The organism is Pseudomonas sp. CFBP 5748 (assembly GCF_053850495.1).
Window position 1 is genome coordinate 222,759 of sequence record NZ_JBSPTN010000008.1, and the last position, 56,453, is coordinate 279,211.

The window sequence follows — 56,453 nt, forward strand, 5'->3', positions numbered from 1 at the left end:
CGTCCATCGCCTTCGGTATCCCGCTGCAGTTCGACAAAGCCTACACCGAAGGCATCACCAAGCTGACCACCGCTGACGTGAACTACGCCGAAGCTTTGGGCTACCGCATCAAGCACCTGGGCGTGGCTCGCAGCACCGCCAGCGGCATCGAGCTGCGCGTGCACCCGACGCTGATCCCGGCCGACCGCCTGATCGCTAACGTCAACGGCGTGATGAACGCGGTGATGGTCAACGGTGATGCGGCCGGCTCGACCCTGTTCTACGGCGCCGGTGCTGGCATGGAACCGACGGCCTCCTCGGTGGTGGCCGATCTGGTGGATGTGGTTCGCGCCATGACCTCCGATCCGGAGAACCGTGTGCCGCACCTGGCGTTCCAGCCAGACTCGTTGTCGGATCACCCGATTCTTCCGATCGAAGCATGCGAAAGTGCCTACTACCTGCGTATCCAGGCCAAGGACCATCCAGGCGTCCTGGCCCAGGTGGCGAGCATTCTTTCGGAGCGTGGCATCAACATCGAGTCGATCATGCAGAAGGAAGTCGAGGAGCACGACGGCCTGGTGCCGATGATCCTGCTGACCCACCGTGTGGTCGAGCAACGCATCAACGATGCGATCACTGCGCTGGAGGCCCTGCAGGGCGTCGTGGGTCCGGTGGTCCGTATCCGCGTTGAACATTTGAATTAATTTAGCGGCAAGCGCCAAGCCGCGAGCTGCAAGTAGAAGCCGAGCCGCTTCTCACTTGCCGCTTGTGGCCTGAGGCTTGAAGCCCAAACCGAAGGTTTGCCCCATGCGCTATATCAGCACCCGCGGCCAGGCACCGGCCCTGAATTTCGAAGATGTCCTGTTGGCCGGCCTAGCTACCGACGGCGGCCTCTATGTGCCGGAAAACCTGCCGCGTTTCACCCAGGAAGAAATTGCCTCCTGGGCCGGCCTGCCGTATCACGAGCTGGCCTTCCGGGTGATGCGCCCGTTCGTCACCGGCAGCATCCCGGACGCCGATTTCAAAAAGATTCTGGAAGAGACCTATGGCGTCTTTTCCCACAACGCCATCGCACCTTTGCGTCAGCTCAACGGTAACGAGTGGGTGATGGAGCTGTTCCACGGTCCGACCCTGGCATTCAAGGACTTCGCCCTGCAATTGCTCGGTCGTCTGCTCGACTACGTGCTGCAAAAGCGCGGCGAGCGTGTGGTGATTGTCGGTGCAACGTCTGGCGATACCGGTTCGGCCGCCATCGAAGGCTGCAAGCATTGCGATAACGTCGACATTTTCATCCTGCACCCGCACAACCGCGTCTCGGAAGTCCAGCGTCGGCAGATGACGACGATTTTCGGCGATAACATCCACAACATCGCCATCGAAGGCAACTTCGATGACTGCCAGGAAATGGTCAAGGCCAGTTTCGCCGACCAGAGTTTCCTCAAGGGCACGCGCCTGGTGGCGGTGAACTCGATCAACTGGGCGCGGATCATGGCCCAGATCGTTTATTACTTCCATGCGGCCCTGCAGCTGGGCGGCCCGGCCCGTTCGGTGTCGTTCTCGGTGCCTACCGGTAACTTCGGCGATATCTTCGCCGGTTACCTGGCGCGCAACATGGGGCTGCCGATCAATCAATTGATCGTCGCCACCAATCGCAATGACATCCTGCATCGCTTCATGAGCGGTAACCAGTACGTCAAGGAAACCCTGCACGCCACGCTCTCGCCTTCCATGGATATCATGGTGTCGTCGAACTTCGAGCGCCTGCTGTTCGATCTGCACGGTCGCAATGGCGCAGCGATTGCCGGCCTGATGGACAGCTTCCGCCAGGGCGGTGGCTTCAGCGTCGAGCCTGAGCGCTGGACCGAAGCCCGCAAGTTGTTCGACTCCCTGGCGGTGGACGATGCGCAAACCTGCGAAACCATTGCCGAGGTGTTCGAGCAAAGCGGTGAATTGCTCGATCCGCACACCGCTATCGGCGTGAGAGCCGCTCGTGAGTGCCGTCGCAGCCTGGACATCCCGATGGTGATCCTCGGCACCGCTCATCCGGTCAAGTTCCCGGAAGCGGTGGAGAAAGCGGGTGTAGGAAAAGCGCTTGAACTCCCTGCACACCTTTCTGATTTGTTTGAGCGAGATGAGCGTTGCACCGTGTTGCCCAATGACTTGAAAGCCGTGCAGGCCTTTGTCAGTCAGCATGGCAACCGCGGCAAGCCGCTCTGACCCGCTGAAACCTGTCACATTTTGAAGCCCGTCTCCTGACGGGCTTTCTTGTTTCTGCATGCCAAACTGGCCGGGTTTTCGCCCTTGGAGGGAGGGGCGGGTTATCTCGAAGGAAGTGCAGATGTTGTTTTTTATCCGATGCAAACCAGCCCTGAGCTGGGTGATAGGCCTGGCCCTGATGTACTTGGCGCAATGGAGCGGCGCGGCACAACTGGCGGCCATCGAAACGCCACCGTTCGAGCCCGATGAGCGGTTGGTGCTGGACGCGCAGGAGCTGAAGTGGATCAAGGAAAACCCACGGGTCATCGTGGCCTCGATGCAGTTTCCGTTGTACCTGTTCAAAAATGAGCTGGGGCAGTGGAACGGCCTGAACCACGACATTCTCCAGCGCATTGCGCAAATGACGGGGCTTGAGTTCGTGCATCGGGAGTCGTTTTCCCCCGATCAGTTGCTGGCGATGCTGGAGAATGGCGAGGCCGACATGACGACCACGCTGGCGATGAACGATGAACGCAGGAATTTCCTGAGTTTCAGCCATGCATTTGGCGGTTCCGGCTGGGTATTCGTCGGACGTGACGGGGAGTCTGCGCTTCATTCCATGGAGCAGCTCGAGGGCAAGATCCTGGCTTTGCCGGCACGGCATGCCCTGGAGGCGGAAATCAGGCGTGACTACCCGGCCATTGAGCTGCGCACGGTCAAGACGTATGGAGAGGCACGGGCGCTGGTGGAGAGCCGGGAAGCCTACGCCACCATTGAAAATGAAACGGGGGTGCATCTCTATCCCGCTGGGCAATTGCAAGTAGGAAGAAACCTTGAGGGCAAGTGGGAACCGGACTACCTGGCCGTGCGCCAGGATCTGACACCGTTGCTGGCCATTTTGAATAAAGCGCTGGAAGCCTTCCCGGCCAATGAGATGCGCGCGCTGCGCTCCAAATGGATGGCGGGCATTACCCCCAGCCAGGCGCCGTCGTTCTGGTCGCGTGTGTCTCAGTGGGGTTACTGGTGTGTGACCGTGGTCGTGATGTTCGGCCTGCTGTCCCTGTTGTGGAATCGCCGCCTGCAGATTCAGATCGATCAGCGCCTCAAGGCCGAGGCGGTCCTCAAAGACCAGTTGATGCTCCAGAGAGCCTTGATGGATGCCATTCCCGATCCGATTTTCATCCGTGATCTCGAAGGACGCCTGGTCATGTGCAACAAAAGCTACGAAGAGCAGCTAGCGACCCGCTTCGAAAAGCTGCGGGGGACGCGGTTGACTGACTCTGCACCGTTTCCTGCGGACACTGCTGAGCTGCTACATGGGGAGGTGATGGAGCAACTGCGTACCGGGCAGCCTCGATTCGTCGACCGTCAGTTGATGTTCAGCAACGGATTGCGGGAAATCTATCATTGGTCGGTGCCCTTCTACGGGGCCGATGGGCAGTTGCGCGGAATTTTAGGCGGGTGGATCGATGTCGGCCGCCGCTGGAGCCGCTCCGAGAAACTCCTGGCGTGACCGAGGCCGCTCGCCACGCAAATGGCTTGCAGCGACGGTTGTTGTTTCCCTGTCATATTGGACGCGCATGCTCGGTTGAACAGGTTTGAGGTACGCCGGTTCGGTGCGCTGACGAACTTTCTGCTGTGGCCCACGGTCACTTACTGTGTACATGCAGCTGTTTTCGGACTATTGAAGGGTGAGCGAATGGAAAGTATCAGCCTATTGCTAGGTGAGGCTTTAAGCCCGTATCAGGTTACGCTGACTCCCTCCGGCGCCAAGGGCGAATGCTTGATAACGCTGAAAAATGCCGTCGGAAGCATCATCGTCGAACGGGTGTTCAACCGGGCCCAATTGACCGACAAGCGCCAACTGACGGATGTGGTCGATGGCTTGCATCGCGATGTGCTGATTGCCGAGGGACGCCTGGAGCCCTGTGTGATCGCGGCGCTGCGTAATCTGGCGCGCGACAAGGTGATGGCTGTCCCGAATTGAACGAAGTTTGTGGGAACCTTCTTACGTCTTGGTGAGTCAGACCTTTTACCAACAAGAGCGAGCATTGTGCTCCGGTGCTTGTCGCTTGTTGTACTGACCTCGAATGGTCACGTTTAACCCCGAGTCGTCTCCCCACTTCTCGGGGTTTCTTTTTGCCTGGGATTTAAGGTTTTAGTGCGCTCGGCCACGGAGCAACGCCGAATCTTTGTGGGAACGGGCTCGCGAAAGGGGCCGATATTCAACATTGATATCGACTGATGCGCCGCCTTCGCGAGCAAGCCCGCTCCCACCGTTGATCTTCAGTGAACACAGGTTTTCGTTCACCGCCGAACCCCGGTGGCGCGTCAAATGGCTCCGTCGGTGCGCAGTTTGGCGATCTGCTGGGCATCGTAGCCAAGCTCACCGAGCACTTGGGCGTTGTGCTCTCCCAGCGCCGGCCCGACCCATTCGGAGGTACCCGGGGTGTCGGAGAGTTTCGGTACGATGCCCGGCATCTTGAACGCCTTGCCGTCCGGCAGCTTGGCCTGCAGAAACATTTCCCGGGCGAGGAACTGCGGGTCGCTGAACATATCCTCGGCACTGAAGATCCGGCTGGCTGGCACCCCGGCCTGGTTCAACTGCTCGATGACCGTATCGAGCGGTAGCGAGTTGACCCAACGATCGATCACGCCATACAGCTCGTCGCGGCGGCTGTCACGGCCGTCGTTGCTGGCCAGTTGCGGGTCATTGGCCAGGTCGTCACGGCCGATGATCTGCATGAAACGCTTGAAGATCGCATCGCCGTTGGCGCCAATCTGCACGTGCTTGCCGTCGGCACTGGTGTGGATCGACGAGGGGGTGATGCCGGGCATGATATTGCCGGTGCGCTCGCGGATGAAACCGAACACGTCGAACTCCGGCACCATGCTTTCCATCATGGCGAAGATCGCCTCGTACAACGCCACATCGACCACTTGTCCGGTACCGCCGTTGATTTCGCGGTGACGCAGGGCCATCAGTGCGCCGATCACGCCCCAGAGCGCCGCGATCGAGTCGCCGATGGAGATCCCGGTGCGCACCGGCGGGCGGTCCTCGAACCCGGTGATGTAGCGCAGGCCGCCCATGGATTCACCCACCGCGCCGAACCCGGGCTGATCTTTCATGGGGCCGGTCTGGCCAAAGCCTGAAAGCCGCACCATCACCAGTTTCGGGTTCAGCGCGTGCAGTACATCCCAGCCCAGGCCGAGCTTTTCCAGCACGCCGGGGCGAAAATTCTCGATCAGGATGTCGGCTTCGCCGATCAGCTTCTTCAGGATCGCCAGGCCTTCGGGGTGCTTGAGGTTCAGGGTCAGGGATTTTTTGTTGCGGGCCTGGACGAACCACCATAACGATGTCCCTTCATACAGCTTGCGCCACTTGCGTAAGGGGTCGCCGCCGTCAGGCGATTCGACCTTGATGACCTCGGCCCCGAATTCACCGCAGATGCGCGAGGCAAAAGGCCCCGCGATCAAGGTACCGAGTTCGATGACTTTGACGCCGGCAAGGGGTTTGGCAGTAAGCGACATAAGAAATCCTGTAGGACAAAAGCAGAACGAATAGAGCGTTTTATCATAGGCCAGTGTCAGTCGCCGCAGGTTGATGGTCGGCAATTCGTGGATTGCCCGTGTCATCGGTTAGACTTGCCGCCTTTCCTCGTATCAAGAAGCCCGTTCATGGCCCAGCCGTCCACGACTTATAAGTTTGAACTGAACCTCACCGACCTCGACCGCAATGTGTACGAGAACGTGAAGCAGACCATTGCCCGCCATCCTTCGGAAACCGAGGAGCGCATGACCGTGCGTCTGTTGGCCTACGCATTCTGGTACAACGAGCTGCTGGCATTCGGTCGTGGTCTGTCAGACGTCGATGAACCTGCGCTGTGGGAAAAAAGTCTGGATGACCGTGTGCTGCATTGGATCGAAGTCGGCCAGCCCGACGCCGACCGCCTGACCTGGTGCTCGCGTCGCACCGAGCGCACCAGCCTGCTGGCTTACGGCAGCCTGCGGGTGTGGGAAGGCAAGGTGATTCCGGCCGTCAAGAACCTGAAAAACGTCAACATCGCCGCCGTGCCCCAGGAAGTGCTGGAAACCCTGGCCCAAGACATGCCCCGGGTCATCAAGTGGGATGTGATGATCAGCGAAGGGACGATTTTCGTGACCGACGACCGTGGCCAGCATGAAGTGCAGTTGCAATGGTTGACGGGCGAGCGCGGCTGATCCATTGACGCGGTATTGAGCGGACCATTGTGGGAGCGGGCTTGCTCGCGAAGACGGTAGATCAGCTTGCATCTATGTTGATATGCCGCCGCCTTCGCGAGCAAGCCCGCTCCTACACAAGCTCCCTCATAACAATTCCCATGATCTATAGAGAAATATCCGTCACCCCATGCGCATAGAACCCCGCCAGCTACCCGACACCCTGCCATTCCTTGGTGACCTGCCGCCGCTGTTGACCCGCCTGTACGCGGCTCGTGGCGTGCAGTCCGAGGCTGAACTGGACAAGAGCCTGGCGCGCTTGATTCCTTATCAGCAACTCAAGGGCATCGACGCGGCGGTGGACCTGCTGGTGGTGGCGCTGGAGCAACGCCAGCGGATCCTGATCGTCGGTGATTTTGATGCCGACGGTGCGACCGCCAGTACCGTGGGCATGCTCGGGCTGCGCCTGCTCGGCGCGGCCCATGTCGACTATCTGGTGCCCAATCGCTTCGAATACGGCTACGGGCTGACCCCGGAAATCGTCGAAGTCGCCTTGAGCCGCGAGCCGCAGTTGCTGATCACCGTGGACAACGGTATTTCCAGCGTGGAAGGCGTGGCGGCGGCAAAAGCGGCGGGGCTCAAGGTGCTGGTCACCGACCACCACTTGCCGGGCCTCGAACTGCCGGCGGCCGATGCCATCGTCAATCCGAACCAGCCGGGCTGTGAGTTTCCGAGCAAGGCGCTGGCGGGTGTCGGCGTGATCTTCTATGTGCTGATGGCGCTGCGGGCACGTTTGCGTAGCCTGGGCTGGTACGCCAGCAAACCCCAACCGAACATCGGTGAATTGTTGGACCTGGTGGCTCTGGGCAGTGTGGCCGACGTAGTGCCCCTGGACGCCAATAACCGGATCCTGGTGCATCAGGGCCTGGAACGGATTCGCGCCGGGCGTGCCCGTCCGGGTATCAAGGCGATCCTCGAAGTTGCCAAGCGCGACCATTCGCGCATTACCTCGACGGACCTCGGATTTATCCTCGGCCCGCGCCTGAATGCGGCCGGACGCCTGGACGACATGAGCCTGGGCATCGAGTGCCTGCTCACTGACGACGCGGCCCTGGCGCGGGAGATGGCGGCGCAGTTGGACGGCATGAACCAGGATCGCAAATCCATCGAGCAGGGTATGCAGCGCGAAGCCCTGGCCCAGCTCAAGGACCTGCCGGTGGAGTCGATGCCGTTCGGTTTGTGCCTGTTCGATCCGCAGTGGCACCAAGGCGTCATCGGTATCCTCGCCTCGCGTATGAAAGAGCGCTATTTCCGTCCAACCATTGCCTTTGCCGATGCCGGCGACGGCCTACTCAAGGGCTCGGGCCGCTCGGTGCCGGGGTTTCATATTCGCGATGCGCTGAGCGTCGTGGCGGCGCAGCATCCGACCCTGATCAGCAAGTACGGCGGTCACGCCATGGCGGCGGGGCTGACGTTGCCGGAAGCGAATTTCCCGTTGTTCGCCGAGGCGTTCGACGCCGAAGTGCGTAGGCAATTGCGCGAAGAAGACCTGACCGGGCGCCTGTTGTCGGACGGCACCCTGGCGGTGGAGGAATTTCACTTGGAACTGGCCCGGGCGCTGCGCCACGCTGGCCCCTGGGGCCAACACTTTCCGGAGCCGATGTTCCACGGCGTGTTCCAGTTGGTCGAACAGCGGGTGGTGGGCGAGCGGCACCTGAAGGTGGTGCTCAAGAGCGAATGCGGCTCGGTGAAGCTCGATGGCATCGCCTTCGGCATCGACCGCGAGATCTGGCCAAACCCCACCGTGCGCTGGGTCGAACTGGCCTACAAGCTCGACCTCAACGAATTCCGCGGCCAGGAAACGGTGCAGTTGATGATTGCTCATATCGAGCCGCGGTAGGCTCGAATACTCATCTGCCGGGTGGCGACTCCTTGTATGGGAGCAAGGCTTGCCCGCGATGAAGGCGATGCGGTTTTTCAAAGAACGAGGTGCCGGTCTCGCGAGCAGGCTTTGCTCCCACACGAAAATCGGGGCCGGTTTTTAATTCTGAACCCACCCTGATCCCAGGTTGTCGACTAGGCTCTAAGCACTGCTTGATAGCCGTTGTGACGTCTTGTCGATTTTCGTTGCCCGCGGGGGCGGGTGTTGCATCTTTTGTCACTCGTCGACTTTTCAAACAGAACCCTGGAGCCTGCCCACTGATTCGAGAGGTGCCCCATGAGTCTGCTGCTGGAACCCTATACCCTTCGCCAATTGACCCTACCCAATCGCATCGCGGTGTCGCCGATGTGCCAGTATTCGAGCGCCGATGGCCTGGCCAACGACTGGCACCTGGTGCATCTCGGAAGCCGTGCCGTGGGCGGCGCCGGCCTGGTGTTCACCGAAGCCACCGCCGTCACCGCGGACGGCCGCATCACCGCCCAGGACCTGGGTTTGTGGAACGATGAACAGATCGAACCCCTGCAACGCATCACCCGCTTTATCACCGCCCAAGGGGCCGTGCCGGGCATACAATTGGCCCACGCCGGGCGCAAGGCCAGCACCTGGCGACCCTGGCTGGGCAAGCATGGCAGCGTAAAACCGGAGGATGGCGGCTGGGTGCCGGTCGGTCCGTCGCCGATAGCCTTCGACCCGCAGCACACCCAGCCCGTCCAACTGGATGAAGGACAGATCGCCGGTGTGGTCCAGGCGTTCGTGGACGCGGCAAAACGCAGCCTGACGGCCGGATTTAAAGTGGTCGAAGTCCACGCGGCCCATGGCTATCTGCTGCATCAATTCCTGTCACCCTTGAGCAATCAGCGGCGCGATCAATACGGCGGCTCGTTCGATAATCGCATTCGCCTGGTGCTGCAAGTCACCGAGGCGGTGAGGGCTGTATGGCCTGAAGAGTTGCCCGTGTTCGTTCGCGTCTCCGCCACCGACTGGGTCGAGGACGGTTGGAACCCGGATGAAACCGTGGAGCTGGCGCGGCGATTCCGGGCACTGGGAGTGGACTTGATCGATGTGTCCTCGGGCGGCACGGCCGCGAACGCGGAAATCCCCACCGGCCCGGGCTATCAGACACGCTTCGCCGAACGGGTGCGCAAGGAGTCGGAAATCGCCACCGGCACCGTCGGCATGATTACCGAGCCGGCCCAGGCCGAGCACATCCTGCGCACTTGCCAGGCCGATATCATTTTCCTCGCCCGGGAATTGTTGCGTGATCCGTACTGGGCCCTGCATGCCGATGATGACCTGGGTGGACGCAAGGCCACGTGGCCGGCGCAGTACCAGCGGGCCACACATCGGGACCAGCCGATTCATGAGTCGGATTTGCGGGACTGAGAGCCCGATAAAACAAAAAGCCCCGGTCGAGTTGGCCGGGGCTTTTGTTTATCGGGCTGGATTATTCGGTGGCTGTAGCGGCCTCATCGCGAGCAAGCTCGCGATGGGGCCAGCCCAGGCGCCGAATCACTATCAGTGATACTTACGCTTATCCGGCGCCGGCGGGAAGTACTGATACAACCAGGTCTCGCTCAAGGTCCGGTCCTTGCTGCGCAGGAACAGGCGCATTTCCACCGGGTCCACGCGGTCGTCGGTCGGGTACCAGTCGAAGGTGATGCGGTAACCCTTGATTGCATCCAGCACCAGTACGTTGAAGTCCTTCACCTCGCCGTGGGAACAGGTGACCACCGGTTCGATGCCGGTGCCTGGCGGCAACTGGTCGAGGCCGCCGCCGCTGAAGTCCACGGCAAAGCGCCGCGCCCAGACGGTCGGGTAATGCTCGCCCGGTGCCCAACCTTCAATGAAGCCGCCCATGCCTGAACGGGTCGCGTCGACGTGCGCCAGGTCGGTGCTCACCGGGGGCAGGGCGCTCCAGTAAAGCTTGTAGCCATAGTTCAGCGAGTCGCCGGCAGCCACCGGTTTTTTCGGTGTCCAGAACGCGACGATGTTATCCAGGGTTTCGCCGGTCGTAGGAATTTCCAGCAGATCGACAGAGCCTTCACCCCAGGCCGTTGTAGGCTCGACCCACAGGCTTGGACGCTTGCTGTACCAGTCCACGGTGTCCTGGTAGCTGGCAAAGTCATGGTCGGTCTGCACCAGGCCGAAACCTTTCGGGTTCTTGTCGACGAAGGCATTGAATTGCAGGGTGGCGGGGTTGTTCAGTGGGCGGCAGACCCATTCGCCGTTGCCGCGCCACATGGCCAGGCGGTCGGAATCGTGGATCTGCGGATGAATGGTGTCGCACATGCGCCGCTCGACAGTGCCGCAGCTGAACATACTGGTCATGGGGGCGATGCCCAGTTGTTCGATGGCGGTACGGGCATTGATGTGTGCGTCGACCTCCATCACGACCCGGGTCGGCTGGCAATCGATGTCAAACCGATAGGCACCCGTGGCGCTGGGGGAGTCGAGCAGGGCGTAGACCACGAAGCGGGTGCTGTTCTTTTCCGGGGTTTCGAACCAGAACTTGGTGAAGTCCGGGAATTCCTCACGCTTCTTGGCGTAGGTGTCGATGGCCAAGCCGCGGGCCGACAGCCCGTACTGGCCGCTGGCATCCACGGCGCGGAAATAGCTGGCCCCCAGAAACGAAAGGATGTCGTGACGGTCCAGCTCCGGCGCCTTGAAGACGCGAAAGCCGGCGAAGCCCAGGTCACCCTTCAGTTGTGAGGTGTTGACCGTGGTTTTCTCGTAGTTGAACAGTTCCGGACGGAAGTGCACTTCACGGGCCATGCGCGTCTTCGGGTCGACGCTGTACATGCGCACCGGCTGCTTGAAGCCCATGCCGACATGGAAGAACTGTGCATCCAGTTGGCGCCCTTCCAGGTTATTCCACAGGGAGTGGTTGGCGTCGTACTGGATGGCATTGAACTGCAGCGGCGACATCAGGGCCAGGGTTTCTGGCAGGACTTGCTTGGTGTCGACGTAGCGGCTCTCGGCCAGCCGCTTGGCCTGATCCTTCAAACCGTTGAAATCGAAGGGACGGGCTTCGCCGTCGGCAGTCTGATCAGCAGCCCAGGCGCGTGCGGCCATGAGTCCGGAGGCCGATAGCCCGGTGTACGCGGCGAAGGCCATGGAAGCCTTGAGCAAATTCCTGCGGTGCATAAATACAACCTTTCTCGAAAAAATCCCGAGCCGTTCCTGGCCGCAAGGATTGATGAAGGAGTTCGGACATGCCTTTGGCCAAACGCAACAGACGTTAGAACAGATGCCTGAGAGCTGGATCGGTTCACCAAGGGGCAAAATCATAGGGGATATGCGGGCATATAGAGAAAGGAAAGCGCGGCTTAGTTAAATTTTCTTACAGATATTTCTTTTTTTATCAGGATTTCGGCTTTTTTTGACTAATTACTCTAAAACTCCCTTTTCACGCTATGAATCCTCCCTATTCTTTAGCTGGATAGACGGTTCGATCCGCGATGCAGACGGCGCTATCAGGCCATTCGACGTACAGAAGGACAACGTTCATGACAAAAATACAGGGCATTACCGAAATGCTGGGGATCTTTCCAGGCCTGATCAACCCGCGCAGGACGCGCCGGCTCAGCCTGGAAGAGTTAAGGCTGGTGGAGCGCTATCGGGAACTGTCGGAAAACGACCGGATCGCTATGCGCTACCTGGTGGATGCGATGCGCAGTGTTTCCAGATTCTGATCAAGCACGGTGATGATGGCCAGGCCTTCTTCCACACGAAAGGACAAAACGGGCGAGGCCATGGCTAATCTCCAAGGTGTATACGTTGTAGGCGCGTTAGGTCCTGCCAGGATTTCCGTCAACCGGCGAGCGTGCACCCGTCGACGAAAACCTTGGCAGCGCGCAGGCAGGGCGAGCGCGAGCGCGAGCGTGTGTTGCTAACGTTGTCTTGGCTTCAATGCTTGAACATCACATGCCGCACCACGGTGTAGTCCTCCAGCCCATACATGGACATGTCCTTGCCATAGCCGGAACGTTTCTGACCGCCATGGGGCATTTCGCTGACGAGCATGAAGTGGGTGTTGACCCAGGTGCAGCCGTATTGCAGGCGTGCCGCCAGGCGATGGGCGCGGCCGATGTCGGCAGTCCACACCGATGAGGCCAGGCCATAGTCCGAATCGTTGGCCCAGGCCAGTACCTGCGCTTCGTCGACGAAGGGGGTGACGGATACCACCGGGCCGAAAACTTCCCGACGGACGATTTCATCGTCCTGCTGGGCGTCGGCCAATACCGTTGGTTCGAAGAAGAACCCGTTGCCCTCCACCGCCTTGCCACCGGTGATCAGGCGGATATGCGGCTGGGCGATGGCCCGTTCGACGAACCCAGCCACGCGGTCACGGTGCTGGGCGGTGATCAGCGGCCCCATCTCGGTGTCTGGCGCCGTTTGCAGGCCATACATGATGCTGCTCACTGCGGCGCCGAGCTTTTCGACAAACTGCTCGTAGATGCCTTGCTGGGCATAGATGCGGCACGCGGCGGTGCAGTCCTGGCCGGCGTTGTAGAAACCGAAGGTGCGGATGCCTTCCACCGCCGCGTCGATGTCAGCGTCGTCGAAAATGAGCACCGGGGCCTTGCCGCCCAGTTCCATGTGCGTGCGCTTGACGCTGTCGGCGGTGCTGGAAATGATGTTCGAACCGGTGGCAATGGACCCGGTCAGCGACACCATGCGCACTTTCGGATGGGTCACCAGCGGCTGGCCGACAGTTTGCCCACGGCCGAACACCACGTTGAGCACACCCGCAGGGAAAATGTCCGACGCCAGTTCGGCCAGGCGCAACGCTGTCAGAGGGGTCTGTTCCGACGGCTTGAGCACCACGGTATTACCGGCGGCCAGGGCCGGGGCGATTTTCCAGGCGACCATCATCAATGGGTAGTTCCACGGTGCGATGGAGGCGATCACACCCACCGGGTCGCGGCGGATCATCGAGGTGTGCCCCGGCAGGTATTCGCCACCCGCCGAGCCGTTCATGCAGCGGCTGGCGCCGGCAAAGAAGCGGAACACGTCGGCAATCGCCGGGATCTCGTCGTTCAGCGCGGCGCTCAAGGGTTTGCCGCAATTGTCCGACTCCAGCTTTGCCAGTTCTTCGCCGTGGGCTTCGATGGCATCGGCCAGTTTGAGCAACAGCAGGGAGCGGTCTTTGGGCGAGACCTGGGACCAGCTTTCGAAGGCACTGTCGGCCGCACGCACGGCGGCATCGACCTGGGCCTCGCTGGCTTCATTGATTTCCACCAGCACCCGGCCCAGTGCGGGGTTGAACACGGCTTGGCCGGGGCCTTCGCCGTTCACCAGATGGCCGTTGATCAGCAGTTTGGTTTGCATGTCCATGTCCTCTTGATTCTTGCTCTTGATCTGGGTGGGAGCGAGCAAGCCCGCTCCCACAAGGGATCCGGTTCACAGTGACATTTATTTCCCACCACTCCCCGCCACGCTCTCACCACCCCGTGTCAGGTAATAAGCGCCCAGTATCGGCAGCATCGTCACGATCATCACCAGCATCGCCACCACGTTGGTCACCGGCACGTCGCGGGGGCGGCTGAGTTGGTTGAGCAGCCACAGTGGCAGGGTACGTTCGTGGCCGGCGGTGAAGGTGGTGACGATGATTTCGTCGAACGACAGCGCAAACGCCAGCATCCCGCCAGCCAGCAGTGCCGAGCCGAGATTGGGCAGGATGATGTAGCGAAAGGTCTGCCAACCGTCGGCACCCAGGTCCATCGACGCCTCGATCAGGCTGTGGGAGGTGCGGCGCAGGCGGGCGATGACGTTGTTGTAGACGATCACCACGCAGAAAGTCGCGTGACCGACGATGATGGTGAACATCCCCGGCTCGATCCCGAGGGTCTTGAAGGTGGCCAGCAGGGCAATGCCGGTGATGATCCCCGGCAGGGCAATCGGCAGGATCAGCATCAGCGAAATGCCCTGCTTGCCGAAGAAGTCGCGCCGGTACAGCGCCGCTGAGGCCAACGTGCCGAGCACCATGGCGATCAGTGTGGCGATGGCCGCGATCTGCAGCGACAGCTTGATCGCCTCCAGCACATCCGGGCGCGCGAAGGCGACGCTGAACCACTTCAGGGTCAGGCCCTTGGGAGGAAAGCTGAATGCCGCATCCTCGGTGTTGAAGGCGTAGAGGAAGATGATCAGGATCGGGAAGTGCAGAAACACCAGCCCGCCCCAAGCGGCGATCTTCAGGCCCCAGGATGATTTTTCAGAGTGCATCGAAAGCCCCCAGGCGCTTGACGATAGACAGGTAGATGGCGATCAGCACGATGGGCACCAGCGTGAATGCCGCCGCCATGGGCATGTTGCCGATGGCCCCTTGCTGGGCGTAGACCATGCTGCCGACGAAGTACCCCGGCGGGCCTACCAGTTGGGGCACGATGAAATCCCCCAGGGTCAGTGAAAACGTGAAGATCGAGCCAGCGGCGATGCCTGGGATCGACAGCGGCAGAATCACCTGCATGAACGTCTGGCGTGGCCTGGCCCCCAGGTCTGCCGAGGCTTGCAGCAGGGACGGCGGCAGCCGCTCCAGGGACGCCTGGATCGGCAGGATCATGAACGGCAGCCAGATGTAGACGAACACCAGGAAGCGGCCCAGGTGGGAGGTGGACAACGTGCTGCCGCCCACTCCGGGAATACCCAGCACGAATTGCAATACCGGGCCCAGCCCCAGGTGCTGGACGAACCATTGCGCCACGCCGCCCTTGGCCAGCAGCAGTGTCCAGGCATAGGCCTTGACGATATAGCTGGCCCACATCGGCAGCATCACCGCGATGTAGAAAAATGCCTTGGTCTTGCCGCTGGTGTAGCGCGCCATGTAATAGGCAATCGGGAACGCGACGATGGCGCTGGCGATGGAGACCACAATGGCCATGCTCAAGGTGCGCAAAATGATGTCGAAGTTCGAGGGCTGGAACAGCGCCGTGAAATTCGCCAGGGTCAGGTCCGGCGTGACCGCCATGGTGAAGTCGTCGAAGGTGTAGAAACCTTGCCACAGCAGAGTCAGCAGCGAGCCCAGGTAGATCGCGCCGAACCAGATCAGCGGCGGCACCAGCAGCATCGACAGGTACAGGTTTGGCCTTCGGTACAGCAGGTTGGAAAAGCGCCGCAACGGCGAGCCGGACGCAGGCGTTTGAGTGGCGGCGAGGGTGTTCATCTCACACCTCGGCGCTGATGGTGTCATGCAGCGCGATCATCGCCTCGCGGGCCCAGCGCACGCTGATGCGCTGGCCGGTCTGGTGCTGGGCACCGGTGTCGATCCACTGGGTATTGGCCTGGCTGAGGTTCAGGGTCTGGCCGTTTTCCAGTTTCAACTCGTAGCGCGTGGCGCTGCCTTGATACTGGATGTCGTGAAGCAGGCCGTGGACTTCGATCTCATGGCCGGCCAACGGACCTTCGGCGAAACGCACGTGTTCCGGGCGGATCGAGAACGGCTGTGGATAACCGCTCAGTTGTTGGGCCAGCTCGCCACGAATCACGTTGGAGGTGCCGACGAACTCCGCGACGAAGGTGGTCGAAGGTTTCATGTACAGGTTGCGCGGCGTATCGACCTGTTCGATGCGGCCTTTGTTGAACACCGCCACGCGGTCGGACATCGACAGCGCTTCGGTCTGGTCATGGGTGACGAAAATGAAGGTGATGCCCAACTGGCGTTGCAGTTTCTTCAACTCGCCTTGCATCTGTTCACGCAGCTTCAGGTCGAGGGCACCCAAGGGCTCATCCAGCAGCAACACTCGCGGGCGATTGACCAAGGCGCGGGCCAGGGCCACGCGTTGGCGCTGGCCACCGGAGAGCTGCACTGGCTTGCGCTCGCCGTAGCCGCCGAGGGCAACCATCTCCAGTGCTTCGTCGGCGCGCTGGATGCGCTCGGCCTTGGCGACGCCTTTGACTTTCAAACCGTAGGCGACGTTGTCGCGCACGTTCATGTGCGGGAACAGCGCGTAATCCTGGAACACCGTGTTCACGTCCCGCTGATAGGGAGGCAGCCCGGCGGCTTCCTCGCCGTGGATGCGAATCGAGCCGGCACTGGGTTGTTCGAACCCGGCGATCAGTCGCAGGCAGGTGGTCTTGCCCGAGCCGGAAGGGCCCAGCATCGAAAAGAACTCGCCGTCCTGGATGTCGATGGAAACCCGGTCAACGGCCTTCACTTCGCCAAACTGACGGGATACCTGGGTGAATTGGACTGCAAGTGTCATGGTGCGGGGCTCCAAAAAGCGCGACTTCTATTGGATTGTTGGTGGGGGCCGGACATCGGATCTGTGGGAGCAAAGCTTGCTCGCGATACAGGCGCCTCGGTTCCCCGAGAGACCGCGTCATCTTCATCGCGGGCAAGCCTTGCTCCCACACAAGAGCGGTGTTCAGCTACGTTTCCTGAGCCGACTGAAGGGCTTAGCGCCCACCCATGATCGCAATGTAGTCCTGGGTCCAGCGGCTGTACGGCACGAACTTGCCGCCCTCGGCCTGTGGGGTTTTCCAGAAGGCGATCTTGTCGAACTGGTCGAAGCCGTTGGTCTTGCAGCCTTCGGCACCGAGCAGCTCGCTGCCCTGGCACGCCGCCGGAACCGCCGGCAACGAACCGAACCACGCGGCCACGTCACCCTGGACTTTTGGCTGCAGCGACCAGTCCATCCATTTGTACGCGCAGTTGGGGTGCTTGGCCTCGGCGTGCAGCATCGTGGTGTCGGCCCAACCGGTGGCGCCTTCTTTCGGAATGGTCGAGGCGATCGGTTGCTTCTCGTTCATCAGGCCGTTGACCTGATACGGCCAGGCGCCGGACGCCACCACGCCTTCGTTCTTGAAATCGCTCATCTGCACGGTGGTGTCGTGCCAGTAGCGGTGGATCAACGGTTGCTGGACCCGCAGCAATTCCAGCACGGCCTTGTACTGCGCCTCGTCGAGTTGATACGGGTCCTTGATGCCCAGCTCAGGCTTGGCGGTCTTGAGGTACAACGCCGCGTCGGCGATGTAGATCGGGCCATCGTAGGCTTGCACGCGGCCTTTGTTCGACTTGCCATCGGGCAGGTTCTGGGCGTTGAACAGCACACCCCAACTGGTCGGCGCCTGCTTGAACACCTCGGTGTTGTACATCAGCACGTTCGGGCCCCACTGATACGGGGTGCCGTAGGTCTGCTGGTTGACCACGTACCACGGTGCATCCTTGAGGCGCGGGTCGAGGTTTTTCCAATTGCTGATCAGCGCGGTGTTGATCGGCTGCACCCGCTTGCCGGCAATCAGCCGCAGCGAGGCGTCGCCCGAGGCGGTGACCAGGTCGTAGCCGCCCTTGGTCATCAGGCTGACCATTTCGTCAGACGTCGCGGCGGTTTTCACATTGACCTTGCAGCCGGTTTCCTTCTCGAAACCGGTCACCCAGTCGTAGGCCTTGTCGCTTTCACCGCGTTCGATGTAACCCGGCCAGGCAACGATATCCAATTGGCCTTCGCCAGCACCAATGGCCTTGAGCGGTTCGGCGGCCTGGAGGCTGACACTGGTCAGCAGCGCCGTGGTGATTGCGCTGAGCAATACGGTCTTGTGCGCGTACATGGAAATCCCTCTTGCTTTAATTATGGTCGGGGCAGTGTTTCAACGGGGTGAAGCGCCATTGAAGGCCTGTTATTAGAGTAGTGCTGTTATCTACAGATGCTGGCCGTGGCGGGCCATGATGTGGCGCACCACGCTGTAGTCCTGAAGCGAATCACTGGACAGATCTTTCCCATAGCCCGAGCGTTTCAGGCCGCCGTGGGGCATTTCGCTGACCAGCATGAAGTGGCTGTTGATCCAGGTGCAGCCGTATTGCAGCCGCGCCGCCACCTGCATCGCCTTGTCCAGGTTCTGGGTCCACACCGAGGAAGCCAGGCCGTACTCGGAATCGTTGGCCCAGTCCACCGCCTGGATGAGTTCATCAAAGCGGGTCACGGTGACCACCGGGCCGAATACCTCGCGCTGGACGATTTCATCGCTCTGCTTGCAGCCGGCCAGCAGCGTGGGCTGGTAATAGAAGCCCGCGCCGGAATGCACCGCCGCGCCGGTAATGCGTTCGATGTGCGGTTGGCCGAGGGCGCGTTCGACGAAACTGGCGACGCGGTCGCGCTGGCGGGTGCTGATCAGCGGGCCGATTTCATTATCGGCATCGCGCTTGCCGGCAAAGCGCAGGCTGCTGACCGCGGCGCCGAGTTCGGCCACCAGCCGGTCGTGAATCCCGCCCTGGGCGTAGATTCGGCACGCTGCGGTGCAATCCTGCCCGGCGTTGTAGTAACCGTAAGTGCGCACGCCTTCGACCACCGCCTGGAGGTCGGCGTCGTCGCACACGATCACCGGCGCCTTGCCCCCCAGTTCCAGGTGCGTGCGCTTGAGGGTTTTCGCCGCCGCCTGGAGGATTTTCTGCCCGGTGACGATATCGCCGGTCAGCGAAACCATACGCACTTTGGGATGGCTGACCAGATGGCTGCCGACCCCTTCACCGCCCCCGCAGATGATGTTGATCACGCCTCGCGGCAGGATCTCGGCCAGTGTTGGCGCCAGGGCCAGAATCGACAGCGGCGTGTGTTCTGACGGCTTGAACACCAAGGTATTGCCGGCGGCCAGGGCCGGGGCGATCTTCCAGGCGGCCATCATGATCGGGTAATTCCACGGCGCAATGGACGCCACCACGCCAATCGGGTCGCGGCGCACCATGCTGGTGTAGCCAGGCAAGTATTCGCCACTGAGCTGGCCGGTCTGGCAGCGCACAGCCCCGGCGAAGAAACGGAACACGTCCACCGTGGCGCTCAAGTCATCCTGCCGCGCCAGATGCAGCGGCTTGCCGCAGTTCAGGGATTCGAGGCGGGCCAGGTAGTCGGCGTTTTTTTCGATGGTGCTGGCAATCTCCAGCAGCAGGTTCGAGCGTTGTTGCGGCGTGGTGCGCGACCAGCCGGCGAAGGCGCGATGGGCCGCCAGGATCGCCGCTTCGACTTGCTCGGTGCCGGCTTCGGCAATGTGCGCCAGGACTTCGCCGGTGGCCGGGTTGAGGATCGGCTCGACAATGCCGTCACCGGGAACCAGTTCCCCGTCGATCAGCAAGGCGGTGCATAACGGGGTTTGCGTGCCAGCCATGTCCGATTTCTCTTTTAAGGGTGACTACTGCTGTCAGTTAAAAACAGTACCTGTGGGAGACGAACAAACTGGGTTCCCACAGAAAGGGGTGGCGCAGTCAGATTAGTGCTCAGATCCGAGGACAACAAATTCTAAATATTCAAGGCTGCATTCGATTAAATAGATGGCTTGCGTCCGCCATGGGGAATTTCCCGGGCGACGGTCAGGAATGGATCGACCATGGCTGGCCGAGCGGTGCCTCGGCGCCAGGCCAGGCCGACGTCAAGGGTCTGGTTGAGGTCGGCAATCGGGCGCGCCTCGATGATGTCGCCTTCCAGCGACCAGGGGCGGTAGGTCATGTCGGGCTGAATCGACACCCCCAAGCCGGCCGCCACCAGGCTGCGCACCGCTTCGGTCGAGGCGGTGCGCAGGCTGATCTTCGGTTGCAGGCCGGCGCCACGCCACAGGCGCTGGGCGTTGCGATCCATCTCATCGACGTTGAGCTGGATCAACGGCTCGCGAGCCACGTCGGCCAGGTTGATGCTGTCGTGTTCGAGCAGCGGATGCTGCGCCGGTAGCCACAAACGGTACGGCGAATGCGTCAGTACTTCGGTCTGCAAGGCGTGGCGGTCTTCGAGGTTGGACAGGATCAGCACCCCGACATCGATTTCACCGCTGACCAGCAGGTGCTCGATGTACGGCCGTTCATCCTCCATCACGCGAATGTCCACATTGGGGTAGGCGCGCTGGAAGCGGGTCAGCAGATCTGCCAGGTAATAACCGGCGACCAGGCTGGTCACCCCGATGGTGACGTGGCCAGCCACCTGGTCGGTGCTGTGTTGCAGGCTACGCTTGGCGTTATCGACCGTGGCCAGGATCACATGGGCCTGGCGCAGGAATTGATGCCCCTGGTGAGTCAGGGTCATGCCTTTGGCGTGACGGTTGAACAGGCTGACGCCGATTTCCTGTTCCAACTGCTGGATAGCCAGGGTCAGGGTGGACTGGGAAATGAAGGCGGTTTGCGCGGCAGCGGAGATCGAGCCGGTTTCGGCCACGGCGATGAAATGGCGGATCTGACGCAGGGTCATCATGGACGAATACCCGGTGGACGGTTTTATCGATGTCCTGGAGTGTATATCGTTTTTTTTCATGGTGGCTTAAAGCCTAGGCAACATCTCGAAGCAATCTCGCCGGGGGCACCGGGCACTTTCGTTCTAGGCTGGTGGCCTTAATGATCCGGTTAACCCGAATGTGTGGAGGTCGCAAATGAACACCCGTGGATTGCTCGATCAGCTACTCAAGTCCGGTCAGGAGATGTTGCAGAACAAGGCTGGCGGTGCCCAAGGCAAGTCGTCCGGTGGTTTGGGCGGTTTGCTCGGCGGCTCCGGTGGCCTGGGCGGCATGCTTTCCGGCGCGGGTGGCGGGGCCTTGGCCGCCGGGGCCATGGGCCTGCTACTGGGCAACAAGAAAGCCCGTAACTTCGGCGGCAAGGCCCTGGCCTATGGGGGTTTGGCCGCCCTGGGCGTGATCGCCTACAAAGCCTATGGCAACTGGCAGGCCCAGCAGGGCACTGCGCCGAAAACCGAACCGCAGACCCTGGACCGCGTTCCTGCGGCGCAGGTCGAGCAACACAGCCAGGCGATCCTCACGGCCTTGGTGGCAGCGGCCAAGGCCGATGGCCATGTGGACGAGCGTGAGCGTCAGTTGATCGAGGGCGAATTCACCAAGCTGGACAATGACCAGGAACTGCAGCACTGGCTGCACGCTGAACTCAACAAACCCCTGGACCCCACCGACGTCGCCCGCGCCGCCAGCACCCCGGAAATGGCCGCGGAGATGTACATCGCCAGCGTGATGCTGGTGGACGAAGAAAATTTCATGGAAAAATCCTACCTCGATGAACTGGCGCGACAACTCAAGCTGGAACCGGGGTTGAAGGTGGAGCTGGAGAAGCAGGTTCGGCAGGCTGCTGTATAGAACAGTCCCAACATTATTCCCTGTGGGAGCGAGCTTGCTCGCGATGGCGCCCGGTCAGTCACAGCATCGTTGGCTGATGCACCGCTATCGCGAGCAAGCTCGCTCCCACAGGGGGTATTGCTCATCTTGAGAAAACAGCGAGCCTCGGCCGCGCCAAAATCACTCCATCCCGCCTTACAGATGCCACACCACCCTCGGCTATACTCCCCAGCATTTTAAAGGCCCCGAGGTTTTACTGTGAAGAACTGGACGTTGCGCCAACGCATCCTGGCGAGTTTTGCGGTGATCATCGCCATCATGTTGCTGATGGTGGTTGTCTCGTATTCGCGCTTGTTGAAGATCCAGGACAGTGAAGAAAAGGTTCGGGCCGATGCGGTGCCGGGGGTGTACTTCAGCTCCATGATTCGTGGCGGCTGGGTCGACAGCTACGTCTTGACCCAACAGATCGTCGGTCTCTCGGGGAACCGGGAAATCACCGCCGAGGACAAGGCCCGCTACCAGGGCTTCGAGAAGCATCTACGCGAGGAGATCCAGAACTATCAAAAGCTGATCCAGGACCCGGCCGACCAGGCTTCTTTCGATGAGTTCGAGGCCAATCACCAAGCGTTCAACCTGGCTATGGCGAAGGTCCTGGACCTGTATCAGCGCAAGGATTATGAGGGCGCGCGGCTGGCGCTGGACAAAGAGCTGACGCCTGCATGGGTGGGAGGTCGTGGGCACTTGAACCAAATCATCGAGCGCAATCGCGAGCTGGCGGAACAAGCCACCGGGACTATTGGCGACGCGGTAACGGCGGCCAAAGTGGCCATGGGCCTGGCGTTTCTCGTCGCGTTGATCGTCGCCTTACTCTGTGGGTTGTTGCTGATGCGCGCGATCATGGCGCCGATGAACCGCATCGTGGAAATCCTCGAGATCATGCGCAGCGGCGACCTGAGCGGGCGCCTGAATCTTGCACGCAAAGATGAATTCGGTGCGGTGGAAACCGGCTTCAACGACATGATGGCCGAGCTGACATCGTTGGTGTCCCAGGCCCAGCGCTCGTCGGTGCAGGTCACCACCTCGGTGACGGAGATCGCTGCGACCTCGCGCCAGCAACAGGCCACGGCCACCGAAACTGCCGCCACCACCACCGAAATCGGCGCGACGTCTCGAGAGATTGCCGCCACGTCCCGGGACCTGGTGCGCACCATGACCGAAGTCTCCACCGCCGCCGACCAGGCCTCGGTGGCTGCCGGCTCCGGGCAGCAAGGCCTGGCGCGCATGGAAGAAACCATGCATTCGGTGATGGGCGCAGCCGACCTGGTGAACGCCAAGTTGGCGATCCTCAACGAGAAGGCCGGCAACATCAACCAAGTGGTGGTGACCATCGTCAAAGTGGCCGACCAGACCAACCTGCTGTCCCTCAACGCCGCTATCGAGGCCGAGAAAGCCGGTGAGTACGGCCGTGGTTTCGCCGTGGTCGCCACCGAAGTGCGGCGCCTGGCCGACCAGACCGCGGTGGCCACCTACGACATCGAGCAGATGGTGCGCGAGATCCAGTCTGCCGTGTCGGCCGGGGTGATGGGCATGGACAAGTTCTCCGAGGAAGTGCGTCGTGGCATGGCCGAGGTGCAACAGATCGGCGAGCAGCTGTCGCAGATCATCCACCAGGTCCAGGCACTGGCGCCGCGGGTATTGATGGTCAACGAGGGCATGCAGGCCCAGGCCACCGGTGCCGAGCAGATCAACCACGCCTTGGTGCAACTGGGCGATGCCAGCAGCCAGACGGTCGAATCCCTGCGCCAGGCCAGTTCGGCCATTGACGAACTGAGCCAGGTGGCCGTTGGGCTGCGCAGTGGCGTTTCGCGTTTCAAAGTCTGATGGGCGAATTCGAGACCAGGCGTGGCGCCGCGCCAGCGGCCCGCCAAACCCTGTTCCTGGTGTTTTGCATCGGTAACGAGCGCTACGCCCTGCAGGCCATCGATGTGGTGGAAGTGCTGCCGCGCCTGCCCCTCAAGCCCATTGCCCGGGCACCTGCGTGGGTGGCGGGGGTGTTTGCCTGGCGCGCGACGGTGGTGCCGGTGATCGACCTGTGTACCCTGACCTTCGGCCACAGCGCCGAGGCCCGTACCAGCACGCGGTTGGTGCTGGTGAACTACCGACCCGACTCACAGCAAGCGGCGCAGGTGCTGGGGCTGATTCTTGAGCAGGCCACCGATACCCTGCGCTGCGATCCCGCGGATTTCCAGCCCTATGGCCTGGAAAACCGCCAGGCGCCGTACCTGGGCCCGGTGCGCGAAGACGCCCAGGGGTTGCTGCAATGGGTGCGGGTCAATGACCTGCTCGACGAGTCGGTCCGCGCCGTGTTGTTTCCCACGCCGCCGATGAACCTTGATGACCTCGAGGCCCGGCCATGAACAACGACCAGCGTTTTTTCGACTTCCTCAAGGAGCGTATTGGCCTGGATGTCACCTCCGTCGGCACCGCGATCATCGAGCGCGCGCTGCGCCAACGCATCAGTGCCACGCCAGGGCGAACTGCTGATGAGTACTGGCAATGCCTGCAACACTCGGCCCAGGAACAGCAAGCGCTGATCGAGGCGGTGATCGTCCCGGAGACCTGGTTCTTCCGTTATCCCGAATCCTTCGCGACCCTGGCCAAACTGGCCGTCAAGCGCCTGGCCGAGATTAAGCACCTGCGTGCGTTGCGCATCCTCAGCTTGCCGTGCTCCACCGGCGAAGAACCCTACTCCATCGCCATGGCCTTGCTTGACGCGGGGCTTGGGCCTCATCAATTCAAGGTCGATGGGCTGGACGTCAGCCCGCTGTCGGTTTCGCGGGCCAAGGCAGCGCGCTACGGCAAGAATTCGTTTCGTGGCGCAGACCTTGTTTTTCGCGAGCGCCATTTCGACGCCGAAGAGGAGGGGTATCGCCTCAGCGAGCGGGTACGCGAACAGGTACGCCTGCAAGTGGGCAACCTGCTGGATCCGGCCTTGCTGGTGAACGAGGCACCCTATGATTTTGTGTTCTGCCGCAACTTGCTGATCTATTTCGACCAGCCAACCCAGCAGCAGGTGTTCGAGGTGCTCAAGCGCCTGACCCATCAGGACGGCGTGCTGTTTATCGGCCCCGCCGAGGGCAGTTTGTTGGGGCGGCTGGGCATGCGCTCGATCGGGATTGCCCAGTCGTTTGCCTTCAGCCGTCAAGGCGCGCCCGAGCCACAACCGTTGCCAACCTTGATACCGACTCCGCTGCCGGTGCGTCAGCCGCACCGGGTCGTGCCCCCCGCACCCCGGCCTCGGCCGTTTGCCGGCGGCGTGTCGCCGATTGTCGAGCCCAAAGGCAGCGACGCCACCACGTTGCTGGCCAATATCGCCGCCCTGGCCAACAGTGGCAAAAGCGCCGAGGCCCGCGCTGCCTGCGAGCAGTACTTGCGCAGCCACGAGCCCAAGGCCCAGGTGTTCTACTGGTTGGGCCTGCTCAGCGACATGGCCGGCAGTGCGCTTGAAGCCCAGGGTTTTTATCGCAAGGCGCTTTATCTTGAACCGCAACACGCCGAGGCCCTGGTGCATCTGGCGGCGCTGCTGGCTTCCCAGGGAGACGCGGCCGGAGCCCGTCGATTGCAGGAACGCGCCGCCCGTAGCGGGCGCGCAGCAGACAGTGAGCGTAAACGATGAGCGGTTCGGTTTTTTACAACGTCACCCATGACGATGCCCAGGCCATCGACGACTGCTGGAATCGCATTGGCGTGCATGGCGACAAATCCTGTCCGTTGCTTGCCGAGCATATCCACTGTCGCAACTGCTCGGTGTACTCGCGCGCCGCCACCCGGCTGCTCGACCGCTATGCCTTGCCGCACGACGACCGAGACCTGGCCATTGCGCCGTTGGACAGCGATGTCGTCACTCGCTCGTTGTTGATGTTCCGCCTGGGCGAAGAGTGGCTGGCCTTGGCCACCCGTAGCCTGGTGGAGGTGGCGCCGTTGCAACCGATCCATTCGCTGCCCCACCAGCGTTCGCGGGCCTTGCTGGGCGTGGCGAATGTACGGGGGGCATTGGTGGCCTGCCTGTCGCTGGTAGAGCTGCTGGACCTGGAACCCGGCGGGGCAGCGGTTCCTGGCGCACGGGTCATGCCGCGCATGTTGATTGTCGCGGCCAAGGGCGGGCCTGTCGTGGTACCGGTGGATGAAGTGGACGGCATCCACGCCATCGACGAACGCATCCTCGAGAGCGCTTCGCAATCGGCGGGCAAATACACCCGTGGCGTATTGCAGTACAAGGGGCGCAGCCTGCGCTGGCTGGACGAAGAACAGTTGCTGTCCGCCGTGACCCGGAGCCTGTCATGACCCCCGATCAGATGCGCGATGCCTCGTTGCTGGAGTTGTTCAGCCTGGAAGCCGAAGCCCAGACTCAAGTGCTCAGCGCCGGCCTGTTGGCCCTGGAGCGCGATCCGACCCAGGCCGATCACCTTGAGTCGTGCATGCGCGCGGCCCATTCCCTCAAGGGCGCGGCGCGGATCGTCGGAGTGGACGCCGGCGTCAGCGTGGCCCACGTGATGGAAGATTGCCTGGTCAGCGCCCAGGAGCGCCGGTTGGTCTTGAGCGCCGAACACATCGACGCCTTGCTGCAAGGCACCGACCTGTTGACACGCATCGCTACACCGGGCAACACCATCGGCACCTCGGACGTCGACGCCTATGTGGCGTTGATGGGGCGTTTGCTCGATCCCAATGCGGCGCAGACCCCGGCGGCGCCAATAGTCGATAGACCTGTCGAACCATCCCGCGTCGAACTGCCGGAACCCGAGCCGGCCGTGCCAATGGAACCGGCCCCTAAAACCAAGCGGGTCACCGAAGGTGGCGAGCGGGTCCTGCGAGTCACGGCTGAACGCCTCAACAGCCTGCTGGACCTGTCGAGCAAATCCCTGGTGGAAACCCAGCGCCTCAAGCCCTGGCTGGCGACGATGCAGCGGCTCAAGCGCCAGCAGAGCAACGGCTTGCGTGCCCTGGAGGCGTTGAATCTGCACCTCAAGGATCATGCCCTCAGCCTGCAGGCCCAGGAAGCCCTGGGTGATGCCCGGCGCCTGCTGGCTGAAACCCAGCAATTGCTGGCGCAAAAGCACGCCGAACTGGACGAGTTCGCCTGGCAGGCCAGCCAGCGGGCGCAGGTGCTGTACGACACGGCATTGGCCTGTCGAATGCGCCCATTCGCCGATGTACTCTCGGGACAGGCGCGGATGGTCCGGGACTTGGGCCGCAGCCTGGGCAAGCAGGTACGCCTGGAGATTGAAGGCGAGAAAACCCAGGTCGACCGCGACGTGCTGGAAAAGCTCGAGGCGCCGCTGACTCACCTGCTGCGCAACGCCGTGGACCACGGCATCGAAACGCCGGAGCTGCGGGTGCTGGCGGGCAAACCTGCCGAAGGCCTGATCCGTCTGCGCGCCTCCCATCAGGCCGGTCTGTTGGTGCTGGAACTGGCGGATGACGGCGCCGGCGTGGACCTGGAACGGGTGCGCCGCAGTATCGTCGCGCGCGGCCTTTCCCCTGAGCAAACCGCTGCCAGTTTGAGCGAAGAGGAACTGCTGACCTTCCTGTTCCTGCCCGGTTTCAGCCTGCGCGACAAAGTCACCGAAGTGTCCGGGCGCGGCGTCGGCCTGGACGCTGTCCAGCACATGGTCCGGCAGTTGCGCGGCGCGGTGGTGCTGGAGCAGACGGCGGGCCAGGGCAGCCGTTTTCACCTCGAGGTGCCGTTGACGCTCTCGGTGGTGCGTAGCCTGGTGGTGGAAGTCGGCGACGAAGCCTATGCCTTTCCCCTGGCCCACATCGAGCGCATGTGCGACTTGGCGCCGGAGGACATCGTGCAGGTCGAAGGCCGCCAGCATTTCTGGCATGAAGGCCGGCATGTGGGGCTGGTTGCCGCCAGCCAGTTGCTCAATCGCCCGGCCACGCAGAACAGCGGCCAGACCCTCAAGGTGGTGGTGATCCGCGAACGCGAAGCGGTTTACGGCGTGGCGGTGGAACGGTTCATCGGCGAGCGGACCCTGGTGGTGTTGCCCCTCGACGAACGCCTGGGCAAGGTCCAGGACATTTCGGCCGGGGCCTTGCTCGACGATGGCTCAGTGGTGTTGATTGTCGATGTCGAAGACCTGCTGCGCTCGGTGGACAAGCTGCTCGACACCGGGCGCCTGGAGCGCATTGCCCGCCAGAACCAGACCCAGGCCGCGCGCAAGCGGATCCTGGTGGTGGACGACTCCCTCACCGTGCGCGAGTTGCAACGCAAGCTGCTGCTCAATCGCGGCTACGACGTAGCGGTAGCGGTGGACGGCATGGACGGCTGGAATGCCTTGCGTTCGGAAGACTTTGACCTGCTGATCACCGACATCGACATGCCGCGCATGGACGGTATCGAGCTGGTGTCGCTGCTGCGGCGCGACAACCGCTTGCAATCGCTGCCGGTAATGGTGGTGTCCTACAAGGATCGCGAAGAAGATCGCCGCCGTGGCCTGGACGCCGGAGCCGACTATTATCTAGCCAAGGCGAGTTTCCACGATGACGCGTTACTCGACGCCGTGGTCGAACTGATCGGAGGAGCCCGCGTTTGAAGATCGCCATCGTCAATGACATGCCCCTGGCGGTCGAAGCCTTGCGCCGTGCACTGGCGTTCGAGCCGGCGCATCAATTGGTCTGGGTGGCCGCCAACGGGGCCGAGGCGGTACAACGCTGTGCCGAATACACCCCGGACCTGATCCTGATGGACCTGTTCATGCCGATCATGGATGGTGTGGAGGCTACCCGGCGGATCATGGCCCAGACCCCATGCGCCATTGTGATTGTCACCGGTGACAGCCAGCAGAACGTCCACCGGGTGTTCGAAGCGATGGGGCACGGCGCGCTGGATGTGGTCGATACGCCGGCCTTGGGCGTGGGCAATCCCGCGGACGCGGCGGCGCCGTTGCTGCGCAAGATCACCAACATTGGTTGGCTGATCGGCGAGCGTGGCAACCGTGAGCGATCCGCTCCGTCGGCCCAGCGTGCTTCGGTGTCGCGCAAAAGCCTGGTGGCCATCGGCTCGTCGGCGGGTGGGCCGGCCGCGTTGGAGGTGCTGCTAAAGGCGTTACCCCGTGACTTTGCCCCGGCCATTGTGTTGGTCCAGCATGTGGACGAAGTATTTGCCGCCGGCATGGCCGAGTGGCTGAGCGGTGCGTCGGGCCACAAGGTCCGCCTGGCGCTGCACGGCGAGACGCCGCAAAGCGGCACGGTGTTGCTGGCCGGGACCAATCACCATCTGCGTTTGTTGAAAGACGGCACCCTGGCTTATACCGCCGAGCCGGTGAACGAGATCTATCGGCCTTCCATCGACGTGTTTTTCGAAAGTGTCGCCCACTTCTGGAGCGGTGATGCGGTGGGCGTTTTGCTCACCGGCATGGGCCGCGACGGTGCGCAAGGGCTTAAACTCTTGCGTCAGCAGGGCTGTGTGACCATCGCCCAGGACCAGCAGAGCAGCGCCGTCTACGGCATGCCCAAAGCAGCGGCCGCCATTGATGCGGCCGCGCAGATTCTTGCGCTGGACAAAATAGCACCCCGGTTGGTGGAGATTTTTAGCCAATGACGAACCTCAGCCTCTTGGCCCCAAGCCTTACTCAGGTAAGCCCCCATGAATGATTTACAGCTCGACGATTTCAAGAATGATGAGAACGCCGCCATGGTCCTGCTGGTCGACGACCAGGCGATGATCGGCGAGGCGGTGCGACGCGGGCTGTCGAATGAAGACAACATTGACTTCCACTTCTGCTCCGACCCTCACCAGGCCATCGCTCACGCTGTTCGCATCAAGCCAACGGTGATTCTTCAGGATCTGGTGATGCCCGGCCTCGACGGCCTGAACCTGGTGCGTGAATACCGCAACAATCCGGCCACTCGTGATATTCCGATCATTGTCCTGTCCACCAAGGAGGACCCGCTGGTCAAGAGCGCGGCGTTCGCTGCCGGGGCCAACGACTACCTGGTCAAATTGCCGGACAACATCGAGCTGGTGGCGCGCATCCGTTATCACTCGCGCTCCTACATGATGCTGTTGCAGCGCGATGCGGCCTATCGCGCCCTGCGGGTCAGCCAGCAGCAACTGCTCGACACCAACCTGGTGCTGCAACGGCTGATGAACTCCGACGGCCTGACCGGGCTGTCAAACCGCCGGCATTTCGATGAGTACCTGGAGCTGGAGTGGCGCAGGGCGATGCGCGATCAGAGCCAACTGTCGCTGTTGATGATCGACGTGGATTACTTCAAGTCCTATAACGACAACTTTGGTCATCTGGAGGGCGACGAAGCCCTGCGCAAGGTTGCCACGGCGATCCGTGATGCATGCAGTCGCCCGTCCGACCTGCCGGCTCGTTACGGCGGTGAGGAGTTCGCCCTGGTCTTGCCCAGCACCTCGGCTGGCGGCGCGCGGCTGATGGCGGAAAAGCTGCGCCAGAGCGTCGTTGCCCTGAAAATCCCCCACACCACTCCCGACGACGGAGCAAGCCTGACCATCAGCGTCGGCGTCGCGACTCTCACCCCTCAGCCGGGCAGTGATTGCCGGCAGCTGATTTCGGCGGCGGATAAGGGGTTGTACATGGCCAAGCACAATGGGCGTAATCGGGTGGGTTTCGAATAATTTGTCACGCTGGGAGGGATGCTTTTGTGGCGAGGGGTATTGTGCAGAATCCCTCCTGAACCTCATTCCCCCCTAAAGCCGCCAGGCGGGCTGCCGCTGGCGTTTGATTACGTTATACTCGCCGGCTTTCAAAAGTTCGCCAACGAGTGCTGCCCGCCATGGAAATCAACCCGATCCTGAACACCATCAAGGACCTGTCCGAGCGCTCCGAAACTATTCGGGGGTATCTTTGACTACGATCAAAAGCATGAGCGTCTGACCGAAGTCAATCGCGAGCTTGAAGATCCGAATGTCTGGAACAACCCGTCCTATGCCCAGGAACTGGGCCGCGAGCGCGCTGCGCTGGCGCAGATCGTCGAGACCCTGGACGAAATGTCCAGCGGCCTGGCCGACTGCCGCGACCTGTTGGACATGGCCGTCGAAGAAAACGATGAAGGCGCGGTCGGCGATGTCGTCGCCGAGCTGACACGTCTCGAGGAGGCCTTGGCCAAACTCGAGTTCCGTCGCATGTTCAGCGGCGAGATGGACATGAACAACGCCTACCTGGACATCCAGGCCGGTTCCGGCGGCACCGAGGCCCAGGACTGGGCCAACATCCTGCTGCGCATGTACCTGCGCTGGGCCGACAAACGCGGTTTCGACGCGACCATCATGGAACTGTCGGCCGGTGAAGTCGCCGGGATCAAGGGCGCCACCGTGCACATCAAGGGCGAATACGCCTTTGGCTGGCTGCGTACCGAGATCGGCGTGCACCGCCTGGTGCGCAAGAGCCCGTTCGATTCCGGCAACCGTCGCCACACCTCGTTCTCGGCGGTGTTCGTTTCGCCGGAAATCGATGACAACATCGAAATCGACATCAACCCGTCGGACCTGCGCATCGATACCTACCGTTCCTCCGGGGCCGGTGGCCAGCACGTTAACACCACCGATTCGGCCGTACGGATTACCCACGTACCGACCAACACCGTGGTCAGTTGCCAGAACGAGCGCTCCCAGCACGCCAACAAAGACACCGCGATGAAAATGCTGCGGGCCCGTTTGTACGAGCAGGAAGTGCAGAAGCGCAACGCGGCGTCCCAGGCCCTGGAAGACACCAAGTCGGACATCGGCTGGGGTCATCAGATCCGTTCGTACGTACTCGACGCCTCGCGGATCAAGGACCTGCGCACCAGCATCGAACGCAGCGACTGCGACAAGGTGCTCGATGGCGACATCGACGAATACCTGGTGGCGAGCCTCAAGCAAGGCCTGTAACGCGATACCCATGCGGCGGGCAGGCACGCTTCCACTCAGGAGCGAGGCTTGTCCGCAAACTCCGGCCCCGGGGCCGGGGGCAACGAACCTGTGATGGAATCATTAAAGACATGAGCGACCTAGAACTCGACCCGCAAGCCCTGCAACAGGAAGAAAACTCCCTGATCGCCCTGCGCAAGGAAAAGCTTGCTGCCGAGCGCGCCAAGGGCCAGGCCTTCCCCAACGACTTCCGCCGCGACGCCTACTGCGACGCCCTGCAGAAGACGTACGCGGACAAGACCAAGGAAGAGCTGGCCGAGGCGGCGATTCCCGTCAAGGTGGCCGGTCGTATCATGCTCAACCGTGGTTCGTTCATGGTGATCCAGGACATGACCGGGCGCATCCAGGTCTACGTCAACCGCAAGACCCTGCCGGAAGAAACCCTGGCCGCCGTCAAGACCTGGGACCTGGGCGACATCATCGCCACCGAAGGCACCCTGGCCCGTTCCGGCAAGGGCGACCTGTATGTCGAAATGACCAGCGTGCGCCTGCTGACCAAGTCCCTGCGCCCGCTGCCGGACAAGCACCACGGCCTGACCGACACCGAGCAGCGCTATCGCCAGCGCTACGTTGACCTGATCGTCAACGAAGAAGTGCGCCAGACGTTCCGCGTGCGCTCGCAAGTCATCGCCCACATCCGCAGCTTCCTGATGAAGCGTGACTTCCTGGAAGTCGAGACGCCGATGCTGCAGACCATCCCTGGCGGTGCGGCGGCCAAGCCGTTCGAGACTCACCACAACGCCCTGGACATGGAAATGTTCCTGCGTATCGCCCCGGAGCTGTACCTCAAGCGCCTGGTGGTTGGCGGGTTCGAGAAGGTGTTCGAGATCAACCGCAACTTCCGTAACGAAGGCGTTTCGACCCGGCACAACCCTGAGTTCACCATGCTCGAGTTCTACCAGGCTTACGCCGACTACGAAGACAACATGGACCTGACCGAGGAACTGTTCCGCGAGCTGGCGCAGTTGATCCTGGGCAGCACCGACGTGCCTTATGGCGACAAGGTGTTCCACTTCGGCGAGCCGTTCGTGCGCCTGTCGGTGTTCGACTCGATCCTCAAGTACAACCCTGAACTGACCGCCGATGATCTGAACGACATCGACAAGGCCCGTGCCATCGCCAAGAAGGCCGGTGCCAAGGTGCTCGGCTTCGAAGGCCTGGGCAAGCTGCAAGTGATGATTTTCGAGGAGCTGGTCGAGCACAAGCTGGAACAGCCGCACTTCATCACCCAGTACCCGTTTGAAGTGTCGCCACTGGCTCGTCGTAATGACGAGAACCCAAGCGTCACCGACCGTTTCGAGCTGTTCATCGGTGGCCGTGAAATCGCCAACGCCTACTCCGAGCTCAACGATGCCGAAGACCAGGCCGAGCGTTTCATGGCCCAGGTGGCCGACAAGGACGCCGGCGACGATGAAGCCATGCACTACGATGCCGACTTTGTGCGGGCTCTTGAATATGGCATGCCGCCGACGGCGGGCGAGGGTATTGGCATCGATCGCCTGGTGATGTTGTTGACCAACTCACCGTCGATCCGGGATGTGATCCTCTTCCCGCACATGCGGCCTCAAGCGTAAATGTTTCAAATAAAAAGCCGCCTGGAAGGGCGGCTTTTTATTGCCTGTCTGGTACAAACGTATCAATTGGTTACTATTGAAATAGCGAGGATAGACCTGTCGTGAATCGTGCAATGGCTCCAGAAGGTGCAGCGGGCGTCGCCACTGCTGTCGCTGAAAGTGTTCAGTACCAGGGCCGCAAGGCCAGCCGACAGGGCAGTGAACAGCGCCGCCAGGAGATTCTCGACGCAGCCATGCGCATTGTGGTGCGTGATGGCGTGCGTGCGGTGCGCCACCGTGCCGTGGCCGCCGAAGCAGGCGTGCCGCTGTCGGCCACCACTTATTATTTCAAGGACATCGATGACCTGCTCACCGATACCTTCGCCCAATACGTGGAACGCAGCGCGGCGTTCATGGCCAAACTGTGGACCAACAATGAAGGCCTGCTGCGGGAAATGGTCGCCTACGGCGACGGCAGCGCCGAATCCCGTTCGCAGCTGGCCGACGACATTGCCCGGCTGACCGCCGATTACGTGCAGCATCAATTGGACAGTCGCCGCGAGTACCTGATGGCCGAACAGGCGTTCCGCCAGGAGGCGCTGCTCAACCCGCGCCTGGCAGAGCTGGTGCGCTCCCACCAGCAGATCCTGCTGCACGGTACGTGTCAGTTTTTCCAGGTATTGGGTTCCCGCGAACCGCAACAGGATGCCAAAGTGTTGACGGCGATTATCGGTCGGATGGAATATCAGGGCTTGCTCAATGGCGCCGAGCCGGTAGCAGCGCAAGAAATGCTCGGTATCCTGACCCGCTACATGCACCTGGTATTGGCGTCGGTGTAACCCCGATGGGTTCACCACAGCCCTTGTAGCGAGGGAGCTTGCTCCCGCTTGAGCGCGCAGCGCTCACCAAAAAAGGGGGCCGCTGCGCAGCCCAGCGGGAGCAAGCTCCCTCGCCACAAAAGCAAGGCGACCTGTGCCATAGGGAGTTCCAATGAAAGCCTGGCGTGCCGTTGTATTGGCCGTGTCGTTGCTGTTGCTCAGTGGTTGTCTGGTGTCCTTCAAGGCGCCGTTGCCTGATAGCGAAGCCGCGCCCAAGGGCCTGCTCGGCCATTGGACCAGCACCAACGCCTGGGGTGAACCGTTGAACCTGGAGCTGGCCGAGATCGGCAAGCACCGCTATCAGGCGATCAGCTATTTCAGGGCCCGGCCCCAGGAGCGCGAAGCCATCCCCCTGACCGTTTCCCGTCATGGCAGCCGTTGGTACCTGTCAGCCAAGGTGCCGGCCCGGTATGGCGGACATTATGTGATCGCCGGGTTCGAGTTGACCGACAAGCAGGAACTGGTGGTCTACAACCTGGACCTGGAACAGGTCAACCAGGCCATCGGTCAGAAAATCCTCAGCGGCGAGCCAAACCAGAGCGAGGAAGGTGACGGCGTGTTGGTGGACAGCGACATGAGCAAGGTTTTCAGCTATCTCGACGACCCGGCCAATTCCGATGTGTTCTCGGAGGCCGTGCGCTACCAGCGGCTGGACAAATCCCAATAACTGCAACAAGCGGACGTTTTTTCACAGGAGTTCCGGGTGGACGATTACCAGCAGACGATACGCACCTTGTCCGATCGCATTGTGCTGGCGCAAACGCCGATTCGCATTCTCGACGCGGTGAAATGGGATGACAGCATCCGCAAAGGATTTCTCAAGGCCAAGGGCAAGGAAATGCCCGCCGTGGACCGCGACTATTACCTCAACCGACCGCTGTCCTTCGATTCCAGCAAGGTGAAGCTGGAGTTCCAGAACATCGAGCGTGACATCACCCGCCAGCTCGGCCAGTTCAACCCGGTTGGCCAGATCATGCGCCGCATGTGCAAGGAATACCGCATGGTGGTGCGCATGCTCGAAGCACGCGGCACCGAGGATTTCGGGCTGATTTCCCAGGAGTTGTACGGCGCGGCTTCCGACGCCTTTCATGCTGGCGACCCGACCCTGGCGGACTTGGGCCTGATGCTGTCCGACTACCTGAACAACATCGATGGCCGTGGCGACCTGAAGGACGAGCCGAAGATTCTTACCGCCAAGGACGCCGTCAGCCTGTTGCAACATCGCCTCAACCGGGTTTTTGGTGAAGCCGAGGAAACCATCCGGGTGTTCGAGTCCGATGGGATTGTGGCCGATGCGGCGGCGGGTGCGGACTACATCAAAATCCGCACCGATGCGATGTTCAACGACCGCGACGTGCGGGCCCTGGAAGTCCACGAAGGGCTGGTACACGTTGGCACCACCCTCAACGGCTTGAACCAGCCGATCTGCACCTTCCTGTCCAAGGGCCCGCCCTCGTCCACCGTGACCCAGGAAGGCCTGGCGATCCTGATGGAAATCATCACCTTCGCCTCCTACCCCAGCCGCCTGCGCAAACTTACCAACCGCACCCGCGCCATTCATATGGTCGAGGAGGGTGCCGATTTCCTGCAGATCTTCGAGTTCTTCCGCGAGCAAGGTTTTGAAATGGCCGAAAGCTATGGCAACGCCAGTCGGGTTTTCCGTGGCTCGGTGCCGACTGGTCTGCCATTCACCAAAGACTTGTCCTACCTCAAGGGCTTTATCATGGTTTACAACTACATTCAGTTGGCCGTGCGCAAGGGCAAGCTGGAACAGGTGCCGTTGCTGTTCTGCGGCAAGACCACGCTTGAGGACATGCGCACCCTGCGGCAACTGGTGGACGAAGGCCTGGTCGTGCCGCCCAAGTACCTGCCCGAGCAGTTCCGCGACATGAACGCGCTGTCGGCCTGGATGTGTTTCTCCAACTTCCTGAACCATCTGAGCCTGGACCGGATCGAAGCGGATTATTCCAATATCCTTTAAGCACCACACTGTCCAACAAATGTGGGAGTGGGCTTGCTCGCGAAAGCGGTGTACCCGTCACTGTATAGGTGACTGATACGACTCCTTCGCGAGCAAGCCCGCTCCCACAGGGGACTGTGATCCAACCCTGATTTTTGCGAGGTTTCACCGGATGCGAACCCTCGGCATCGTATGCCTGCTGCTGGCCCTGAGCGGTTGCAGCTCGCTGCTGTTCTACCCCGAGCCCGGCCTGCCTTTCACCCCGGAGCGGGCCAGGCTCGATTATCGTGACGTCACCCTGGTCACGGCCGACGGCCTCAAGCTCCACGGCTGGTGGCTGCCGGTCAAGCCAGGCGTGGCGGTCAAGGGCACGGTGCTGCATTTGCACGGCAACGGCGGCAACCTGGCCTGGCACCTGGGCGGCAGTTGGTGGTTGCCGGAGCAGGGTTATCAGGTGTTGATGGTCGACTACCGCGGCTACGGCCTCTCCGAAGGCGAGCCGAGCCTGCCGGCGATCTACCAGGACGTCGACGCGGCGTTCAAATGGCTCGACCAGTCGCCCGAGGTCCAGGGCAAACCGCTGGTGCTGCTCGGCCAGAGCCTGGGCGGCGCGCTGGCGGTGCATTATCTGGTCGAACATCCGCAGCGCCAGCAGCAGCTCAAGGCACTGGTGCTCGATGGCGTGCCCGCCAGTTATCGCGACGTCGGGCGTTTCGCCCTGAGTACGTCGTGGCTGACCTGGCCGTTGCAGGTACCGTTGTCCTGGCTGGTGCCGGACGGTGACAGCGCAATCGGCTCGGTGGCGCAATTGACCGGTGTGCCGAAATTGATCTACCACAGCCTGGACGACCCCATCGTGCCCCTTTCCAATGGCATCCGTCTGTATCAAGCTGCGCCGCCACCCCGAGTCCTGCAACTGACCCGTGGTGGGCATGTGCAGACGTTCGCCGACCCGGTCTGGCGCACGGTGATGCTGCGCTACCTCGACGACCCCCAGCACTTTGACGGCCTGCGCCGCCTGGGCGAAGTCCCGAATTATCCGAAATCACCTGTTGAATTTTCAGAGAGCCCGCAATGAGCGAAGAACGTAACGCCATCCCCCTGATCATCACCGGTATCTGCAGCATCCTCGGCACCGTTGGAGTGCTCTGGTACTACGGTTACCTGCACTTCGCCAAGCCTGAGGACGCCCTGCTGCTCAACCAATTCACCATGCTCAAGACCGTGCCGGGCGAAGACTACAAAGTCGCCCTGGAGCCGGCGCCGCAGGTGGCCCAGTGCATCGACGGCGTGCTGGTGTTGTTCGACACCGAACAGAAAGGCCTGACCGGCGTGCTGATCAACGAGAAGAAGCGTGCGGTGCGCTGCATGGGGCAGGAGACGCCGCAGAAGCTTCAGCCGTAACGCTGATGATATGAGTGTGGGGGAGCGGGCTTGCTCGCGAAGGCGGTGTGTCAGTCACCGTATAGGTAGCAGACCCGACGCTTTCGCGAGCAAGCCCGCTCCCACAAGGGAAATGTGTTGGCCGATAAAAAAGCCCCGCCCGATTAACTCAGGCGGGGCTTTTCAGTTGCACTCAACCGATCAATTGGCGCTCATGGTCGAACGCGGGGCGACGGGCTGGTTGTCGTTGGAAATGGTCACTTCCACCCGACGGTTCATGGCACGGCCCGAGACGCTGTTGTTGTCCGCCACGGCGAATTCCTTGCCGTAACCCTGGGTCACGATGCGGGCCGGATCGACCCCCATTTTCACCAGCGCGAGTTGTACGGAGCCGGCGCGACGCTCGGACAGCGACTGGTTGTAGGAATCCGAACCGGTGCTGTCGGTGTAGCCTTCGATGATCACCTTGCGGTCCGGGTTTTCCTGGAGGAACTGCGCCAGTTTGCTCACATTCGTCATGCCGCTGGCGCGCAGGTCGGATTTGTTGGTGGCGAACAGCACGTCACCGAAGGTCACCAGGGTGCCGCGTTCGGTCTGCTTGGCGTTCAGGCTGTCCTGCAGTTGCTTGATCTGCGCATTACGCGCATCGAGCAAGGCGCGGGCACGTTCGTCACCGGCGTTTTTCAGTCCCGCTTCGGCGTTGCGCAGGGCGATGGTCTGCTTGGCCACTTCAACGCGCTGGTTGGTCAGGTAGGCCAACTGGTCAACCTTGGCTTCGTCTTCCTTGTCCATGTAGGCCTTGTCGGCCTTGGCCAGGAAGTCGGCGGCGTCTTTGGTTTCCAGGGCGGCGACTTTGGTTGCCGCCGGATCAGCCTGCAGGCCGGTGTAGTTGGTACGGGCCTGTTCCAGGTTCGCGTTCGGGTCGGTGGAGCAAGCGGCCAGCGCTACGCAGGCAGCGAGCAGGGCGGGCATCATCAAGTGTTTGTGCATCATAGTCTGTCGTCCTTTTATCAATGAGAATTACGTCGTGGCGCGAACGGTCTACTGAACCTTGTTCATGCCTTCCTGACGCAGTTCCTGGACCCCTTTCTGGGAGTCCTTGAGTGCTTGTTCGGCCTTGGCGGCCTGCGCCTTACGCTCGGCGACGCGGGCATCCCACTCGGCCTGTTCGGCCAAACGCTTGGCTTCGTCGTATTTCTTGTCGTGCATGGCGATCTCGGCCTGTTTGAGCTTGTCCTGGGCCGACTTCATTTCCACAGCCGCGAATTCGGTACCGCCGGCGCTGACGGCGCTGTTGACCGCCGATTGGGTCACCGCGTATTGCTCCGAAGGTGGATTGCCGGCGCAGCCGGCCAGGATGAAGCTGCTACCGATAGCCAGGGCAGCCAACTTCAGGCCACGCAGGCCTGTGGATGAGGGTTTGGCAGTGCAGGTATTCATAGGCTTCAACTCCATTGGAAAACTCCTGAAAAAAACAACGAATCCATGCTGGGACCGAAGCTGTGACGTCTGTTTTGGCGCTGGCGCCAGGGCGCGTTTATTTAAACGACTGTTCCAGTATGGTTACTCGGTGTGACCCGAGACGTTTTTCAAAAGTTCAGAGAAGATGGCCAATCGCCAAAAGAATTACTGACTGATCGGTCAGTTGTAAAAAAGCTGAACTTTCAAGGCGCGCAGCGGTATTCCCGGCACTGAACAGTGCCGGGATGTCGCTCTATGGGATGGGGAAATCAGTGTTTGGACTTGTCGTTCTGCGAGGACAGTTCGTGCAGATGACGGCGGGACAAGGCGAGAAATCGCGGGGTCGGGCCGACGTCTTCATACAGTGGGTCACCTTCTTCATCGGTGGCCACCACCTGAGAACCCTTGATGTACGGGAAGCTCGCTTCCAGCTCTTCCAGCGCCGCGCCGATCAGCTCGCCCAACAGCTCTTCGGGGTGGCGCTTGGGGTACATGTCGCAGATCGCTGCCAGTCGGGCGGCGGCTTCCACGTCCAGGTGAATCGTGTAGCCAGTCTGGGTCAGGCGACCCTTGGCGTTTTCTTCCCAATGCTGGGCGAGCTCACGAATTTTCATGATGGCCTCAATAGGCCTGCTCGTAGCAGGCGCGGTGAGTGGCAAGCCGTTGTGTGGCTTATTTATGAGACTAGCTTTGTCCCGTAAGGTTTAAAGTCCCTTCGTCGCTTGTCAGAAACGACTGGCATCGGCACTCTCTATTTCCTGCGTCTAACCCGATCGCTGTGCGGACCTTTTTGCTGGAGAACTGCTGATGACCGATATCGATGCCCGCTTGCGCGAGGATGTCCACCTGCTCGGCGAGCTGCTGGGCAATACCATCCGCGAACAGTACGGGGACACGTTTCTCGACAAGATCGAGCAGATCCGCAAGGGTGCCAAGGCTGACCGACGCGGCTCCGTGGACGCCGAGCTCAGCGCCAGCCTCAACCAGTTGAGCGAGGACGAACTGCTGCCCGTGGCGCGGGCATTCAACCAGTTCCTCAACCTGGCCAACATCGCTGAGCAATACCAACTTATCCACCGTCGCGAAGAGTCGCAGCCGGCACCGTTCGAGGCGCGGGTGTTGCCGGAACTGCTTGCCCGGTTGCGCGCCGAAGGCCATGGCGCCGAGTCCCTGGCGCGGCAATTGGGCCGCCTGGAGATCGAACTGGTGCTCACGGCTCACCCGACTGAAGTGGCCCGCCGCACGCTGATCCAGAAATACGATGCCATCGCCGCGCAACTGGCAGCCCAGGACCACCGTGACCTGACCAGCGCCGAGCGCGCGCAGATCCACGAGCGCCTGCAACGACTGATCGCCGAAGCCTGGCACACCGAAGAAATCCGCCGCACCCGACCGACCCCCGTGGATGAAGCCAAATGGGGCTTTGCGGTGATCGAGCATTCGCTGTGGCAAGCCATTCCCAATTACCTGCGCAAGGCTGACCAGGCGTTGCACGCCGCCACCGGGTTGCGCTTGCCGCTGGAAGCCGCGCCGATTCGTTTTGCCTCGTGGATGGGCGGTGACCGTGACGGCAACCCGAATGTCACCGCCACGGTTACCCGCGAGGTGCTGTTGCTGGCGCGCTGGATGGCGGCGGACCTGTACCTGCGTGACGTTGACCACCTGGCCGCCGAGCTGTCGATGCAACACGCCAGCGAGGCCTTGCGCGCCCAGGCAGGCGATAGCGCCGAGCCCTATCGCGCGGTACTCAAGCAATTGCGTGAACGCCTGCGCGCCACCCGCAACTGGGCCCACGCGTCCTTGAGCGCCAGCACACCCGCGCCCGCCGAGGTGTTGCAGAACAACCGCGAACTGCTGGACCCCTTGGAGCTGTGCTACCACTCCCTGCACGAATGCGGCATGGGCGTGATTGCCGACGGGCCGTTGCTCGATTGCCTGCGCCGGGCGGTGACCTTCGGGCTGTTCCTGGTGCGCCTCGATGTGCGCCAGGACTCGACGCGCCATAGCGCTGCCATGACCGAAATCACCGACTACCTGGGCCTGGGGCGCTATGAGGATTGGAGCGAGGAGCAGCGCATCAGCTTCTTGCTGGGCGAGCTGAACAACCGGCGTCCGCTGTTACCCGCCCATTTCAAACCGTCGGCCGATACGGCGGAAGTCCTGGCCACCTGCCGGGAAGTGGCGGCGGCACCGGCGGCGTCCCTGGGGTCGTACGTGATCTCCATGGCCGGCGCGGCCTCCGATGTACTGGCGGTGCAACTGCTGTTGAAAGAATCCGGTGTGTTGCGGCCGATGCGGGTGGTGCCGCTGTTCGAAACCCTGGCCGACCTGGACAACGCCGGGCCGGTGATCGAGCGGTTGTTACTGCTGCCGGGCTATCGCTCACGGCTGCAAGGGCCCCAGGAAGTGATGATCGGCTATTCCGATTCGGCCAAGGACGCCGGGACCACGGCGGCAGCCTGGGCGCAATACCGCGCCCAGGAACGGCTGGTGGACATCTGCCGCGAGCAGCAAGTCGAACTGCTGTTGTTCCACGGTCGCGGTGGCACCGTGGGCCGCGGCGGCGGTCCGGCTCACGCGGCGATCCTGTCCCAACCGCCGGGCTCGGTGGCCGGACGTTTCCGCACCACAGAACAGGGTGAAATGATTCGTTTCAAATTCGGCCTACCGGACATCGCCGAACAGAACCTCAATCTGTATCTCGCCGCAGTGCTTGAAGCGACCTTGCTGCCACCGCCGCCGCCCACGCCCCAGTGGCGACATTTGATGGATGAACTGGCCGCCGACGGCGTCAGCGCCTATCGCGCCGTGGTGCGGGAAAACCCGCAGTTCGTCGAGTACTTCCGCCAATCCACGCCGGAGCAGGAACTGGGGCGCCTGCCTTTGGGCAGTCGGCCGGCCAAGCGCCGGGCCGGCGGTATCGAAAGCTTGCGGGCGATCCCGTGGATTTTCGGTTGGACCCAGACCCGCTTGATGTTGCCGGCCTGGCTTGGCTGGGAAACCGCCCTGGGCAAGGCCCTGGAGCGCGGCGAAGGCGAACTGCTGGGACAGATGCGCGAGCAATGGCCGTTCTTCCGGACCCGCATCGACATGCTGGAGATGGTACTGGCCAAGGCTGACGCCGACATTGCGCGTTCCTACGATGAACGTTTGGTCGAGCCTGGGCTGTTACCTTTGGGTGCGCATTTACGCGACCTATTGTCGCAGGCGTGTTCGGTAGTCCTGGGGTTGACCGGTCAGTCGCAGCTACTGGCACATAGCCCAGATACCTTGGAATTCATTCGCCTGCGCAACACCTACCTCGACCCGCTGCACCTGTTGCAGGCCGAACTGCTGGCACGTTCGCGGCAGCAGGAGGTTGCCCAGGGCAGCCCCGTGGAACAGGCGTTGCTGGTGTCTGTGGCGGGGATTGCCGCCGGTTTGCGCAATACCGGCTAAGGTTAGGCAGCGCGCCGAAACGGCTCGCCCGAAGTCCCTGGGCGCGGTCTGGGAGGGGAGAGGAGTGTTCGGCCAGGCGAGAGTTCGTGGCCCGGTTGCGCCTCTCGCCACCTCCTGCGAAGGTCGCATCGGGCGCGGGTTTCTTCGACTTTCGGCGGCTTGTGTGGGTCGGGCCTGCTGTGTATCTTGATCAGCCTTTGGCCGTTTGGGCGGTCACGATCCTGTTTTTCCGAGATTGGCCCCACGAGGCGAATCCGAGCGTTTTACATAAAAAAATTGAGGAGCACATCGATGCGCGTCATTCTGCTGGGAGCTCCCGGGGCCGGTAAAGGTACTCAGGCAAAGTTCATCACCGAAAAATTCGGTATCCCGCAAATTTCCACTGGCGACATGCTGCGTGCCGCAGTCAAGGCTGGCACCGAGCTGGGCGTCAAGGCCAAGAGCATCATGGATGCCGGTGGCCTGGTGTCGGATGACCTGATCATCGCCCTGGTCAAGGATCGCATCGCTCAAGCCGATTGCGCCAACGGCTTTCTGTTCGACGGTTTCCCACGCACCATTCCCCAGGCCGAAGCCCTGGTGACTGCCGGTGTAGAGCTTGATCACGTGGTTGAAATCGCGGTCGACGACGAAGAGATCGTCCAGCGCATTGCCGGTCGTCGTGTCCACGAGCCGTCCGGCCGTGTCTACCACACCGTCTACAACCCACCGAAAGTCGCCGGCAAGGACGACGTCACCGGTGAAGAGCTGGTGCAGCGCAAGGACGACACCGAGGAAACCGTGCGTCATCGCCTGTCGGTCTATCATTCCCAGACCAAGCCGCTGGTGGCGTTCTACCAGAATCTGTCCACTGCCAATGGCAAGCCGAAGTACAGCCACATCCCGGGCGTTGGCTCGGTCGACGCGATCACTGGCAAGGTGCTTGAAGCGCTGAGCTGAAAAGTCTGATTCGCGTCATCAACTACGGCCCGCTTGCGGGCCGTAGTTGTTTATACTGGCGCACTTTTTCCCACCTGATTTACGGACACATCGATGAGCACCTTGCTGGCCCTGGACACCGCGACTGAAGCTTGCTCCGTTGCCTTGCTGCACGACGGCAAGGTCACGAGCCATTACGAGGTGATCCCGCGCCTGCATGCGCAAAAGCTGTTGCCGATGATTCAACAATTGCTCAGCGATGCCGGGACGACTTTGCAGGCGGTGGATGCGATTGCCTTTGGTCGTGGGCCGGGGGCTTTTACTGGCGTGCGCATCGCCATCGGCGTGGTGCAGGGGCTGGCGTTTGCGCTGGAGCGGCCGGTGTTGCCGGTTTCCAACCTGGCGGTGCTGGCCCAGCGCGCCTTGCGCGAGCAGGGCGTGCGGCAAGTCGCGGCGGCCATCGATGCGCGCATGGATGAGGTGTACTGGGGCTGCTATCGCGAAACTGACGGCGAGATGCGCCTGGTCGGTGCCGAAGCGGTATTGCCGCCCGAAGCCGCGGCTTTGCCGAACGAAGCCGATGGCGACTGGTTCGGCGCTGGCACCGGTTGGGGCTACGGCGAGCGAATTGCGGTCAACCTCAGCGGCCAGGACGCCTCGATGCTGCCCCATGCCGAAGACCTGCTGGCCCTGGCACGCTTCGCCTGGGAGCGCGGCGAAGCCATCCCGGCGGATGATGCCCAGCCGGTGTACCTGCGGGACAAGGTCGCAACGCCGAAATCCGAACGGTAAACCCCGGCTTGACCGCATTCCCAAGCGGGCAGCGTTGTAGGAGCTGCCGAAGGCTGCGATCCTTCTATTGACGCTTGAGTCTCAAGTGAAAAGTCAAAGATCAAAAGATCGCAGGCTTCGCCAGCGCCTACACCCAGCTGGGATAAATCCCCTCGCTAAAAAAAGTCATTTCCCTACTCAAAAGTCACGCCCCCTATCGCCAGTCGTCACTTTTTTCACCCGTTTTTAAACCTTTTTGGCTTTATGTGTTCTAGTTATCACTTGCGCATTTGCGCGGCTGTGAAAGTGCCGCTAAATTGCCATCATTGATACCGAGCATTCTGTTATGCGTATAGACGGCGTTCCATCCCAGTCCTATCCCCTCAAGCGCAAGCCTCGTGCGGGCAAAGCCGCTGAGCCTGAGTCCTTCGATGACATCGATGGTGAACTGGAATTTCCGTCCGAAGAACAACTGGCCGCCCGCGCCGCCAAAGCTTCCGCGCAACGCCTGAGCAACCTTCCCGCCCGTCAGCAAGACATGCTGTATCACCGTTCCATGAGCCGCAGCGTGGCCACGGCCCTGGCCAGCTACCTGAGCACCGCCGGTTTCGTCGATTGGGATATGGAAGTGCTGGGACTCGACCTCTACATCTGATGGTGTTGCCTTATTACCTGGGCTGCCCGTCCTGGAGCGAAAACGCCTGGCGCGATTATCTTTATCCCCAGGACGCGAAAAGCTCCGACTTCCTGAATCTCTATTCTCAAGTGTTCAATGCCGTGGAAGGCAATACGACCTTCTACGCCAGCCCGTCTGCGGCCATCGTGCAGCGCTGGGCCGAGACCATGCCCGAGCACTTTCGCTTCACTGCCAAGTTGCCCGGTGACATCAGCCACAATGGCGACTTGCGTGAACGCCTGACGGCCAGCGAAACCTTCGTGCAGTTGCTCAGCCCCTTGGGCGAGCGGGTTTCACCGTTCTGGCTGCAGTTATCCAAAGCCTTCACACCCCATCGAATGGCCGAGCTGGCGGGCTTTATCGACGCCTTCGAGCAGCCATTGGCGGTGGAGGTCCGTCACGATGAGTTCTTCGCCAAGGGCGACGCCGAACGACGCCTCAATCGCCTGTTGCTCGACCGTGGCGTCGAACGCATTTGCCTCGATCCCCGGGCCTTGTTCAGCTGCACCTCGACCGATCCTGCCGTGCTCCACGCGCAATCGAAAAAGCCCCGCGTACCACCCCGGCCAACGGCATTCACCCAATGCCCGCAGGTGCGCTTCATCGGTCATCCGGTGCTGGAGGCCAACGAGCCGTTCCTGACGCCCTGGGTGGAGAAAATCGCCGGTTGGATCGAAGAAGGGCGCACGCCTTATATCTTCCTGCACACCGCTGACAACCTGCTGGCGGCGAAACTCGCACAACGCTTCCACACTCGCTTGATGACTCGTTTGCCTGGCTTGCCGGCCCTGCCTGAGCTATATAGAGAGCCCGCCGCCGAGCAACTGGGTTTGCTCTGAGGCCAAACCCTCTCTGCCCAGGAGCGAACTACATGGATGCGCAAACCCGTCGAGCCCAGGCGTTCAAAGCCTTGCACGAACGCGAAGGGGCTTTTGTCATTCCCAATCCATGGGATGCCGGTTCCGCCAAAATGTTGGCCAGCCTTGGCTTCGAGGCCCTGGCGACGACCAGTGCCGGCCATGCTTTTTCCCTGGGCCGGCCAGATGGTGCATTGGGGCTGGAAGACACCCTGGCCAACGTCCGGGCGATTGTCGCTGCCACTGACCTGCCGGTAGCGGTGGACCTGGAGAATGGTTTTGCCGATGCACCCCAGGAGTGCGCCCGCAACCTGCTACGTGCCGCAGAAGCTGGCGCGGTGGGTGGCTCGATCGAAGATGCCACGGGCCGCGAAGACAGCCCGATCTATTGCTTTGAGCATGCCGTGGCGCGGGTCAAGGCCGCCGCCGACGCCGTGCGCAGTTTGCCATACCCGTTCCTGCTGACCGCCCGGGCGGAAAACTTCCTGCATGGCAATCCCGACCTGGATGACACGATTCGTCGCCTGAAAGCTTTCGCCGATGCCGGTGCCGACGTGCTCTACGCCCCGGGCCTGAGCACCGCCAAACAAGTGCTCGCCGTGGTACAGGCCGTGGCGCCGAAACCGGTGAATGTGTTGATGTCCGGGGCGCTGGAGCTGACGGTCGCGCAATTGAGTGAGTTGGGCGTCAAGCGCATCAGCGTCGGCTCGGCCCTGGCCCTGGCCGCGTATGGCGAATTCTTCCGCGCTGCCGAGGAGATCCAGCAGCAGGGCACGTTTACCTTCACTCGCCGCTCGATGCCGTTCAAGCAGGCCAACCAATTATTCAAGGGTTGATGCCCGAGGCGTTGTCGTGCGGTTTTTGAAAGGCTTTGCGGTATTGGTGCTGATTGTTGGCTGTGCAGCGCTGGCGGTATGGCGCGGCTGGCTGTCGGTGCCGCCCCAATGGAATCCTTGGGCGCCCCTGGATGTCAATGTGGCGCCCAACTGGTTGACCCGCTTCAAGCTCATGGCCCTGCGCAACGACCCGCAGCTATGTGACCAGGCCCTCGCCACCTCGGGGTTGCGGACCGTTCGCCAGGCTGACAGTGGCGTCAATACCGATTGCCCGCTGACCAATGTGCTGAGGGTGCAGGGTGGCGAGGTGGCGTTGAGCAGCAGTTTTCTTGCGAGCTGTCCGTTGGCGGTGGCGTTTGCGCTGTTCGAGCGCCATGCGTTACAGCCGGCGGCAGTGGCGGCCTATGGGCAGAAAGTCACGCGGGTCGATCACCTTGGCAGTTTTGCTTGTCGCAACATGTACGGTCGTGAAAGCGGGGCGCGCAGCCAGCACGCCACGGCCAGTGCGTTGGATATCGCCGGGTTTCGCCTGGCCGATGGCCGCAGCATCAGCGTGCTCGGGGACTGGCCAAAGGACAATGCCAATGCGCGGTTCTTGCGCCAGGCACGCGACGGCGCCTGCGATATGTTCAGTGTGGTCTTGAGTCCGGATTACAACGTGGCGCACCGCAACCATTTTCATCTGGATGTGGGGCCGTGGTGGATATGTCGCTGAGTCAGGCAGCGATACGCAGGTTCTGCAGCACGATCGGGCGTGCCCAGCGAATGTCGAAGTCCAATTGTTTCTGCTGCGCCACCATCTCTTCTTCCGGGAAGGGCGGGAAGGGTTTGTCCAGCAGATCGAGTTCGAACTCGGCAATTGGCAGGTGCAGCGGACGTGGCTGCGGGGCCGGGCCAGGTTCTGGCAGTGGTTGACCGGCGGCGAGGACGAGCGGGCGAACCCAGTTGCTCTCGAAGGTCTGTTGTTTTTGCTGGGCGACGATTTCTTCTTCCGGGAACGGTGGGAAGGGTTTGTCCAGCAAGTCGAGTTCGAATTCGGCGATGGGCAGGAACAGTGGCTCAGGCGGTTTGACCAGGGTTTCGATCACGTCGCAGGTGCGTTGGCTGACGATGTGCTCCAGCAGTTCGGCGCCGAGGGTCGGTTCAACCGCTTCATCGAGGGCCACTGGCTGGTAGCTGCCAGGTGCCGGTGCGTTATCACCCAGTTGATCGGCCAGGGCCCGGGCAAAAAAATCCTGCCACAGGTGACTGACGCCGCTCAGCGCTTGAGTGTTTCGCAGGCTGTAATCGCCGTAAGGGGAGATAATGCCTATCGATGTGGTTTGAATGTCTGACATTTTTCTCGGTCGACGCTCAGCTCTGGCAAAATGCCGTTCACCATTGTTATCGGCCGCTTTTGCCGATCATTAATTTTTTGAGCGTGTTTTCCATGAGTGAGCAACCTGCGGCCTGCCGCATCCATGTCCAAGCCCTGGCCCCGGCGTTCCAGCCTCAGGCCGAGCGCTGGGCCGAGCGGCTTGACCTGCCATTGCAGGTGGACGATGGCGAGTTTGCCTTGCAGGTCGGCGAACAGGGGCTGCAATTACAGCAACTGGGCCCGGACGCGCCGGGACCGGTGCGGGTGGACTTCGTCGATGGCGGGGCGGCCCATCGCCGGTTGTACGGTGGCGGCAGTGGTCAGATGATCGCCAAGGCGGTCGGGGTCGCCCAAGGCGTGCGTCCACGGGTGCTGGATGCCACGGCCGGGTTGGGCAAGGACGCGTTCGTGCTGGCGAGCCTGGGTTGCGAAATGAGCCTGATCGAACGCCAGCCGCTGATTGGTGCGTTGCTTGAAGACGGCTTGGCCCGTGGCGCGGAAGACTTTGAGGTGGCGCCCATCGTCGCCCGCATGCGTTTGCTCAAGGGCAATTCCATCGAGGTGATGCGCAACTGGGAAGGCGAGCCGCCGCAGGTGATCTACCTGGACCCGATGTTTCCTCACCGTGAGAAAACCGCCCTGGTGAAGAAGGAAATGCGCCTGTTCCGGCCCCTGGTCGGCGACGACCCGGACGCCCCGGCACTGCTCGCCGCGGCCCTGGCCCTGGCGACTCACCGAGTGGTGGTCAAACGCCCGCGCAAGGCCCCGTGCATCGAAGGACCCAAGCCGAGTCATGGGCTTGATGGCAAATCCAGCCGTTACGACATCTATCCCAAGAAAGCGCTCAAGCCCTGAGACCGCGTCGCCTGCATCGCGAGCAAGCTCGCTCCCACAGGGATCGGAGGTGAACGCAGATTCTGTGAACACCCTCGATCAAATTGTGGGAGCGAGCTTGCTCGCGATGAGGCCCTTCCAGCCAGTAAAAGGCTACCGGTCGAGTTAAGGCCGATAAGCCCGCACAAACAACCCCACCACTTCCTGCACATGCGCCTCGGCCGCTTCGGGTTCCTGGCGCGGGCCGCAGCCAGACAACAAGCGGAAATTCGCCGCGCCCTTGATCAGGCAGAAGAAATGCTCGGCGGCATTGCGCGGTTTATCGATGCACAGGGCGCCGCTCTGATGGACCTTGGTCAGCAGCCGTTCCATGCCTGAGAGCATCCGCTGCGGGCCGGCTTCGAAGAAAATCGCCGAGAGTTTTGGATCCTGGCTACCCAGCGCCATGATCAGGCGATGCAGATTCAACGATTCATCGCTGTTGATCAGTCGGTTGAACCCACGGGCGATGTTCAACAACACCTGTTCGATCGGAACGCCGTCCGGCCATTCGAAGAAAAGCGTCGGCACCTGTTCTTCACACTTGGCTATCACGGCGGCGGAAAACAGCGTTTCCTTGTCGGTGAAGTGGCTATAGACGGTCAGCTTCGACACGCCCGCCTCGGTGGCAACTGCGTCCATGCTGGTGCTGGCGTAACCCAAGCTCAGGAACAGGCGTTTCGCCGCGTCGAGAATGGCCTGGCGCTTGGCCAGATCCTTCGGACGACCGGGACCGCTGGGGGGGGAAAGATTGTTCGACATTTCTTCGCTTTAATACTGGACTGGTGAGTTTGCTATTAATAACATACTAGCCAGTATAATTATTCCAAGCACCATTAGCGAAAGGTCACTCGCCATGTTCCGCTATGTCCTGCCCCTCGTCGTGCCAGTCAGCCTGGCTTTCTTATTGTCTGCGTGTGGGCATGACGAGCCGGTGCCCGTCGCCGTGCGCCCCGCCATGGTGGTGAAACCACAGCCTTCAGCCCAGGCGATGGACAGTTATCCCGGTGAAGTACGGGCACGTTTCGAGCCTGACCTGGCGTTTCGTATTGGTGGCAAAGTGAGCCGACGACTGGTCGAAGAGGGGCAGCGGGTCAAGGCCAACCAGGCGTTGGCCGAACTCGATCCCGAGGATGTGCGTCTGCAACTGGAAGCAACCCGGGCCCAGGTCGCTGCCGCCGAGGCCAACTTGAACCTGGTGCGCGCCGAGCGTGACCGCTACAAAACCTTGCTGGATCGGCAGATGGTCAGTCGCTCCCAGTACGACAATGCCGAAAACCTGTACCGTTCTGGTGCCGCGCGGCTCAAGCAGATCAAAGCCGAGTTTGACGTCGCCAACAATCAGGCCAGTTACTCGGTATTGCGTGCCCCTCAGGATGGCGTGGTTGCCCGGCGTTCGGTGGAGGTTGGACAGGTGGTGTCGGCCGGTCAAACGGTGTTCACCCTGGCCACCGACGGCGAGCGTGAAGTGCTGATCAGCCTGCCGGAACAAGGTTTCGGTCGGTTCAAGATCGGCCAGCCGGTTTCGGTAGAGCTTTGGAGTCAGCCCGATCAGCTTTTCAGCGGTCGTATTCGTGAGCTGTCTCCGTCTGCCGACCCGAAATCCCGCACGTTCGCCGCCCGTGTCGCTTTCACCGCCGGCAGCGTTCCGGCTGAGCTGGGCCAGAGTGCCAGGGTGTTTATCCAGACCGCCGACAAGGTTTCGCTGTCGGTGCCATTGTCGGCCCTGACCGCCGAGAACGGCGCGACGTATGTCTGGGTGGTCAACGCCAACAACACCCTGAAAAAAGTCCCGGTGCGCGTCGGCGCCTTCGGCGAAAAAAGCGTTCCGGTGCTGGAAGGCCTGGGCCCCGATGATTGGGTGGTGGCAGCAGGTGTGCATGTGCTCCTCGACGGCCAGCAGGTGCGGCCGGTGGATCGCTCCAACCGCGTGGTCAACCTGGCGGCCAAGGAGTAATCCCCCATGGGTTTCAATCTTTCCGAATGGGCGCTGCGTAATCGCCAGATCGTCCTGTTCCTGATGCTGTTGCTGGCCATCGTCGGTGCGCTTTCCTACACCAAGCTCGGCCAGAGCGAAGACCCGCCGTTCACCTTCAAGGCCATGGTGATTCGCACCGTCTGGCCGGGCGCCACGGCTGAGGAAGTCTCGCGCCAGGTCACCGAGCGCGTCGAAAAGAAGCTGATGGAAACCGGCGATTACGAACGGATCGTCTCGTTCTCCCGCCCGGGCGAGTCCCAGGTGACCTTCATGGCCCGCGACTCCCTGCATTCGGCGCAGATTCCCGAGCTTTGGTACCAGATCCGCAAGAAGATCAGCGACATCCGCCACACCCTGCCGCCGGGGATCCAGGGGCCGTTCTTCAACGATGAATTCGGCACCACCTTCGGCAATATCTACGCGCTGACCGGTGACGGTTTCGACTACGCGGTGCTCAAGGATTACGCTGACCGCATCCAGATCCAGCTGCAACGGGTCAAGGATGTGGGCAAGGTCGAGCTGCTCGGTTTGCAGGACGAAAAAATCTGGATCGAACTGTCGAACGTGAAGCTGGCGACCCTCGGCCTGCCCTTGGAGGCCGTCCAGCAAGCCCTTGAAGAGCAGAACGCGGTATCGACCGCAGGCTTCTTCGAAACCGCTAGCGAGCGACTGCAGCTACGGGTTTCGGGGAATTTTCAGACGGTAGAAGAGATCCGCGACTTTCCGATCCGTGTCGCCGATCGCACCTTCCGTATCGGCGATGTGGCAGAGGTGCGTCGCGGTTTCAACGATCCGCCGGCACCGCGCATGCGCTTCATGGGTGAAGACGCCATCGGCCTGGCCGTGGCGATGAAGCAGGGCGGCGACATCCTGGTCCTGGGCAAGGCCTTGGAGACCGAGTTTGCCCGTTTGCAGAACAACCTGCCGGTCGGCATGCAACTGCGCAAGGTTTCAGACCAGCCGGCGGCGGTGAAGACCGGCGTCGGCGAGTTCGTCCAGGTGTTGGTGGAAGCGCTGACCATTGTCTTGCTGGTGAGCTTCTTCTCCCTGGGGCTGCGCACCGGGATGGTGGTGGCCCTGGCGATTCCGCTGGTGCTGGCGATGACCTTCGCTGCGATGTATTACCTGGGAATCGGCCTGCACAAGATCTCCCTCGGTGCGCTGGTTTTGGCACTGGGGCTGCTGGTGGATGACGCGATCATTGCGGTGGAGATGATGGCGATCAAGATGGAGCAGGGCTTCGACCGGATCAAGGCCGCCAGTTACGCCTGGACCAGTACGGCGTTCCCGATGCTCACCGGTACGCTGATCACGGCGGCGGGGTTCCTGCCGATCGCCACCGCACAATCGGGCACCGGCGAATATACCCGTTCGATTTTCCAGGTCGTGACCCTCGCATTGCTGGCGTCCTGGGTGGTCGCCGTGGTGTTCGTGCCGTACCTGGGGGAAAAACTCCTGCCAGACCTGGCGAAAATTCACGCGGCCAAGCACGGCACCGCTGACGGCCAGCCCGACCCCTACGGCACCCCGTTCTATCAGCGGGTCCGGCGGTTGGTGGAGTGGTGCGTGCGTCGCCGCAAAACCGTCATCACCCTGACCGTGTTGTTGTTTGTCGGCTCGGTGATGCTGTTCCGTTTTGTGCCGCAGCAGTTCTTCCCGGCCTCGGGGCGACTGGAGTTGTTGGTCGACCTGAAACTGGAGGAAGGCGCCTCCCTGAGCAGTACCGCCGAACAGGTCAAGCGCCTGGAAGCGCTGCTCAAGGAACACGCGGGCATCGACAACTACGTGGCTTATGTTGGCACCGGTTCGCCGCGCTTCTACCTGCCGCTGGATCAACAGCTACCGGCGTCGAGCTTTGCCCAGTTCGTGGTACTGGCCAAGACCATCGAAGATCGCGAGCCTTTGCGCAGCTGGTTGATCAGCACCTTGAACGAACAATTCCCGACCCTGCGCTCGCGGGTCACGCGTCTGGAAAACGGCCCGCCCGTAGGTTACCCGGTGCAGTTCCGGGTGACCGGTGAGCACATCGAAGAAGTCCGTGCCCTGGCGCGGAAAGTGGCGACGAAAGTTCGCGAAAACCCCTACGTGGCCAACGTGCATCTGGATTGGGAAGAACCGAGCAAAGTGGTGTACCTGAACGTCGATCAGGACCGTGCCCGGGCCTTGGGTGTGAGCACGGCGAACCTGTCGAGCTTCCTGCAACGTTCCCTCACCGGGGCCAGCGTCAGCCAATACCGGGAGGACAACGAACTGATCGAAATCCTGCTGCGCGGCACGGTGCATGAGCGCACCGAACTGTCGTTGCTGCCAAGCCTGGCGGTGCCCACCGACAATGGTAAAAGCGTTGCGTTGTCGCAGGTTGCGACACTGGAGTACGGCTTCGAAGAGGGCGTGATCTGGCACCGCAACCGTCTGCCGAGCGTGACCGTACGGGCCGATATCTACGGCAAGGAACAACCGGCGACCCTGGTGCAGCAGATCTTCCCGACCCTGGACCCGATTCGCGCAGAATTGCCAGACGGCTATTTGCTGGAAGTGGGCGGTACGGTGGAGGATTCGGCTCGCGGCCAGAAATCGGTGAATGCTGGCGTGCCGCTGTTCATCGTGGTGGTGCTGACGTTGCTGATGCTGCAATTGCGCAGTTTCTCACGCACGGCCATGGTATTTCTCACCGCGCCTCTCGGGCTGATTGGTGTCACGCTGTTCCTGCTGGTGTTTCGCCAGCCGTTCGGTTTCGTCGCCATGTTGGGCACCATCGCGCTGTCGGGCATGATCATGCGCAACTCGGTGATCCTGGTGGACCAGATCGAACAGGACATCAAGGCGGGGCTTACCCCCTGGCAGGCGATCATCGAAGCGACGGTACGACGCTTCCGCCCGATTGTGCTCACCGCACTGGCGGCGGTACTGGCGATGATCCCGTTGTCGCGCAGCCTGTTCTTCGGGCCGATGGCGGTGGCGATCATGGGGGGGCTGATCGTGGCGACGGCGTTGACGCTGTTGTTTTTGCCGGCGTTGTATGCGGCGTGGTTCAGGGTCAAGAAGACCTGACCTTGATCCTCTGACCCCGCAAACCAATGTGGGAGCGAGCTTGCTCGCGATAGCGGTATCAGCTTCAACATCTCTGTTGGCTGTTACACCGCCATCGCGAACAAGCTCGCTCCCACAGTTGTTTTGGGTTGGGCTTAGAGAGTACCGAAAACCTTCTTCGCCAGACTGGTTGCCGCAGCCGCCGGGTTCTGGCGGATGGTGGCTTCCTGCTTGCCGATCATCTCGAACAACCCGTCCAGCGCCTGCTCGGTCACGTAGTTTTCGATGTTGGCGCTTTTGGCGTCCAGCACGCCGAAGGTCGCGGCCTGGCCGGCGAAGGCGTTGTATTTCTGGGCCAGGCCGACCTTGTCGGTGGCTTGCTTGACGATGGGCAGGAACTTGGCGCGGATCTGCTCGCGACTGCTCTTGTTCAGGTATTGCGTGGCGGAGTCCTGGCCGCCGCTGAGGATGCCTTTGGCATCGCTTACGCTCATGTTCTTCACGGCATTGACCAGGATCGGCTGGGCCTGGACCACGGCGGCTTCAGCGGCCTGGTTCATGCTGGTTTCCAGTTGGTCGACCTGGTCGCCCATGCCGAAGGCTTTCATCTTGCTGGCGACTTTGCCGAGCTTGCCTGGCAGCTCGATCTTCACGTCGGGGTTGTTGCTGAAACCGCCGGGTGTGCCCAGTTGCTTGACCGCCACTTGGGCGCCTTGGGTCAGCGCGTCCTTGAGACCGCCCGTGGCATCATTCTGCGACAGATCGCTAAGAGACAGGGCCATGGCATTGGCGCAGATCAGCAGGCCTGCGCACAGGCCGGTAAAGCGGAGAGTAGGACGGAGCATGACAGCTTCCTTGAAGAGAATTTGAGAAAGGAATCAGCGTGCAGCGTTGACGCGGATCTTCAACGGCTGCGGATCTTTGCCATCGAGGTGCACGGTGTGTTGTTCGGTGGTGATGAACATCAACTGGCCGTCCACTTCAATGCGGGCGCTCACGGCATAACGATGGCCGGGCTTGACCTGGGCCGGATCATAACTGAGGTGGAACGGCAGCGGGACCTGGCCTTTGACCGGACCGTGCTGCTCATCGAGCACCACGGCGGGGGCGTCGGCCAGGGACACATCTTGCAGGCTCACGCTCAAGGTGGCGGTGGGCGGCAGGGCGATGCGTTGCAGGTAGAACACTTCACCGTCGAGGCTGTTCTTGCCCGCCAGGGGTGCGCTGGAGCAGGCACTGAGTAGCGTGGCAACGCTTATGAGAAGAAGTTTTTTCATCGGGGTATTTCCATATTGAGGGCGCCAGAAAACAACCTGGCGCCTGTGGGAATCAGTCCTGCGTCACCGGGGTAACCTGATCCGCCGCGTCTTCACTGCGATGCAACGCCACCTGGCGGATCGACAGGCGAATTTCCGCCGGCAGCACCCGCTTGGCCGCGCCTTCGGCCAGTTCGCCCAACAGCTCGTGATAGCTTAGCTTACCGGCCTCGTCGCGGCGCAGCACGTCCAGGTCCAGCAGGGTCTGGATGAAGTGGCGGAACAGGCTCTTGTCAAAGAACTCCGGCGCATTCAGGCCATGCAGGATCGACAGGCGCTGGGCCATCACGGTGCAGAGGTCTTCCAGCTCTTCGGCGCTGATGCTGTTCTGGCCGCTGTTGAGCAGCAGCGAGACGGTCATGTAGAAGCGCTGCAAGGTCTGGGCGATGCTTTTGGACAGCAGGGTCAGCAGCACGAAGTGCCGCGAGCTCGGTGCGGGGCGCAGGTACAGGTCGTTTTCCAAACGCAGCAGGCCTTGTTCGACGAACGCTTCGAGCCACTGGTCGACCACGGCGTCCAGTTCTTCCAGCGACCAGCGAATGAACAACTCCGATTGCAGGTACGGGTACAAGGCCCGGGTGTAGCGCAGGATCTGCTCGCGGCTCATGCGCGAGCTGCTCTGGAAGAAACTCGCCAGCAGCGCCGGCAGGGCGAAGATGTGCAGGACGTTGTTGCGGTAGTAGGTCATCAACACCGCGTTCTGTTCATCCAGGTACAGAATCTTGCCCAGGGCATCGCTCTGTTCCGACAGCAGGTCCATGCCTTTGACGTGCTCGATCAGCGCCCGGCCATCGCCTTCGGGCAGGGTGGTGTGGGGTGAGTAAGGCACTTTGCGCAGCAACGCCAGGTACAGGTCGAGTACGCGGGCCATGGCGCGGTCGTCCAGGGCCAGGCGGCTGGTAGACAGCAGCGCCAGGGCCACGAGGTTGACCGGGTTGATGGCCGCTGCTTCGTTCAGGTGCCGGGCCACGCGCTCGCCGAGGCGGTTGGTGGTCGCGTTGAGCCAGGCCGGTTTGAATTGCGGGCCCAGTTCTTGTTGGCGCCAACCGGGCTGTTCGCTGTCGAGGAATTCCGCCAGCTTGATCGGTTCGCCGAAGTTCACCGCCACCTGGCCGAAGCGTTGTTTGAGGGCGCCGATGACTTTGAAGATGTCGAAGATCGATTCTTTCTTCTTGCTGGCCCCGCGCAGCTCGCCCAGGTAGGTACGGCCTTCGAGTACCCGCTCATAACCAATGTAGACCGGCACGAAGACGATGGGCATGCGCGATGAACGCAGGAAGCTGCGCAAGGTGATGGCGAGCATGCCGGTCTTGGGTTGCAGCATGCGTCCGGTGCGCGAGCGACCGCCCTCGACGAAGTACTCCACCGGGAAACCTTTGGTGAACAGCGTGTGCAGGTATTCGTTGAACACCGCGGTGTAGAGCGGGTTGCCCTTGAAGGTGCGGCGCATGAAAAACGCCCCGCCACGGCGCAGCAGGCTGCCGATCACCGGCATGTTGAGGTTGATGCCGGCGGCGATGTGCGGTGGGGTCAGGCCGTTGCGAAACAGCAGGTACGACAGCAACAGGTAGTCGATATGGCTGCGGTGGCACGGCACATAGATGACTTCGTGACCTTGGGCGACGTTCTGCACGCCTTCGATGTGGTTGACCTTGATACCGTCGTAGATCTTGTTCCAGAACCAGCTCAGCACCACTTCCAGGAAACGGATCGCGGTGTAGGTGTAGTCCGAGGCGATTTCGTTGCCGTAGCGCAGGGCCTGGGCCTTGGCTTTTTCCGGGGAGATTTTTTCCCGCTCGGCCTCGTCGGCAATCGCCTGTTTGACCAGGGGCTGGTTCAGCAGGCCCTTGACCAGGTTGCGCCGGTGGGAAATGTC

49 protein-coding genes and 2 pseudogenes (2 of these 51 cut by a window edge) are annotated in these 56,453 nt (G+C 61.6%); 34 read left to right on the forward strand and 17 right to left on the reverse strand.

The window, feature by feature from the left end; translation table 11 throughout:
• From ACWNZ1_RS19930 to ACWNZ1_RS19945, 4 genes are all read left to right on the forward strand, one after another.
• Positions 1–683, forward strand: the 3' portion of a protein-coding gene (locus ACWNZ1_RS19930) for a homoserine dehydrogenase (protein ID WP_025212046.1). Its footprint begins 622 nt before the window's first position; 683 of the gene's 1,305 nt are visible here — the last part of the coding sequence; its start codon lies beyond the left edge, outside the window; its stop codon occupies positions 681–683.
• Positions 684–786: 103 nt separating this feature from the next.
• Positions 787–2,196, forward strand: coding sequence for a threonine synthase (thrC, locus tag ACWNZ1_RS19935; RefSeq protein WP_135843860.1), 1,410 nt, complete (start codon positions 787–789; stop codon positions 2,194–2,196).
• Positions 2,197–2,317: 121 nt separating this feature from the next.
• Positions 2,318–3,688, forward strand: coding sequence for a transporter substrate-binding domain-containing protein (locus ACWNZ1_RS19940; protein ID WP_256452221.1), 1,371 nt, complete (start codon positions 2,318–2,320; stop codon positions 3,686–3,688).
• A 186-nt stretch (positions 3,689–3,874) separates the two neighbouring features.
• Positions 3,875–4,162, forward strand: a complete 288-nt coding sequence (locus ACWNZ1_RS19945) for a DUF3509 domain-containing protein (RefSeq protein ID WP_135843862.1) — start codon at positions 3,875–3,877, stop codon at positions 4,160–4,162.
• A 344-nt stretch (positions 4,163–4,506) separates the two neighbouring features.
• Here the strand turns inward: ACWNZ1_RS19945 and ACWNZ1_RS19950 are convergent, their stop codons facing one another.
• A complete protein-coding gene (locus ACWNZ1_RS19950) occupies positions 4,507–5,706 on the reverse strand; it encodes a CaiB/BaiF CoA transferase family protein (RefSeq protein ID WP_135843863.1) in 1,200 nt (399 codons plus the stop codon).
• A gap of 147 nt (positions 5,707–5,853) precedes the next feature.
• On the opposite strand from ACWNZ1_RS19950, the gene ACWNZ1_RS19955 reads away from it, so the two are divergent.
• From ACWNZ1_RS19955 to ACWNZ1_RS19965, 3 genes are all read left to right on the forward strand, one after another.
• Positions 5,854–6,396 (forward strand): YaeQ family protein, encoded by a 543-nt coding sequence (locus ACWNZ1_RS19955; protein ID WP_135843864.1) that lies wholly within the window; start codon positions 5,854–5,856, stop codon positions 6,394–6,396.
• 169 nt (positions 6,397–6,565) lie between these two features.
• A complete protein-coding gene (gene recJ, locus ACWNZ1_RS19960) occupies positions 6,566–8,275 on the forward strand; it encodes a single-stranded-DNA-specific exonuclease RecJ (RefSeq protein WP_135843865.1) in 1,710 nt (569 codons plus the stop codon).
• A gap of 318 nt (positions 8,276–8,593) precedes the next feature.
• Positions 8,594–9,700, forward strand: coding sequence for an NADH:flavin oxidoreductase/NADH oxidase (locus tag ACWNZ1_RS19965; protein WP_135843866.1), 1,107 nt, complete (start codon positions 8,594–8,596; stop codon positions 9,698–9,700).
• 132 nt (positions 9,701–9,832) lie between these two features.
• Here the strand turns inward: ACWNZ1_RS19965 and ACWNZ1_RS19970 are convergent, their stop codons facing one another.
• The gene (locus ACWNZ1_RS19970) at positions 9,833–11,461 is read right to left on the reverse strand and encodes a glucan biosynthesis protein D (RefSeq protein WP_456027819.1); all 1,629 of its coding nucleotides are present in this window, start codon (positions 11,459–11,461) and stop codon (positions 9,833–9,835) included.
• Positions 11,462–11,823: 362 nt separating this feature from the next.
• On the opposite strand from ACWNZ1_RS19970, the gene ACWNZ1_RS19975 reads away from it, so the two are divergent.
• Positions 11,824–12,009, forward strand: coding sequence for a hypothetical protein (locus ACWNZ1_RS19975; protein WP_135843868.1), 186 nt, complete (start codon positions 11,824–11,826; stop codon positions 12,007–12,009).
• 214 nt (positions 12,010–12,223) lie between these two features.
• Here ACWNZ1_RS19975 and ACWNZ1_RS19980 read toward each other — a convergent pair whose 3' ends face one another.
• The 7 genes from ACWNZ1_RS19980 to ACWNZ1_RS20010 all read right to left on the reverse strand — a co-directional run bounded on the left by ACWNZ1_RS19980 (position 12,224) and on the right by ACWNZ1_RS20010 (position 20,481).
• On the reverse strand, positions 12,224–13,648 hold the full coding sequence (locus ACWNZ1_RS19980; protein ID WP_135843869.1) for a gamma-aminobutyraldehyde dehydrogenase: 1,425 nt from the start codon (positions 13,646–13,648) through the stop codon (positions 12,224–12,226).
• 84 nt (positions 13,649–13,732) lie between these two features.
• On the reverse strand, positions 13,733–14,542 hold the full coding sequence (locus ACWNZ1_RS19985) for an ABC transporter permease (RefSeq protein WP_116831540.1): 810 nt from the start codon (positions 14,540–14,542) through the stop codon (positions 13,733–13,735).
• Positions 14,532–15,479, reverse strand: coding sequence for an ABC transporter permease (locus tag ACWNZ1_RS19990; protein ID WP_135843870.1), 948 nt, complete (start codon positions 15,477–15,479; stop codon positions 14,532–14,534). Before ACWNZ1_RS19990 ends, ACWNZ1_RS19985 begins: the two co-directional genes overlap by 11 nt.
• Before the next feature lies 1 nt (position 15,480).
• A complete protein-coding gene (locus ACWNZ1_RS19995; protein ID WP_135843871.1) occupies positions 15,481–16,518 on the reverse strand; it encodes an ABC transporter ATP-binding protein in 1,038 nt (345 codons plus the stop codon).
• 193 nt (positions 16,519–16,711) lie between these two features.
• Positions 16,712–17,863 carry a putative ABC transporter substrate-binding protein YdcS gene (gene ydcS, locus ACWNZ1_RS20000; protein ID WP_256452224.1) on the reverse strand — a complete coding sequence of 384 codons (1,152 nt, stop codon included), beginning with the start codon at positions 17,861–17,863 and terminating at the stop codon, positions 16,712–16,714.
• Positions 17,864–17,953: 90 nt separating this feature from the next.
• Positions 17,954–19,411: a gamma-aminobutyraldehyde dehydrogenase gene (locus ACWNZ1_RS20005; protein WP_256452225.1), complete on the reverse strand. Its 1,458-nt coding sequence runs from the start codon at positions 19,409–19,411 to the stop codon at positions 17,954–17,956.
• 155 nt (positions 19,412–19,566) lie between these two features.
• Positions 19,567–20,481, reverse strand: coding sequence for a LysR family transcriptional regulator (locus ACWNZ1_RS20010; protein WP_135843874.1), 915 nt, complete (start codon positions 20,479–20,481; stop codon positions 19,567–19,569).
• Positions 20,482–20,656: 175 nt separating this feature from the next.
• Here ACWNZ1_RS20010 and ACWNZ1_RS20015 point away from each other — a divergent pair, with 175 nt between their 5' ends.
• The 16 genes and pseudogenes from ACWNZ1_RS20015 to ACWNZ1_RS20090 all read left to right on the forward strand — a co-directional run bounded on the left by ACWNZ1_RS20015 (position 20,657) and on the right by ACWNZ1_RS20090 (position 37,087).
• Complete coding sequence (locus ACWNZ1_RS20015) at positions 20,657–21,367, forward strand: tellurite resistance TerB family protein (RefSeq protein WP_135843875.1); 711 nt, start codon at positions 20,657–20,659, stop codon at positions 21,365–21,367.
• Positions 21,368–21,664: 297 nt separating this feature from the next.
• Positions 21,665–22,072, forward strand: a pseudogene (locus ACWNZ1_RS20020) (MCP four helix bundle domain-containing protein); the annotation flags it as partial.
• Positions 22,049–23,227 (forward strand): annotated as a pseudogene (locus ACWNZ1_RS20025) (methyl-accepting chemotaxis protein); the annotation flags it as partial. The pseudogenes ACWNZ1_RS20020 and ACWNZ1_RS20025, both read left to right, overlap by 24 nt.
• Entirely contained in the window at positions 23,227–23,763 is a 537-nt protein-coding gene (locus tag ACWNZ1_RS20030) for a chemotaxis protein CheW (RefSeq protein WP_265072755.1), read from the forward strand. The pseudogene ACWNZ1_RS20025 and the gene ACWNZ1_RS20030, both read left to right, overlap by 1 nt.
• A complete protein-coding gene (locus ACWNZ1_RS20035) occupies positions 23,760–25,022 on the forward strand; it encodes a CheR family methyltransferase (protein WP_135843878.1) in 1,263 nt (420 codons plus the stop codon). The genes ACWNZ1_RS20030 and ACWNZ1_RS20035 overlap by 4 nt, the downstream gene beginning before the upstream one ends.
• Positions 25,019–25,690, forward strand: a complete 672-nt coding sequence (locus tag ACWNZ1_RS20040) for a chemotaxis protein CheW (protein ID WP_135843879.1) — start codon at positions 25,019–25,021, stop codon at positions 25,688–25,690. Before ACWNZ1_RS20035 ends, ACWNZ1_RS20040 begins: the two co-directional genes overlap by 4 nt.
• Complete coding sequence (locus ACWNZ1_RS20045; RefSeq protein ID WP_135843880.1) at positions 25,687–27,945, forward strand: hybrid sensor histidine kinase/response regulator; 2,259 nt, start codon at positions 25,687–25,689, stop codon at positions 27,943–27,945. The genes ACWNZ1_RS20040 and ACWNZ1_RS20045 overlap by 4 nt, the downstream gene beginning before the upstream one ends.
• Entirely contained in the window at positions 27,942–28,952 is a 1,011-nt protein-coding gene (gene cheB, locus ACWNZ1_RS20050; protein ID WP_256452230.1) for a chemotaxis response regulator protein-glutamate methylesterase, read from the forward strand. The genes ACWNZ1_RS20045 and cheB overlap by 4 nt, the downstream gene beginning before the upstream one ends.
• 45 nt (positions 28,953–28,997) lie before the next feature.
• Positions 28,998–29,999, forward strand: coding sequence for a diguanylate cyclase domain-containing protein (locus tag ACWNZ1_RS20055; RefSeq protein WP_135843882.1), 1,002 nt, complete (start codon positions 28,998–29,000; stop codon positions 29,997–29,999).
• Positions 30,000–30,157: 158 nt separating this feature from the next.
• A protein-coding gene (prfB, locus tag ACWNZ1_RS20060) for a peptide chain release factor 2 (protein ID WP_135843883.1) occupies positions 30,158–31,253 on the forward strand; the annotation gives its coding sequence in 2 pieces (ribosomal slippage) (positions 30,158–30,229 and positions 30,231–31,253; 1,095 coding nt in all).
• Between the two features lie 110 nt (positions 31,254–31,363).
• Positions 31,364–32,866, forward strand: coding sequence for a lysine--tRNA ligase (gene lysS, locus ACWNZ1_RS20065; RefSeq protein ID WP_135843884.1), 1,503 nt, complete (start codon positions 31,364–31,366; stop codon positions 32,864–32,866).
• 101 nt (positions 32,867–32,967) lie between these two features.
• Positions 32,968–33,684, forward strand: a complete 717-nt coding sequence (locus tag ACWNZ1_RS20070; protein ID WP_135843885.1) for a TetR/AcrR family transcriptional regulator — start codon at positions 32,968–32,970, stop codon at positions 33,682–33,684.
• 151 nt (positions 33,685–33,835) lie between these two features.
• Complete coding sequence (locus ACWNZ1_RS20075) at positions 33,836–34,390, forward strand: hypothetical protein (protein ID WP_135843886.1); 555 nt, start codon at positions 33,836–33,838, stop codon at positions 34,388–34,390.
• 36 nt (positions 34,391–34,426) lie between these two features.
• Positions 34,427–35,704, forward strand: a complete 1,278-nt coding sequence (locus tag ACWNZ1_RS20080; protein ID WP_135843887.1) for a flavohemoglobin expression-modulating QEGLA motif protein — start codon at positions 34,427–34,429, stop codon at positions 35,702–35,704.
• Between the two features lie 151 nt (positions 35,705–35,855).
• Positions 35,856–36,761 carry an alpha/beta hydrolase gene (locus tag ACWNZ1_RS20085; protein WP_135843888.1) on the forward strand — a complete coding sequence of 302 codons (906 nt, stop codon included), beginning with the start codon at positions 35,856–35,858 and terminating at the stop codon, positions 36,759–36,761.
• Positions 36,758–37,087, forward strand: coding sequence for a hypothetical protein (locus ACWNZ1_RS20090; RefSeq protein WP_135843889.1), 330 nt, complete (start codon positions 36,758–36,760; stop codon positions 37,085–37,087). Before ACWNZ1_RS20085 ends, ACWNZ1_RS20090 begins: the two co-directional genes overlap by 4 nt.
• A 180-nt stretch (positions 37,088–37,267) precedes the next feature.
• On the opposite strand, the gene ACWNZ1_RS20095 is transcribed toward ACWNZ1_RS20090, so the two are convergent.
• The 3 genes from ACWNZ1_RS20095 to ACWNZ1_RS20105 form a co-directional block, all read right to left on the reverse strand.
• Entirely contained in the window at positions 37,268–38,056 is a 789-nt protein-coding gene (locus ACWNZ1_RS20095; RefSeq protein WP_135847953.1) for an OmpA family protein, read from the reverse strand.
• A 51-nt stretch (positions 38,057–38,107) separates the two neighbouring features.
• Positions 38,108–38,521: a DUF4398 domain-containing protein gene (locus ACWNZ1_RS20100; RefSeq protein WP_003198164.1), complete on the reverse strand. Its 414-nt coding sequence runs from the start codon at positions 38,519–38,521 to the stop codon at positions 38,108–38,110.
• A 275-nt stretch (positions 38,522–38,796) separates the two neighbouring features.
• Positions 38,797–39,141: a hypothetical protein gene (locus tag ACWNZ1_RS20105; protein ID WP_025212083.1), complete on the reverse strand. Its 345-nt coding sequence runs from the start codon at positions 39,139–39,141 to the stop codon at positions 38,797–38,799.
• 193 nt (positions 39,142–39,334) lie between these two features.
• Between ACWNZ1_RS20105 and ppc the strand changes: the two genes are divergently transcribed.
• The 7 genes from ppc to ACWNZ1_RS20140 all read left to right on the forward strand — a co-directional run bounded on the left by ppc (position 39,335) and on the right by ACWNZ1_RS20140 (position 46,738).
• On the forward strand, positions 39,335–41,965 hold the full coding sequence (gene ppc, locus ACWNZ1_RS20110; RefSeq protein ID WP_135843890.1) for a phosphoenolpyruvate carboxylase: 2,631 nt from the start codon (positions 39,335–39,337) through the stop codon (positions 41,963–41,965).
• Positions 41,966–42,256: 291 nt separating this feature from the next.
• Positions 42,257–42,904: an adenylate kinase gene (gene adk / locus ACWNZ1_RS20115; protein WP_135843891.1), complete on the forward strand. Its 648-nt coding sequence runs from the start codon at positions 42,257–42,259 to the stop codon at positions 42,902–42,904.
• A 93-nt stretch (positions 42,905–42,997) separates the two neighbouring features.
• Positions 42,998–43,675: a tRNA (adenosine(37)-N6)-threonylcarbamoyltransferase complex dimerization subunit type 1 TsaB gene (tsaB, locus tag ACWNZ1_RS20120; protein WP_135843892.1), complete on the forward strand. Its 678-nt coding sequence runs from the start codon at positions 42,998–43,000 to the stop codon at positions 43,673–43,675.
• A gap of 325 nt (positions 43,676–44,000) precedes the next feature.
• Entirely contained in the window at positions 44,001–44,309 is a 309-nt protein-coding gene (locus ACWNZ1_RS20125) for a hypothetical protein (protein ID WP_135843893.1), read from the forward strand.
• Positions 44,309–45,169 (forward strand): DUF72 domain-containing protein, encoded by an 861-nt coding sequence (locus ACWNZ1_RS20130; RefSeq protein ID WP_135843894.1) that lies wholly within the window; start codon positions 44,309–44,311, stop codon positions 45,167–45,169. The genes ACWNZ1_RS20125 and ACWNZ1_RS20130 overlap by 1 nt, the downstream gene beginning before the upstream one ends.
• A 32-nt stretch (positions 45,170–45,201) precedes the next feature.
• Positions 45,202–46,023 (forward strand): isocitrate lyase/PEP mutase family protein, encoded by an 822-nt coding sequence (locus ACWNZ1_RS20135; protein ID WP_256452234.1) that lies wholly within the window; start codon positions 45,202–45,204, stop codon positions 46,021–46,023.
• A gap of 16 nt (positions 46,024–46,039) precedes the next feature.
• Complete coding sequence (locus tag ACWNZ1_RS20140) at positions 46,040–46,738, forward strand: extensin-like domain-containing protein (RefSeq protein ID WP_256452235.1); 699 nt, start codon at positions 46,040–46,042, stop codon at positions 46,736–46,738.
• A 1-nt stretch (position 46,739) separates the two neighbouring features.
• On the opposite strand, the gene ACWNZ1_RS20145 is transcribed toward ACWNZ1_RS20140, so the two are convergent.
• Entirely contained in the window at positions 46,740–47,360 is a 621-nt protein-coding gene (locus tag ACWNZ1_RS20145; RefSeq protein ID WP_135843897.1) for an energy transducer TonB, read from the reverse strand.
• Positions 47,361–47,452: 92 nt separating this feature from the next.
• Here ACWNZ1_RS20145 and ACWNZ1_RS20150 point away from each other — a divergent pair, with 92 nt between their 5' ends.
• Positions 47,453–48,235 carry a class I SAM-dependent methyltransferase gene (locus ACWNZ1_RS20150; protein WP_456027820.1) on the forward strand — a complete coding sequence of 261 codons (783 nt, stop codon included), beginning with the start codon at positions 47,453–47,455 and terminating at the stop codon, positions 48,233–48,235.
• A gap of 144 nt (positions 48,236–48,379) precedes the next feature.
• On the opposite strand, the gene ACWNZ1_RS20155 is transcribed toward ACWNZ1_RS20150, so the two are convergent.
• Positions 48,380–49,015, reverse strand: a complete 636-nt coding sequence (locus tag ACWNZ1_RS20155) for a TetR/AcrR family transcriptional regulator (protein WP_135843899.1) — start codon at positions 49,013–49,015, stop codon at positions 48,380–48,382.
• Between the two features lie 94 nt (positions 49,016–49,109).
• On the opposite strand from ACWNZ1_RS20155, the gene ACWNZ1_RS20160 reads away from it, so the two are divergent.
• Together ACWNZ1_RS20160 and ACWNZ1_RS20165 are read left to right on the forward strand one after the other, a co-directional pair.
• A complete protein-coding gene (locus tag ACWNZ1_RS20160; protein ID WP_135843900.1) occupies positions 49,110–50,210 on the forward strand; it encodes an efflux RND transporter periplasmic adaptor subunit in 1,101 nt (366 codons plus the stop codon).
• A 6-nt stretch (positions 50,211–50,216) separates the two neighbouring features.
• Entirely contained in the window at positions 50,217–53,282 is a 3,066-nt protein-coding gene (locus ACWNZ1_RS20165) for an efflux RND transporter permease subunit (protein WP_135843901.1), read from the forward strand.
• Positions 53,283–53,416: 134 nt separating this feature from the next.
• On the opposite strand, the gene ACWNZ1_RS20170 is transcribed toward ACWNZ1_RS20165, so the two are convergent.
• The 3 genes in view from ACWNZ1_RS20170 to plsB are tightly spaced (at most 52 nt apart) and all read right to left on the reverse strand, a layout consistent with a single transcriptional unit that may run on beyond the window.
• Positions 53,417–54,106 carry a DUF4197 domain-containing protein gene (locus tag ACWNZ1_RS20170; protein ID WP_135843902.1) on the reverse strand — a complete coding sequence of 230 codons (690 nt, stop codon included), beginning with the start codon at positions 54,104–54,106 and terminating at the stop codon, positions 53,417–53,419.
• A gap of 33 nt (positions 54,107–54,139) precedes the next feature.
• Positions 54,140–54,538 (reverse strand): YbaY family lipoprotein, encoded by a 399-nt coding sequence (locus tag ACWNZ1_RS20175; protein WP_135843903.1) that lies wholly within the window; start codon positions 54,536–54,538, stop codon positions 54,140–54,142.
• 52 nt (positions 54,539–54,590) lie between these two features.
• Positions 54,591–56,453, reverse strand: partial view of a glycerol-3-phosphate 1-O-acyltransferase PlsB gene (gene plsB, locus ACWNZ1_RS20180; protein ID WP_256452236.1) — the 3' portion only. It continues 639 nt past the right edge of the window; 1,863 of the gene's 2,502 nt are visible here — the last part of the coding sequence; the start codon falls outside the window, past its right edge; its stop codon occupies positions 54,591–54,593.

Excerpts from the sequence above, each read along its gene's own strand:
- lysS (WP_135843884.1), top strand. The coding sequence starts at position 31,364 with ATGAGCGACCTAGAACTCGACCCGCAAGCCCTGCAACAGGAAGAAAAC.
- ACWNZ1_RS20010 (WP_135843874.1), bottom strand. The coding sequence starts at position 20,481 with ATGATGACCCTGCGTCAGATCCGCCATTTCATCGCCGTGGCCGAAACC.
- ACWNZ1_RS20175 (WP_135843903.1), bottom strand. The coding sequence starts at position 54,538 with ATGAAAAAACTTCTTCTCATAAGCGTTGCCACGCTACTCAGTGCCTGC.
- ACWNZ1_RS19985 (WP_116831540.1), bottom strand. The coding sequence starts at position 14,542 with ATGCACTCTGAAAAATCATCCTGGGGCCTGAAGATCGCCGCTTGGGGC.
- ACWNZ1_RS19970 (WP_456027819.1), bottom strand. The coding sequence starts at position 11,461 with ATGCACCGCAGGAATTTGCTCAAGGCTTCCATGGCCTTCGCCGCGTAC.
- ACWNZ1_RS20145 (WP_135843897.1), bottom strand. The coding sequence starts at position 47,360 with ATGTCAGACATTCAAACCACATCGATAGGCATTATCTCCCCTTACGGC.
- ACWNZ1_RS20150 (WP_456027820.1), top strand. The coding sequence starts at position 47,453 with ATGAGTGAGCAACCTGCGGCCTGCCGCATCCATGTCCAAGCCCTGGCC.
- ACWNZ1_RS19980 (WP_135843869.1), bottom strand. The coding sequence starts at position 13,648 with ATGCAAACCAAACTGCTGATCAACGGCCATCTGGTGAACGGCGAAGGC.
- ACWNZ1_RS19965 (WP_135843866.1), top strand. The coding sequence starts at position 8,594 with ATGAGTCTGCTGCTGGAACCCTATACCCTTCGCCAATTGACCCTACCC.
- ACWNZ1_RS20125 (WP_135843893.1), top strand. The coding sequence starts at position 44,001 with ATGCGTATAGACGGCGTTCCATCCCAGTCCTATCCCCTCAAGCGCAAG.
- adk (WP_135843891.1), top strand. The coding sequence starts at position 42,257 with ATGCGCGTCATTCTGCTGGGAGCTCCCGGGGCCGGTAAAGGTACTCAG.
- ACWNZ1_RS19995 (WP_135843871.1), bottom strand. The coding sequence starts at position 16,518 with ATGACACTTGCAGTCCAATTCACCCAGGTATCCCGTCAGTTTGGCGAA.
- tsaB (WP_135843892.1), top strand. The coding sequence starts at position 42,998 with ATGAGCACCTTGCTGGCCCTGGACACCGCGACTGAAGCTTGCTCCGTT.
- ACWNZ1_RS20135 (WP_256452234.1), top strand. The coding sequence starts at position 45,202 with ATGGATGCGCAAACCCGTCGAGCCCAGGCGTTCAAAGCCTTGCACGAA.
- ACWNZ1_RS20090 (WP_135843889.1), top strand. The coding sequence starts at position 36,758 with ATGAGCGAAGAACGTAACGCCATCCCCCTGATCATCACCGGTATCTGC.
- ACWNZ1_RS20100 (WP_003198164.1), bottom strand. The coding sequence starts at position 38,521 with ATGGAGTTGAAGCCTATGAATACCTGCACTGCCAAACCCTCATCCACA.
- thrC (WP_135843860.1), top strand. The coding sequence starts at position 787 with ATGCGCTATATCAGCACCCGCGGCCAGGCACCGGCCCTGAATTTCGAA.
- ACWNZ1_RS20130 (WP_135843894.1), top strand. The coding sequence starts at position 44,309 with ATGGTGTTGCCTTATTACCTGGGCTGCCCGTCCTGGAGCGAAAACGCC.
- ACWNZ1_RS19950 (WP_135843863.1), bottom strand. The coding sequence starts at position 5,706 with ATGTCGCTTACTGCCAAACCCCTTGCCGGCGTCAAAGTCATCGAACTC.
- ACWNZ1_RS19975 (WP_135843868.1), top strand. The coding sequence starts at position 11,824 with ATGACAAAAATACAGGGCATTACCGAAATGCTGGGGATCTTTCCAGGC.
- ACWNZ1_RS20155 (WP_135843899.1), bottom strand. The coding sequence starts at position 49,015 with ATGTCGAACAATCTTTCCCCCCCCAGCGGTCCCGGTCGTCCGAAGGAT.
- ACWNZ1_RS20095 (WP_135847953.1), bottom strand. The coding sequence starts at position 38,056 with ATGCACAAACACTTGATGATGCCCGCCCTGCTCGCTGCCTGCGTAGCG.
- ACWNZ1_RS20040 (WP_135843879.1), top strand. The coding sequence starts at position 25,019 with ATGAGCGGTTCGGTTTTTTACAACGTCACCCATGACGATGCCCAGGCC.
- recJ (WP_135843865.1), top strand. The coding sequence starts at position 6,566 with ATGCGCATAGAACCCCGCCAGCTACCCGACACCCTGCCATTCCTTGGT.
- ACWNZ1_RS20160 (WP_135843900.1), top strand. The coding sequence starts at position 49,110 with ATGTTCCGCTATGTCCTGCCCCTCGTCGTGCCAGTCAGCCTGGCTTTC.
- ydcS (WP_256452224.1), bottom strand. The coding sequence starts at position 17,863 with ATGTACGCGCACAAGACCGTATTGCTCAGCGCAATCACCACGGCGCTG.
- ACWNZ1_RS20165 (WP_135843901.1), top strand. The coding sequence starts at position 50,217 with ATGGGTTTCAATCTTTCCGAATGGGCGCTGCGTAATCGCCAGATCGTC.
- ppc (WP_135843890.1), top strand. The coding sequence starts at position 39,335 with ATGACCGATATCGATGCCCGCTTGCGCGAGGATGTCCACCTGCTCGGC.
- ACWNZ1_RS19940 (WP_256452221.1), top strand. The coding sequence starts at position 2,318 with ATGTTGTTTTTTATCCGATGCAAACCAGCCCTGAGCTGGGTGATAGGC.
- ACWNZ1_RS20015 (WP_135843875.1), top strand. The coding sequence starts at position 20,657 with ATGAACACCCGTGGATTGCTCGATCAGCTACTCAAGTCCGGTCAGGAG.
- ACWNZ1_RS19945 (WP_135843862.1), top strand. The coding sequence starts at position 3,875 with ATGGAAAGTATCAGCCTATTGCTAGGTGAGGCTTTAAGCCCGTATCAG.
- ACWNZ1_RS20170 (WP_135843902.1), bottom strand. The coding sequence starts at position 54,106 with ATGCTCCGTCCTACTCTCCGCTTTACCGGCCTGTGCGCAGGCCTGCTG.
- ACWNZ1_RS20105 (WP_025212083.1), bottom strand. The coding sequence starts at position 39,141 with ATGAAAATTCGTGAGCTCGCCCAGCATTGGGAAGAAAACGCCAAGGGT.
- ACWNZ1_RS20030 (WP_265072755.1), top strand. The coding sequence starts at position 23,227 with ATGGGCGAATTCGAGACCAGGCGTGGCGCCGCGCCAGCGGCCCGCCAA.
- ACWNZ1_RS19955 (WP_135843864.1), top strand. The coding sequence starts at position 5,854 with ATGGCCCAGCCGTCCACGACTTATAAGTTTGAACTGAACCTCACCGAC.
- ACWNZ1_RS20075 (WP_135843886.1), top strand. The coding sequence starts at position 33,836 with ATGAAAGCCTGGCGTGCCGTTGTATTGGCCGTGTCGTTGCTGTTGCTC.
- ACWNZ1_RS20055 (WP_135843882.1), top strand. The coding sequence starts at position 28,998 with ATGAATGATTTACAGCTCGACGATTTCAAGAATGATGAGAACGCCGCC.
- ACWNZ1_RS19990 (WP_135843870.1), bottom strand. The coding sequence starts at position 15,479 with ATGAACACCCTCGCCGCCACTCAAACGCCTGCGTCCGGCTCGCCGTTG.
- ACWNZ1_RS20005 (WP_256452225.1), bottom strand. The coding sequence starts at position 19,411 with ATGGCTGGCACGCAAACCCCGTTATGCACCGCCTTGCTGATCGACGGG.
- ACWNZ1_RS20045 (WP_135843880.1), top strand. The coding sequence starts at position 25,687 with ATGACCCCCGATCAGATGCGCGATGCCTCGTTGCTGGAGTTGTTCAGC.
- ACWNZ1_RS20085 (WP_135843888.1), top strand. The coding sequence starts at position 35,856 with ATGCGAACCCTCGGCATCGTATGCCTGCTGCTGGCCCTGAGCGGTTGC.
- ACWNZ1_RS20035 (WP_135843878.1), top strand. The coding sequence starts at position 23,760 with ATGAACAACGACCAGCGTTTTTTCGACTTCCTCAAGGAGCGTATTGGC.